The organism is Sphingomonas sp. jy18 (assembly GCF_056931895.1).
The window spans coordinates 337639-392926 of sequence record NZ_JBXPBT010000003.1 but is presented as its reverse complement, the minus strand read 5'-3'; the positions used below and the strand labels follow the sequence as shown (position 1 = coordinate 392926).

Here is a 55288-nt window from a genome sequence, read left to right as displayed (position 1 = left end):
ACCGGATTGCCGGGCAGGCCAAGCGCAACGAGGCCTTCCCTGTGCGCCACGATCAGCGGCTTTCCGGGCTTCATCGCGACACGGCGCAAGGCGATGGTCCACCCCGCCGCTTCGAGCGCCGGGCGGACGAGGTCATGATCGCCGACCGACGCGCCTCCGCTCAGCAGCAGCAGCGCCGGGTCGCGGTGCGTGGCAGCGAAATCGTCGATAAGCGCGGTGATGGCGGTGAGCGCATCGGGCGCGATGCCCCGGTCGTTCACCGATGCTGCCCATGGCGCGACGAGGGCGGCCAGCATCGCGCCGTTGGCCGACGGCAGGCCGGTCTCGCCGGACCCGGGCAGAACCAGTTCGCTGCCGGTGGCGACGATGGTGACCGCGGGGCGGCGGTGGCAGGGGAGGGTGGCGTGATCGGCACTCGCGGCAAGAGCGATGAGGCCGGGGGTGACGGCCGCGCCCGGTGCCGCAAGCGGTGCGCCTTCGGCAAAGTCGCTGCCCCGACGGCGGATCCAGCGGCCGGGGGCGGGGTGGTCGGTTGCGGTCAGCACCGTTCCGTCGACCTTGGCGTCCTCCTGGATCAGGATGCGGTCTGCGCCGGCCGGAAGGGGCGCGCCGGTGAAGATACGCGCCGCCTCTCCGGCGGACAGGGTGCCGGGGGCGCGGCTCTCGGCAGGGATGGCGCTGACGATCTGCCACGGTCCATCGCCAGCGCCGAGGGCATAGCCATCCATCGCACTGAGGTCCGCCCACGGCTGGGTGCGGCGCGCGACGAGCGGGGCGGCGAGCCAGCCATGGGCCTCGTGCAGCGGCAGTTCGACGCGCGGTCCGGGGTGCGCGAGGGCGAGGACCGCGGCCTGGGCGTCCTCCAGGCTGATCAGTCCGCGCGCCATGGGCCGGACTTGCCGCCTTCCTTCGCAACCAGACGCACCTGACCTATGCACGCCGCCTTGTCGATCGCCTTGGTCATGTCATAGATTGTCAGCAAGGCCACGGAAACCGCTGTCATTGCTTCCATTTCTACCCCGGTCTGTGCCGACGTGACGGTTTCCGCGACCGCTTCGATGCTCTTGTCGCCGATGGTGAAATCGACGCGGGCGGAGGCCAGTGGCAGCGGGTGGCAGAGCGGGATGAGATCGGCGGTGCGCTTGGCGGCCATGATCCCCGCCAGCCGTGCGGTCGCCAGCACATCGCCCTTGGGCCCGGAGCCGTCCCGCACCGCGGCGATGGCGGCCGGGGAGAGCAGGATATGCCCGGCGGCGACCGCGCGGCGCGCCGTCACCGGCTTGGCCGAGACATCGACCATCCGCGCCGCGCCCTCGGCATCGATGTGGGTGAGGCCGCTCATGCCGCGAGCAGCGTCCGGGTTGCGGCCTCGACATCGGCATGGCGCATCAGATGCTCGCCGACGAGAAACGCGTGGATGCCGCTGCCGCGCAGCCGCGCGATATCCGCCGGCCCGGCGATGCCGCTTTCGCTGACCAGCAACGTGCCGGGCTGCACCAGCGGCGCGAGCCGTTCGCTGACGCCAAGATCGGTGACGAAGCGCTTGAGATCGCGGTTGTTGATGCCGATCAGCCGGCTGGAAAGCTGCGCCAGCGCGCGGGCCAACTCGGCCTCGTCATGCACTTCGACCAGCACATCCATGCCGAGCGCCAGCGCCTCTGCCTCGATGGCGCGCATCTGCGTGTCGTCCAGCGCTGCGACGATGATCAGGATCGCATCGGCGCCGAGACCGCGGGCTTCGCGCACCTGCCACGGATCGACCATGAAATCCTTGCGCAGCACCGGCAGCGTGCAGGCCGCGCGCGCCGCGACCAGATAGGCGTCATCGCCCTGAAAATAGGGGCCATCGGTCAGCACCGACAGGCAGGCCGCGCCACCGGCAGCATAGGCGCGGGCATGGGCCGGCGGATCGAAATCCGGGCGGATCAAACCCTTGGACGGGCTCGCCTTCTTGACCTCGGCGATCAGTGCCGCCTCTCCGGCAGCGATGCGCGTCGCCAACGCGGCCCGGAACCCGCGCGGCGCACTCGCCGTGGCGATGCGGCGCTCGATCTCGGCATCGCTGACCAGCGCCTTGCGGCGGGCGACCTCGGCAGCGGTGGTGGCGCAGATTTCGGCAAGCTTGTCGGACATGCAGCGCGCGGTAGCGGATTTGGCGCGTCAGGCGAAGGGGGCAATTCGCAGCCTTGCCGGGTGCCCCCGCCAAGGGCCTTGCCGTCGCCGCCCGGCGGGATATGCTGCGCCCAAAAGGCGGGAAGGAGACAGGCCATGGCGACGGTGGTGGAGCAGCGTCTGCACGTGCGGGCGATGAGTCCGGCGATCGGTGCAGAGATCAGCGGTGTCGATTTGCGCGAGGAACAGGATGAGGCGAGCATCGCCGCGATCCGGGCGGCGCTGAACCAGTATAAGGTGATCTTCTTTCGCGACCAGCATATCACCCCGGCGCAGCACATCGCCTTCGCGCGGCGGTTCGGCGAACTGGAAATCCACCCCGCCACCCCGGCGGACCAGCCCGACCCCGAGATACTGCGCATCGAACACGGCCCCAACTCGCGCGGGGTTGAAAATAACTGGCATTCGGACGTGACCTGGCGCGACCGTCCCTCGCTGGGATCGATCCTGCGCGCGGTCGAGGTGCCTCAGACCGGCGGCGACACGCTGTTTGCCAGCATGGAAGCGGCCTATGAGGCGCTGTCTCCGGCGATGCAGGACTGGGTTTGCACCCTGACCGCGGTGCATGACATCGCCCGCGTCTTTGCCAAGCGGCTGGGCAAGTCGACTGAGGAACTGCACGCCAAATATCCGCCGATGGAGCATCCGGTGGTGCGCACCCACCCCGAGACCGGGCGGCGCGCGCTCTACGTCAACACCGGTTTCGTCACCCACATCAAGGGATTGTCGGCGAAGGAGAGCGACTGGCTGCTCGAGCATCTCTACAGCTTTGCCCGCATTCCCGAATTCCAGTGCCGCTTCCGCTGGGAAGCCGGCAGCATCGCCTTCTGGGACAATCGCTCCTCGCAACATTATGCCGCGTCGGACTATTTCCCGGCGGTGCGGATCATGGAGCGGGTGACGATCGCGGGGGACAGGCCGTTTTTCGATCCGGCGCGATAGGTTGGGGGTGGTCGGGCCGGAATAGGGCCATGGCCCTGAATCCGGCGAAGGGCGTCTTGTGGAGCGGACAGCCGCCGTCTGCTGGATTACCGTAATTGCATCCCGTCGCCCCGTGCTCGACACGGGGCAAGGCTTTCTCTGGCTCCGTGGTCAAGGAAGCCAAGCCCCGCATCAAGTGCGGGGCGACGGTGGTTGTGATGGGGGTTTCAGTTGCGGGGGGCTGGGGCGCGGCCAAGGACCGCGCCTGCCGCCCCTGGATTCCCGCTTTCGCGGGAATGACATGTGGGTGGATGGATCGGGTGGCGTCGGACACCGGACTGCGATGAGATTGCGTCGATCCGCATGCCTGCGCTTGTCGGAGCCGACGGTGTTGCGAGGCGTCGACGGCGCTTGTCGGCGAAGCGTGCTTCGACAAGCTCGGCACTACGGTTCCAAAAAGCAGGACAGGCGCTCGGTCGGCACTGCGGCTCGAACTACTGTACCACCTAAGCCGTAGACTCATAAACGCGCAGCCACAGTCGCATTGAAGCGAGTTGGACCATAGCGAGGAAGTTCTCGGCAAGCTTGTCTTAGTGGGTGGCAACCCGGCGGAAGTGCTTGAGCTTGGCGAAGAAGCGCTCGATCAGGTTACGCTCGCGGTAGAGCCAAGTGCTGAAGTACGGTTTTGCCCGGCGGTTGGCCTTGGGCGGGATATTCGCGAACGCCCCCTTCTCGCGCAGAGATGTCCGTATGCGATCAGCATCGTATGCTTTATCCGCGAGCACGATTGTTCCGGCACCAACATGGGCAAGCAGATCGTCGGCAGCTTGGCCGTCATGGCTTTGTCCTGCATTCAGGCTCAGTCGGATCGGGAGGCCTTGCCCGTCGACGACCGCGTGGATTTTGGTCGTGAGCCCGCCTCGGGAGCGACCGAGACAATGATCTCGATCCCCCTTTTTGCCGTCGCGGCCTGTTTGTGGGCGCGAACGGAAGTGCTGTCGATTATCTGGATGTCGCCACAATGCGCGGCGCTGATGGCGTCCATCATCCGATCCCAGACCACGGCCTTTCGCCATCGCACGAAGCGATTGTAGCAGGTGGTGCGCGGGCCAGAGCGTTCGGGCAAGTCTCGCCACGGCGCACCGGATCGCAACACCCAGAAGATGCCGTTCAGCACACGCCGATCATCGGCGCGGGCACGCCTCGGGGTTTGTTGGGCAGCAGCGGTTTGATAACGCGCCACTCGAAGTCGGTCAGATCATATCGGCTCATGCCGATGCTGAATCAGAGTTCGGGGCAATATGAAAGCTACCTTTCGGCTGCCGCCCATTGCGGACATTGGCAGCAGTGTTAGGTTCATCGGATGGCACGTTGGGTTGAAGGCATAGTTTCCGTTCTGCGATGCGAGGCCGAGGCGCATTTGACGCCTCACTTCACGTTTAGCGGGGACACCGATATGGCCACGATCGGGCTTGCGTCGCTGTCGAGTGCGATTTCCGACGAGATCGTTATCGCCGAGTTGAGACCCAACGAACTCAACGATGCGTCAGGTGAGATTTTCCAATCCCGGATCAATCAGCTACTTCGCAGAGATGACCTGAGGCTCTTGAGGCTGCGACGGATAGAACCTGCCGCTGGCGCCGCCGGTACATCATTTCGAGATTTTCAGAAGGCCTATGCGCCAGCACGCTTGGTGTTTTTCTGCCCATTGTGTGACAGTGAGGCCGTCGCGATCCGCACTGAAACTCCAGCCGACTACACCCTACGCGGCGGAACGCTGACGCTGATGACTGGCCTTGAGGTTCGAGCCTGAACCGGCAAACGGCGGCAAACCAACGAAATCCCGGTTATCCCGTTTATGGGTTGACGACCTAGAATGCGATCCAGCAGTCGAGGAGGGCCTTGGCGAGGCCCTTGTCGAGGGCTTCGGCGGCTTCCTCTGCGCCCTCGGCGAGCGTTGCTGCTTCGCCCGCGACGATCAGCGCGGCGGCGGCGTTGAACAGCACCGCGTCGCGGTAGGGGCCGGGTTCGCCCATCAGCAGTGCGCGCAGTGCGGCGGCATTGTCGGCTGCCTCTCCGCCGCGGATGGCGTCGACCGGGTGGCTGGGCAGGCCGGCGTCGGCGGCGGTCCAGCGGGCGAGCTGGTAACCGCAGGCGTTGACCGTGGCGACCTCGTTGCCGCCCGCGAGGCTGAGCTCGTCGAGTCCCTCGTCGCCCGAGACGATCAGGCTGTGCTCGGTGCCGAGCTGGCCGAGCGCGTCGGCATAGATGGGGACATAGGCGGGGCGGGCGATGCCGATCAGCTGGCGGGTGACGCCAGCCGGATTGGCGAGCGGGCCCATCAGGTTGAAGATGGTGCGGCGGCCGAGCGCACGGCGGATGGGGGCGATGCGGCCCATCGCCGGATGGTGGTTTTGCGCGAACAGGAAGCAGATGCCAAGATCGGCGAGGGTCGCCTCGGCTGTTTCGGCGGCGCGATCGAGATTAAGGCCGAGTGCCTCCAGCGTATCGGCCGCACCGGCCTTGGACGAGGCGGCGCGGTTGCCATGCTTGGCGACCGGCACACCGCAGGCCGCGACGACCAGCGCGACCGCGGTCGAGACGTTGAGGGTGTGGTGCCCGTCGCCGCCGGTGCCGCAGACGTCGATGGCGTTGGCCGGCGCTGCGACCGGGATCAGCCGCGCGCGCATCGCCCGCGCTGCCGCGGCGATCTCGGTGGCGGTTTCGCCGCGATCCGAAAGGGCGACCAGAAAGTCGGCAATGGCCCGATCGCTGACCGTGCCGTCGAGGATCGCCGCGAAGGCAGTGGCGGCTTCTGCACTGGAGAGCGGTTGGGCTGGATCGGGGAGTGTTGTCATCTAGCGGGGCTTATCTTTCCTACGTCGCTCGGCGTTGACCCGTGGGCACTCACAGCCTGTCGCAACATCGATAGCGGCCCCGGGTCAAGCCCGGGGCGACGATATATGCGCGCTCACTCGACCCAGTCGAGGCCCATGTCGCGATAGACGCTGCGGTCTTCGTCCCAATCGGGCTTGACCTTGACGTGCAGGAACAGGTGGCATTTGCGCCCGAGTTGCAGCGCGATTTCCTCGCGTGCGGCGCTGCCCAGCTTGCGGATCATCGCGCCGCCCTCGCCGAGCACGATGGCCTTTTGCGTGTCGCGGGCGACGAGTATCTGCTGGTGGATTTCGACCGAGCCGTCCTTGCGGCTGCTGAATTTCTCGGTCTCGACCGTGCTGGCATAGGGCAGTTCGGCGTGGAGGTTGCGGTAGATCTGCTCGCGCGTGATTTCGGCGGCGAGGATGCGTTCGCTGGCGTCGCTGACCTCGTCTTCGGGGAAATGCCAGTCGCCGGTCGGCAGCATGGCGGCGAGCCGGGCCTTGATTTCGGGCACGCCATCGCCGGTGGTCGCGCTGATGAAGTGGATTTCGGTGAAGGGGGCACGCTCGCGCAGCATCGTCGCCAGCGTCAGCAACGGTTCCTTGGCGACCAGATCGACCTTGTTGATGGCGAGGACCAGCGGCTCACTGCGCTCCCTGAGCGCGGCGAGGATCGCTTCCAGCCTGGCATCGATGCCCTTCTTCGCGTCCATCGTCAGCAGGATGGCGTCGGCGCCCTCGGCCCCGCTCCACGCGGCGGCGACCATCGCCCGGTCGAGGCGGCGGGCGGGGGTGAAGATGCCGGGCGTGTCGATCAGCACGATCTGCGCCTCGCCATCGATGGCGATGCCCATCAGCCGGGTGCGCGTGGTCTGCGCCTTGGCGCTGGTGATCGCCACCTTTTGCCCGACAAGGGCATTGACCAGCGTCGACTTGCCGGCGTTGGGCGCGCCGACGACGGCGATGAAACCGCAGCGGCGGGTCATGGATTTTTCTCCAGTTGGGCGATGAGCGCGGCAGCGGCGGCGCGCTCCGCTTCCTGCTTGTTGCTGCCGGTGCCGGTTGCCTCCCCCAACGCATGGATGGCGACGGCGACGGTGAAGCGCGGGGCATGATCGGGGCCGTCGCGGCTGACGATGCGGTAATCGGGCGCGCGGCGGCGGTGCGCAGCGGCCCATTCCATCAGCGCTGCCTTGGGGTGCTTGGGCGCATCGCGGACCGAATCGATCCGCTCCCCCCATGCGGCGAGAACGAAGCGGCGCGCGGCATCCAGCCCGCCATCGAGGAACAGCGCGCCGATCAGCGCCTCGGTGACGTCGCCGAGGATATTGTCGCTGTCTCGCCCGCCATCGTCGCGGGCCTGCTTGCCAAGGCGGATCAGCGGGGCGAGGCCGAGCTGGCGGGCGACATCGGCGCAGGCCTCACGCGTGACGAGGCCGTTGAGGCGGGCGGAGAGCTGGCCTTCGCTCTCACGCGGGAAGCGGTGGTAGAGCTCGGCCGCGACGATCAGGCCGAGCACGCGGTCGCCGAGAAATTCGAGGCGCTGATAATCCTTTGCGCCGCCCTTGCCCTTCGGGCCGCCGTGGCTGCCGTGGGTGAGCGCTTCGAGGAACAGCGCCTCGTCCTGCGGGCGGTGGCCGGTGATCGCGGCGAGGGTGGCAAGATCGCTCAAAAGCCTTCCCCGATGCGGCTGCCGCGGGTGGCGGTGAACCAGCTGACGGGATTATACCAGCTGGCGCTGCCGTCGGTCGAGAAGATGGTGACCAGCGCTTCACCGACCAGCAGCTCCTGCGGCACGATGCCGACGCCCATGCCGGCGCGGGGATCGAAGCGGCTGTCGAGGCTGCGGTCGCGATTGTCGCCCATCACGAACATCTGGCCCGGCCCGACTTCGTAGACGCCGGTGAAGTCCTTTTCCGACAGCTCGGTGTCGAGCACGCTGTAGCTGCGTCCGCCGGGCAGCGTTTCCACATAGCGCGGGTAGCGGCAATAGCGGCGGCCGCCGAGGATGCGCTGGAAGGCGATGTCGCCGCAGGGGTGGCTCAGCCACGCTTCCGAGGCGGCGACCATGTTGTCGGTGACCGGCAGCAGCAGATCGGCGATGCGGCGGCGCGGCAGATCGCGCCCGTTGAGGCGCACGATGCCGTCGATGACCTGGATGCGGTCCCCCGGCAGGCCGATGACGCGCTTGATATAGTCGACGCGGTCGACCGGATGCTTGAAGACGACGACATCGCCACGCTCGGGCTGGCGCGGCAGGATGCGGCCGGGGATCAGCGGCCAGCTGAACGGCAGGCTGTGCCGGCTCCAGCCGTAGGCGGCCTTGTTGACGATCAGATAATCGCCGATCAGCAGCCGCGGCTGCATCGATTCCGACGGGATGTTGAAGCTCGAGATCAGGAAACTGCGGATGATCAGCACCGCGAGCGCGAATTTGAGCAGGAATTTGCCGAAGTCGATCAGCTCGCGCTGGACGTCGATGGGGGTTTCGTCCCCGGCCGGTGCAGGGATCGGCGCGACGGCATCGGCAGACAGCGGGGGCGTTTCTGACATTGGCCGCGCTTTGCGACGTGTGCGCGCCATGGTCAAGTTTTGCGCTTTACGCGTCCGGCAGCTTGGCGGGGGCAGGCGGGGTGGCTAGGGGCGGGGGCGTACCATTTTTCCCTGTGGAAGTTGCACCATGCCATCGACCGACGCCGCCTGGACCGCCATCGAGGAACTGCGCCCCGCCGTTCCGATCCGCGAGCTGATCGAGAGCCAGGGCACGGCGCGGATCGAGCGGCTGGTGCGCCGGGTTGCGGGCATCCGCTTCGACTGGACCAAGACCCATCTCGACGACCGGCTGCTGGGCGCCTTTGCGGCGCTGGCCGAGGCGGCGGGGCTGGACGAGGCGCGGCGCGCCCTGTTCGCGGGTGAGCCGGTCAACGTCACCGAGGGCCGCGCCGCCGAGCACAGCGCCGAGCGGGGCGAGGGCGATGCGGAGAGCGTCGCGCTGTCGCACGCGCTGCACCTGCGCATGCGCGGGCTGGTCGATGCCATCGATGCCGGCATTTTCGGGCCGATCCAGCATATCGTCCACATCGGCATCGGCGGATCGGCGCTGGGGCCGGACCTGCTGGTCGATGCGCTGGGGCGCGAGTCCGGGCGCTACGATGTCGCCATCGTTTCCAATGTCGACGGTGCGGCGCTGGCCGAGGCGCTGGAGGGGTTCGATCCGGCGGCGACGCTGATTGCGGTCGCGTCCAAGACCTTCACCACCACCGAGACGCTGCTCAACGCGCGTTCGGCCATCGAATGGCTGGCCGAAGGCGGCGTGGCGGACCCGCTGGCGCAGGTCATCGCGCTGACCGCGATGCCGGACCGGGCCATCGAGTGGGGCGTCGACGAAACCCGGGTGCTGCCGTTCAAGGAAAGCGTCGGCGGGCGTTATTCGCTGTGGTCGTCGATCGGCTTTCCCGCAGCGCAGGCGCTGGGCTGGGAGGCGTTCGAGGCGCTGCTCGACGGGGCGGCGGAAATGGACCGGCATTTCCGCGATACGCCGTGGCAGGAGAATGTCGCGGTGCTCGCGGCCTTCGCCGACCTCACATATTCGCAGTTGATGGGGTGCCAGACGCGCGCGCTGTTCGCCTATGACGAGCGGCTGCGGCTGCTGCCGAGCTATCTGCAGCAACTGGAAATGGAATCGAACGGCAAGCGGGTGACGCGCGACGGCGTGCCGCTGAGCCGCCCGTCGGCGCCGATCACCTGGGGCGGGGTCGGCACCGATGCGCAGCATGCGGTGTTCCAGCTGCTCCACCAGGGCACGCATCTGGTGCCGGTCGAATTCGTCGCCGCGATCGAGCCCGGCCATGATTTCGACCCCGAGCATCATGCCGTGCTGCTGGGCAATTGCATCGCGCAGGGCGCGGCGCTGATGGCCGGGCGCCACAATGCCGCCGATCCGGCGCGCGATTATCCCGGCGACCGGCCATCGACCACGCTGCTGCTCGACCGGGTCGACCCGCGCAGCCTTGGCGCGCTGATCGCCTTCTATGAGCATCGCACCTTTGCCAATGCGGTGCTGCTGGGAATCAATCCGTTCGACCAGTTCGGGGTGGAACTGGGCAAGGAAATGGCCAAGGCTATCGATGGCGAGGGCGATGCCCGTTTCGATCTGGCAACCCAGGCCTTGCTCGATGCCGCCTTCGGTGCGGCGGATGCGGCTGAATTGTAACGCGGCGGCCTCGCGTCACGAATGCAGCAGGCCCGATGCGCAGGCGCGTATCGGACTTGGTTGGAGGGACCAGTTGATATGACCCATGATTATGACCTGTTCGTCATCGGCGCAGGCTCCGGCGGCGTGCGCGCGGCGCGGATCGCGGCGGGCTATGGCGCGCGGGTGGCGGTTGCCGAGGAGCATCGCGTCGGTGGCACCTGCGTGATCCGTGGCTGCGTGCCCAAGAAGCTGCTGGTCTATGGATCGCATTTTGCCGAGGATCTGAAGGACGCGCAGAAGTTCGGCTGGACGGTCGGCGAAACCAGCTTCGACTGGGTGACGCTGCGCGACAGCGTGCTGGGCGAGGTGACCCGGCTCGAAGGCATTTACGGCGAGACGCTGGCCAACCACAAGGTCGAGGTGATCAAGCAGCGCGCGGCGCTGGTGGGGCCGCACGAGATCGCGCTGGCCGACGGCAGCCGCGTCACCGCCGGGCATATCCTGATCGCGACCGGCGGCTGGCCGGTGCGCCCCGAGTTTCCCGGCGCCGAACATGGCATCACCTCCAACGAGGTCTTCCACCTCGACGCGCTGCCGCGCCGCGTACTGATCGCCGGCGGCGGCTATATCGCCAATGAATTTGCCGGTATCTTCAACGAGTTCGGATCGGAAGTGACGCTGGTCAACCGCGGCGACACCATCCTGCGCGGCTATGACGAGCAGATCCGCGACCGGCTGCTGCAGATTTCGATGACCAAGGGCATCCAGTTCCGCTTCAACACCAAGTTCGAGCGGATCGAGAAGCAGGAGGATGGCAGCCTGCTGGTCAAGCTGAGCGGCAGCGATGCTTTCGAGGTCGACGTGGTGATGTTCGCCACCGGCCGCGCCCCGCGCAGCGCCGACCTGGGGCTGGAGGCGCTCGGTGTCGAACTGGCGGACAATGGCGCGATCAAGGTCAACGACTATTCGCAGACCAGCGTCGAGCATATCTATGCTGTCGGCGATGTCACCGACCGGGTGCAACTGACCCCGGTGGCGATCCGTGAAGGCCATGCCTTTGCCGACACCGTGTTCGGCGGCAAGCCGACGGTGGTCGACCATAGCTGCATCCCCACCGCCGTCTTCTCCAACCCGCCGCTGGCCGGCGTCGGCATGACCGAATCGCAGGCGCGCAACCGGCTGGGCACGGTGCGCACCTACACCTCCGATTTCCGGCCGATGCGCAACGTGCTGGCGGGGCGCAACGAGCGGGCGCTGTACAAGATGATCGTCGACGACGCGACCGGCCGGGTTGTCGGCCTGCACATGATCGGCCCCGATTCGGGCGAGATCATGCAGGTGGCAGCGATTGCGGTGAAAGCCGGTCTGACCAAGGCCCAGTTCGACGAAACCGTGGCGCTGCACCCGACCATGGCCGAGGAGCTGGTGCTGCTGAAATAGGGCGGCCGGCAGGCTTTGCGGGGCGCTGATACCGTGGGCCCGCTTCCGTAGCCCTGAGCCTGTCGAAGGGCGCCTCGCAATACGCAGAACCGCCCTTCGACAGGCTCAGGGCTACGGTCCATGCTCAAGGATCGCGCGCACCGCCCTGGATCGGTTGGCATGCGGCCGCCTTCGGCAGTGCTGCGCTTGCAAGGACAAAAATAGATTGCGTTTTGAAACTTAATTGCTAGTGTCTCCGTAACGACAATTGTTACGGGGAGCGCGCAGCATGGCAGGGAAGGTTCTGGTCACCGGCGGGTCGGGTTACATCGCCGGATTCATCATCCGTCAGCTTATCGAAGAAGGATGGGAGGTCAATACCACCATCCGCAACCTGAAGCGCGAGGCCGAGGTGCGGGGCTGGCTGCAGGTCGACAACAGCCGGCTGCATTTCTTTGCCGCAGACCTTGAGAATGACGCGGGCTGGGCCGAGGCGGTGGCCGGGTGCAGCCATGTCGCACACGTCGCCTCGCCGCTGCCGTCGGCGGCACCCAAGAGCGACGACGAATTGATCGTGCCGGCCCGCGAGGGCGCGCTGCGCGCGCTGCGCTTTGCCCGCGATGCCGGCGTGCAGCGCGTGGTGATGACCTCCTCGGTCGCGGCGATATCCTATGGTCATCCCGGCCAGACGCGCTTCACCGAGGCCGACTGGACCAATGTCGACAGCCCGCAATCCTACGCCTACGTCAAATCCAAGACCATCGCCGAGCGCGCCGCGCGCGACTGGATGGCGGCCGAAGGCGGCGCGATGGAATATTGCACCGTCAACCCGTCGCTGGTGCTGGGGCCGCTGTTCACCGCCGATTTCTCGACCTCATTGGAAGCGATCAAGAAGATCCTCGAAGGATCGATGCCGGGCATCCCGCCGATGGGCTTTGGCCTTGTCGATGTGCGCGATGTCGCCGACATGCATGTGCGGCTGCTGACCGAGCCGGGCATGAACGGCGAGCGCTTCATCGCCTCCGGACCGTTCATCTGGATGGAAGAGATCGGCCGCATCCTGCGCGAACGGCTGGGCGATGACGCGCGCAAGGTGCCGACCCGCAAGCTGCCGGCCTGGCTGGTGCGCATCGTCGCCAATTTCGATCCGGTGCTGAAGCAGGTGAAGGGCGAGATCGGCAACGTCCGCGAAAATGACGCTAGCCATGCCAAGGCCGTGCTCGGCTGGGAAACGCGCCCCGCCGCCGACAGCATCGTCGATTGCGCACGCGACCTGTTGCGGTTGGGCGTGGTCAAGGTGTGAGGGTGGCGGCCGGCCAAGCCGCTTTCCTGACATTTTCCGTTGCTGCGTCATTGCGAGCGCAGCGAAGCAATCCAGTGCGGTGTAGCGACGCACTGGATTGCTTCGCTGCGCTCGCAATGACGGGCAATGGAATAGTTTGTTGCTGACGCGCTCTATCGTTCGCCCAGCCGCGACATCAGTTCGACGAAATTGCAGGGGGTGTGGCGGCTGTCGAGCTGGAAGCGCAGGATCTCGTCCCAGCCGTCCTTCACCGCGCCGGTCGAGCCGGGCAGGGCGAAGATATAGGTGTTGTGGCTGACCACCGCGCAGGCGCGCGACTGGATGGTCGAGGTGCCGATCTTGGCGTAGCTGATCCAGCGGAACAGCTCGCCGAAGCCCGGGATGTCCTTGCCGTCGAGCCGGTGCAGCGCTTCGGGGGTGACATCGCGTCCGGTGACGCCGGTGCCGCCGGTGGTGATCACCGCGTCGACATCCTCTCGCAGCGCCCAACTGTGCAGGCGGCTGACGATTTCCTCGACGCTGTCACGGCAGATCGCGCGGTCGGCGAGGATATGGCCATCGCCGGTCAGCCGCTCGACGAGCGTGTCGCCCGAGCGGTCGTCGGCAGGCCCGCGCGTGTCGGACACGGTCAGCACCGCGATGCGGACGGGGGTGAAGGGGCGGCTTTCGTCGATCGGCATCCGCCCGGCTCCGTCAGCGCCGGGCCGCGAAGACGGGGCTGCTCAGCGACGCGACCTGCGCGGCCTGCGGTGCCGCCGGTACGCGCGGCCAGCGGCCCTGCGCGAGCTCGCGGCGGCTGTCACCGGCGACGCCCATCTCATTCTCGTAGATCCACAGGTTGCGCAGCACGGTGCCGACATAGGCCCGGGTTTCCCAATAGGGGATCGATTCGATCCACAGCAGCGGATCGCCGCCGTCCTGGATCTCGACATTCCAGCGTTCGACCGGGGTGGGGCCGGCGTTGTAGGCGGCGATCACCTTGGGCAGCGCGCCGCCGGTGGCCGTGCTGTCGCGCAGATGCTCGATATAGGCCTGGCCAAGCTCGAGGTTGGTGGCGGGATCGGTCAAGCGGTTGCCCATCGCGCCCAGCCCCATCATGCGGGCGGTGCCCGGCATCAGTTGCATCAGGCCGATGGCACCGGCCGGGCTGACCACATTCTGGCGGAACTGCGATTCCTGCAGGGTATGGGCATAGACCAGCGCCGGGCTGATCCGCCAGCCACCGGCGGGCATCCAGCGCGGCGCAGGGAAGCGCGCGGGCGCATCCGGGCGCGCACCCCGCGGGGCGTTGTGGGCGAGGAACAACTGGGTCTCGGGCAGGCCGAGCGAACCCGCAAGCATCGCCAGCGCGGCATGATCGCTGGCCGGACCGATCCGCGCCTGATGCCGCAGCGCTTCGCCGGCGAGATCGAGATTGCCGATGGCGGCAAGCTCTATGGCGGCGCGGACATTGGCGTTGCGGGTCAGGCGGCGCTCCTCGGCCTCGCGATTGTCGGCGCGGCGCTGGGTGCGGATGCCGAGTGCTTCGGCGGCGAGCAGACCGTAGAAAGTCTCGTCGAGCGCGGCGGCGCGGCGCAGGGCGGGGGCGGCTTCATGCGCCTCTCCGCAGCGGGTGGCGGCGCGCGCGTACCAGAAATGGCCCGAGGCCTCGATCTCCGGCTCGGTGGCGCGGCCGGCGACGTTGCGGAAGGCGGCCATCGCGGCCCGGCAGTCATTGTCGCGCCAGGCGGCGAGCCCGGCAGCCCAATCGGCGTGCGCCACCCAGTCGCCGCTGCCTTGCTGGGCGAGCGCGGCGACGCGGCGGGCGTTGGGCACGTCATTTTCGATGTAGTAGGACCAGGCGACGCGCTGGCGCCATTCGGTCAGCGCCTCGGGCGAGAGATTGGTCTCGACGCCGGTCAGGATCGCTTCGGCCCCGGCAGGATCGTCGGCACGGATCCGTTCCTGGATGCTGGTGCGGATCAGCCCGGCGGCAGGATCGCTGACGGCACGCGGGTTGCCGCGGCGGGGCGAGCTGCCGGCCCAGGCGAGGCGCTGCGCTGCGGGCAGTTGCGGCAGGCTGGTGACGCCGCGGCGCTGGGCAAGGCGGGCGAGCTGTTCGGCCTGCGGCAGGGTCGGCGCTTCATTGATCAGCGCGAGCAATTGCGGGCCGGTGACGGTGGGGCTGCCGGCCGCGACATAGAGTTCGGCGCGCGCGAAGGCGGCGAGCTCACGGTCCGGCATTGCGTCGATCGCGGCACTGGCGGCGTCCCAGCGGCCGGCGGCGATCAGGGCCATGGCTGAAGCGAAATTGGGCGCGCTGGCGGCGGCGGCCGGCAACTCTGCCGTGCTGCGTTCTGCGGTGGCGCTGTAGGACGGGGTCTGCTGCGCCGTCGCCTGCTGGGCCGACAGGGCGGTTCCGGCCAACAGCACTGCAGGGATCAGTCTCGTCAGGATCGTCACGGGCGCAGGCTTTCCCTGATATGTTTCAATGTTTCCCATGCCGGTCGCTTGAGCAGCGGACGCTCCAGCAGCAAGCGCGGATGGTGGATCGCGAAGGCTGCCGAGGTGACGCCATTATGGTTAAGATCCTGTTTATCGGGCGTCGCCGGAATCGCACTTTGTGCGACGAGCTGTGCGCTTTGCTGGCCGAGCAGAAGCAACGCGCGCGGCGCAGCCAGCGCGACATGGTGGCGGGCGAGCGCGGAAAGGCGCGGAGCGGCAGCGCCATCGATTCGCCCGCCGACGGGGCGGGTGAGGGCGACGCTGCCGATCCGGCACTGCGCGCGGCCGAGCCCGATCGCGGCGAGCATCGCGTCGACGAGCTGGCCCTGCTTGCCCGAGAAGAGCTGGCCCGCCTCGATATCGGCAGGCTCCGGCACGTCGGCGAGCAGCATCAGCGGGGCGGCAGCCGGGCCGGCAGGCAGGATGCGGCGTGCCGACCAGTCGGCGCCGGGCAGGTCCGCCGCGTTGGCCAGCCATGCGTCGAAGGCAGCAAGATCCGCCGGCAGCGGGGTTTCCGCCGAATGCGGGGCAACCGGCGCCGCCACGCTGCGTTGGATGGCGACGGTGGCCAGCGGCATGCCGCGCTCGACCGGCGGCGCGAGCCACGCGCACGGCGCATCGTCCACCGCGTCAGCCAGGCCGGCGGCCGACCACCAGTCGAGATAGGAAGTGATGGCCTGTGCGCCCGCCGCAATCATGGGCAGGATGCAAACAGCCGGTTGACGGATACGTCAATTGGCGGGCATCGCCTTTTCCGACCAGATGAGGCAGTGTCGCGCCGACAGGAAGGTGCGCCGAGCAGCAAAGAGGACCCCGCGATGAGCGAACGTGAATCCATGCCCTATGACGTCGTGATCGTCGGCGCCGGCCCTGCCGGGCTGGCTGCGGCGATCCGGCTGAAACAGCGCGCGACGGAAGCGGGCAAGGAGATTTCGGTCTGCGTGCTCGAAAAAGGGTCCGAAGTGGGGGCGCACATCCTCTCCGGCGCGGTGATCGACCCCAAGGCGATCGACGAGCTGCTGCCCGAATGGCGTACCATGGGCTGCCCGCTCGCCGAAACACCGGTGACCGACAACCAGCACTGGTTCCTGACGCGCGGCGGCAAGTTCGATGTGCCGCATCTGCTGACGCCGCCGTTCCTCAACAACAAGGGCACCTATACCTGCAGCCTCGGCAGCCTGTGCCGCTGGCTGGCGGAACAGGCCGAAGGCATGGGGGTCGAGATTTTCCCCGGCTTTGCCGCCGCGGAAATCCTGTTCGACGAGAAGGGCGCGGTGAAGGGCGTCGCCACCGGCGATCTCGGCATCCTGCGCGATGGCTCGCACGGGCCGGACTATCAGCCGGGGCTGGAACTGCACGCGCGCTACACGCTGTTTGCCGAAGGCGCCCGCGGCCACCTGACCAAGCTGCTCAAGCCGCAATTTGCGCTCGACGCGGACTGCGAGCCCCAGGTTTATGGCATCGGTATCAAGGAATTGTGGGACATTCCTGCGGAGCAGCATCACCAGGGGCGGGTGATCCACACACAAGGCTGGCCGATCGAGGACGAGGATGGCTTCGGCGGTGGCTTCCTCTATCATCAGGCCAATGGCCAGGTCGCGCTCGGCTTCGTCACCTGGCTCGGATACTCCAACCCGCATCTCTCGCCGTTCCAGGAATTCCAGCGCTGGAAGACCCACCCGGCGATCGCCCCCATCCTCGCCGGCGGCAAGCGCGTGTCCTACGGCGCGCGGGCGATCTGCGACGGCGGCTGGCAATCGGTGCCCAAGCTGGTCTTCCCGGGCGGCGCGCTGATCGGCTGCGCGGCCGGTTTCCTCAACGTGCCGCGCATCAAGGGCAGCCATACCGCGATGAAGAGCGGGATGATGGCCGCCGACGCCGCGGCCGACGCGGTGTTCGCGGACCGCGCGCAGGATGAGCTGACCGCCTATCCGCAAGCCTATGAGGCGAGCTGGGTGTACAAGGAATTGCGCATGGTCCGCAATTTCGAGCCGATCATCGCCAAGTTCGGCGGCCTCATCGGCACGCTGATCTGCGGCATCATGCTGTGGATGGAATATCTCGGCCTGCGCTGGCCGTTCACGCTGGGCCACAAGCCCGACGCGCAGAAACTGTACCGTGCCGATGTCGCCCGCAAGATCGTCTACCCCAAGCCCGACGGCGTGCTGAGCTTCGACCGATTGTCCTCGGTGTTCCTGTCCAACACCAATCATGAGGAGGACCAGCCGGTCCACCTGCAGGTCAAGGACCCCGAGCTGCAACTGACCAGCGAGCTGGGCGAGTTCGGCGGGCCGTCGCAGCTTTATTGCCCGGCGGGGGTCTATGAATGGGTCGGCGAGGAAAGCGGCGCGCCGAAATATGTGATCAACGCGCAGAATTGCGTGCACTGCAAGACCTGCGACATCAAGGACCCCAACCAGAACATCAACTGGGTCGCCCCGCAGGGTGGCGGCGGGCCGAACTATCCGAACATGTAGGCCCTCCCCCAGCGGGGGAGTGGGACCAGCGAAGCTGGCGGAGGGGCAGGCGGTTGTTCGCTGACGTCACAATATGGTGTGACTGCCCCTCCACCATCCTGCGGATGGTCCCCCTCCCCGTGCCGGGGAGGACCTTTGGAGCCGACCTTGCCCCTTATCGAAACCTCGTGCACCAAGACGAGCCTCGCGCTTTTCGCAGTCGCCATGCTTGGCGGCTGCTCGCAGAAGGCGGCATCCTTGGCGATCACTTCCGACGATCAAGCCTGCATGCGGACGATGGCAGTGCTTGCCGCCAATGGGACATATCAGCCGGAACGAATGGCCGGTTGCGAGGGCGGGAAAGCCGATGAAAGCTCCCGATTTTACGTCCTGCGCGTCAATGGGTTTTGCCGGGATCCGCAAGGCTGCGGGAGTGTGCTGATGGGTTGGTACGCCGTCGATTCCTCTACCGGCGCCGTGTACGAATGGGACGTCACCGAACGGAAGCCCGTCCAACGGATCGACCGGAAACAGTGATGCGCGAAACCGCCTATGCCAAGATCAACCTCGCGCTCCACGTCCGGCAGCGGCGGGCGGATGGTTATCATGTGCTGGAGACGCTGTTCGCCTTTGTCGATGACGGGGACCGGCTGACCGTCGAGCTATCCGACGCCGATCGTCTGACCATCGACGGCGATTTTGCGGAGGGTCTTTCGGCCGGCCCCGACAATCTGGTGCTGCGCGCTGTGGCGCTGGCGCGCGAGGTTGGCGCGCCTGTTCCCCCGCTTGCCATTGCGCTCGAGAAGAATTTGCCAGTGGCGGCGGGACTGGGTGGCGGGTCGGCGGATGCCGGCGCGATCCTGCGCCTCATCCATCGGGAATGGCCGGGCGCGGTGACGATCGATGCACTGACGGCGGCATCGGCCGCGCTGGGCGCCGACGTGCCCGCCTGCGTGGTCAGCCAGACGATGCTCGGCACCGGGGTCGGCGACATTCTCCAGCCGTTACCCGACAGCGATGTCGCCGGGATGCCGGTGTTGCTGGTCAATCCGGATGTGCCGCTGCCGACCGGGCCGGTGTTCAAGGGCTGGGACGGCGTCGATCGCGGGGCCCTGGAGCCGGGCAGCGTGCTGGCGCAGACGCGCGCCGGGCGCAACGACCTGCAACCACCCGCCATCGCGCTATGCCCGGACATCGACGAAGTGCTGACCACGCTGCGTGCGCAGTTGCCGCTTGTCGCGCGCATGTCCGGCTCCGGTGCGACCTGCTTCGCGCTCTTTTCCAGCGATGCGGCGATGGAGGCGGCCGCCGACCGCATCTGGAACGATCAGCCCGACTGGTGGCTGATGGCGGGGCACATCCGGTGAGCGAGGCGTGGCGGCAGATCGGATCCCCGCGCGCAGGCGGCGTGCTGCTGATCGGCGATCATGCCTCCAACCATGTGCCCGACGATATCGATCTGGGCATCGATCCGGCACTGCTCGCCGAGCACATCGCCTGGGACATCGGTGTCGCCGCGGTGGCGGAACGGCTGGTGGATGCCGGCGCCGTCGATGCAGCGATCCTCGGCGGCGTCTCGCGGCTGGTGGTCGACTGCAACCGCGACGAGCATGCGCCCGGGCTGATCCCGATCGCCAGCGACGGCCATGCCATCCCCGGCAATGCACTGGATCATGCCGGGCACCGCGCCCGGCTCGAGCGTTTCTATTTCCCCTATCATGCGCATCTCTCCGCGACGCTGGCGATGGCACGCCCGGCGATGATCCTGTCGCTGCACAGCTTCACGCCGACGCTTCTCAGCCAGCCCGAACCGCGCCCTTGGCAGATCGGCATCCTCTACAATGAGGACGACCGGCTGGCGCGCATCGCCATCCCTGCCTTTGCCGCGCGCGGGCTGATCGTGGGGGATCAACTGCCCTATTCGGGCAAGCTGCTCAATCACACGATGAATATGCATGCGGAAGCCAATGCCATCCCCTATCTGGGCATCGAGATGCGACAGGATGAGGTCGGCGATGCTGCCGGGCAGGCGGCGATGGCGGCGCATGTCGCAGCCGTGCTCGATGCCTGCCGGGGCTGGCTGGCGCAAGAGGGGCGTCAGTAGCATGGAGCACCGGGGGGCGATGATACGGATTGCGATCGGGATCGGCGGGCTGGCCGTGCTGCTGACGGGGTGCAATCGCGAGCCGGACAATGCCGTGATCGCGGCCGTCGAGGCGAAGCAGCTGACCGATGCCGCCGAAGCCGGCCGGGTGCCGTGCGCGCTGGCGGGTGAGGCGGAATTCCGGCTCAACTGCACGATGGAACGCATCGCCGGTGGCGATGGCGAGACGCTGGTGCTGGGGCGCGCCGACGCCGGATATCGCCGCTTCCGCATCGTCAGCGACGGGCGCGGGGTGGTCGCCGCCGACGGTGCCGAGCCGGCGCGTGTCTCGATCGTTGCCGAAGGCGTGATCGAGGTGGCCGTAGGAAACGACCGCTATCGCCTGCCCGCTGCGATGCGCAATTGAGCGGCTTTGCGCCGGCCGACTTTCATTTAATGGGTCCTGACCCTAGGAGCCGGCGATGACCAGCGGATGGCCGATTTTGACAGCGCAAGCGATGCGTGACGCCGAGCAGGCGGCGGCAGAGAGCGGTACAGCCTTGGCAACACTGATGCAGCGCGCCGGTGAAGCGCTGGGGCGGCTGGCGCTGCGCATCGGTGGCGGGCGGGCGGTGCATGTGCTGGCCGGGCCAGGCAATAATGGCGGGGATGGCTATGTCGCGGCACGCTGGCTGCAGGCGCAGGGCGTGCCGGTCAGCCTGACCGCTCTGGCCGCGCCTGCGACCGCGCTGTGCAGAGACGCTGCGGCGCAGTGGCACGGACCGACCCATGCCGTCGATGCACCAGCCACCGGCGCTGCGGTGCTGATCGACTGCCTGTTCGGCACCGGGCTCAACCGGCCGCTGCCGCAAGCCGTCGTCGATCTGCTCGGCCGCCATGCGGCATCGGCCGGGCGGATCATTGCGGCCGATCTGCCCAGCGGGGTCGATGCCGACAGCGGCGCCCGGCTGGGCTGCCCGGTTGGAGCGCACGTGACGCTGGCGTTCGGCGCGCTCAAGCCTGCGCACCGGCTGCTGCCGGCGGCGGGCTTGTGCGGAGAAGTGCTGCTCACCGACATCGGCATCGCTGCAGACGGCCCGGTGCGGATGGCGGCGATGCCGCCGCTCGCCATGCCCGCCGCCGACAGCCACAAATACAGCCGCGGTCTGGTCGCGGTCGTTGCCGGGGCGATGGGCGGCGCGGCCGAGTTGGCGGCGCGCGCGGCGCAGCGCAGCGGCGCCGGTTACGTCCGGCTGATCGGATCGGCGCTGCCGCCATCGCCGCCCTTTGCCCTGGTGCGGGAAGGGTGGCGCGATGGCGCCGCGCTCGCCGACCGGCGCATCGGCGCGCTGGTGATCGGCTGCGGGCTGGGGCGCGACGAGAAAGCGCAAGCGCGGCTCGACGCGGCGCTGGCGAGCGGCCTGCCGCTGGTGATCGACGCCGACGCGCTGGCGCTGCTGGGCGATTCGCGGCTGACGGTGCCTGCCATCCTGACCCCGCATGGCGGCGAGTTCGCCCGGCTGGGCGGCGAACCCAAGGGCAGCAAGATCGAAGCGACGCTGGCGTTGGCCGAGCGGCTTGGCGCGGTGGTGATCCACAAGGGTGCGGATACGGTGATCGCCGCGCCCGATGGCCGGGCTGCGCTGCCGCCGCCGGGCCCGGTCTGGCTGGCGAGCGCCGGCACCGGCGATGTGCTGGCGGGCATCTGCGGCGCGATGCTGGCGCGCGGCCTGGCGCCGTTCGAGGCGGCCGAGGCCGCGGTTCTGCTGCACAATCGCAGCGCGGCGCGGGCAGGGCCCGGCTTGATCGCCGACGATCTGGTTCAAGAAAGCATCTGGCCATGACCGAGACTGCCAACAGCATCGTCCGTATCGCCGCACGCGGTGACGGGGTGACCCGCGACGGGCGGCATGCGGCCTTCGCCGCGCCCGGAGACCGGCTGCGCGAGGATGGCAGCATCGAGCCCGGCCCGCATCACCAGACGCCGCCATGCCGCCATTTTCCGCGCTGCGGCGGCTGCCAGTTGCAGCATGTCGACGATGCCGCCTATCTCGCCTACCTCACCTCGCGCGTGGCTGGCGCGCTGGCCGGGCAGGGATTGCCGCTGCCCGATATCCGCGTGCCGCACCTGTCCCCGCCGCGCACCCGGCGCCGCGCGCTGCTGAAGGCGCAATCGCTGGGCCGCGACGTGCGGCTGGGCTTCAACGAAGGCGGCACGCACAAGCTGATCGATCTGAGGCAATGCGAGGTGCTGGCGCCCGAGCTGTTCGCGCTGGTGGCCCCGCTGCGCAAGCTGCTGTCGGTGCTGATGCCGCGGCGCGGCTCTGCCAGCGTGCAGCTCACCCTGTGTGACCAGGGGGTCGATGTGCTGCTGGGCGGCGTGCAGGCGGAGGGGCTGGAGGCGCACGATGCGCTGCTCGATTTCACCGCCGCGCACGACATCGCCCGGCTCGCCATCGACAGCGGGGACGGGCCGGAGGATCGCTGGGCGCCCGATCCCGCCACCATCACCCTGTCTGGCACGCCGGTGGGCCTGCCGCACGCAGCCTTTCTGCAGGCGACACGCGATGGCGAGGCGGCGCTGGTCGCGGCGGTGCGCGAAGCGGTGGGAAGCACCGCGCCGGTGGTGGACCTGTTTTCCGGGCTGGGCACCTTCTCGCTGGCGCTGGCGGGCAGCGAGCCGCTGCTCGCGGTCGAGGCGGCGCGTTCTGCGGTGATGGCGCAGCAGATTGCCGCCAACCGCCACCATCGCGCGGTCAAGGTCGAGCACCGCGACCTGTACCGCCGCCCCCTGACCGCCAAGGAACTGTCGGCGTTCGGCGCAGTGGTGCTCGACCCGCCGCGCGCCGGCGCGGAGGAACAGGCGCGCGAACTCGCGGCGTCTGCGGTGCCGGTGATCGCCTATGTCAGCTGCAATCCGGCCAGCTTCGCGCGCGATTGTGCGATCCTGGCGGGCGGGGGCTTCGGCATCGACTGGGTTCAGCCGGTCGGCCAGTTCCGCTGGTCGACGCACATGGAACTGGCTGCGCGGCTGGTGCGGGCGTAGCGGTGCCACCTTTGCCCTATATTCGTCATTGCGAGCGCAGCGAAGCAATCCAGGGCGATTGGCGCCGACTCTGGATTGCTTCGCTGCGCTCGCAATGACGAGGAGGTCGAGAAGGTCGGGAAGTTAGCGGCCTTACCGCGTCACCACCCCGTCCTTGGGCCGCCGGTCCACGCTCAGTTCGAACACGTCGGGCCGCGCATAATGGCCGTCGGTGTCGAGCGCGGCGAGGGCGGTGTCGCGCAGCGCGGTGTCGCAATCGGCGAGGATCAAGTCGCCCTGCGCGCCCGCCTCAGCCAATACGCTCGTATCGGGCGCAATGATCATGCTGCCGCCGAACTGCAACTGGCCGTCGGGCATCGCCGAGAACAGCTCATGCGCAGCCCCGTCCCCGCCGACCGCGGCGAGGCCGTCGAACAGGTCCGACTGGTGCATCACCGTGCCTGCGGCGAGCACGAAGCAGCGCCCTTCGAAGGCATAGTGGCGAGAGGCAATGGCGTAGGTTTCGCGCACCGTCGGCCAGGCGGCGATGTGGAACACCTCTCCTGCATGATGCATCACCGCGCGCGCCAGCGGCATCCAATGCTCCCAGCAGATCAGGCTGCCGACCGCGCCGAACGGCGCCTGGTGCACGTCCAGCGTCGATCCATCGCCGCGTCCCCAGATCAGCCGTTCGCCATGCGTGGGCACCAGTTTCAGATGATGCAGCGGCGCCGCGCCGGGGCGCAGCAGCAATTGATCGTTGTAGAGGCTGGCGCGCTTGCGGAAATGCGCGCCGATCGAGACGATGACACCCAGCCTGTCGACCGCCTGCTGCAGAGGGCCGAGGCGCGGGTCATTGTCGACCAGCGCCTGTCTGAGCAGGATGGCGTGCAGTGCCTTGGTGCCGGGATGGTCCCACAGCGCCGCGCCGGGCGCCTCGTCGAGCCAGATCGGATAGCCACCAAGGAAGGTTTCCCCGAAGGCGATGAGCCGGGCGTCCTGCGCCGCTGCCTTTTCGACATGATCGATTGCCGCGGCGATGCCACTGTCGATCGACAGGGGCACCGCGGCCGCCTGGACGATGGCGGTGCGAACGATGCTCATCGGCGGCTCAATGCGCCCACAGCGCCAGCGAGGCGTGCAGGACGAGCGCGATCAGCGCCAGCGACGAGAGGGCGAACAGGCCGAAGCGGATCATCACCTTGTTGACCGTCGACTGCCAGATCGAATGCACGATGCGGATGCCGACATACACCCAGGCGATGGTCGCGTTGAGATTATCGCCTTGGCCGATCATCGCCAGCACGATGCAGATGGCATAAAACACCGTCGGTGCTTCGTGCAGATGATTGTAATTATGGGCTTTCCACTGGACCGATGGCGGCAGCAGTCCTTCGAGCTTGGCGCCTGTCCAGCCCACGTCGGCATCGGGCGTGTCGGGCTTGGGCAGGGCGTTGATCGCCGGGATGCGGGTTGCGTACATCCAAATCCACATCACCATCGTCCATGCGGCGAGCGCGACGACGGGGCCGAGAATGGCGGGAATGCTGTCATGAGTCATGGATCTGGCCTCCTCAGCCGAGCGTCAGGACAACCGCCATCACCGCGAGCGCGACGAGGCAGAAGGTCGAGGTGATGAACAGGGTAAAGCGCACCGGGATGGTGTTGACCAGCGCCTGCCACAGGCTGTGGACAATGCGCAGCACGGCATAGGTCCAGGCAAGGCCGACGGTCACCGGCGTGACCCCGCCGCCGACCGCGAGGATCAGCACCACCGCATAGAAGATCGTCGGCTGTTCGAGCAGGTGGGTATAGTTGTGCGATGCCCAGCGCGCGCGGTCCGGCAGCATGGGGTCGATATCCTGACCGCGCCCGCCCGGCGCGGTCTTGCCGAGATCGACACCCACCGACTTGAACGAGCTGAGCCTGGCATAGGCCAGCCAGCCGACCATGATGGTGGTCCACAGCACCAGCACGGCGGCAGGTGCCAATATGGCGTTGGTTTCCATGTAAGCCTCCCCGAAGGCAGCCGCGTTGAGCGGTCTGCGGTGCGGGGAGGCTAGAGGGCTGGTTGCGAAACGCAACCGGCGATTGCTTAGAACAGCTTCGTGACGTTGGAAGCGCGCCGCTCCGGCGCGACTTCGCCGGTGTAGAGGCTTTCCATCGGCTCATCGATCACGCGCACCACGGTTTCAGCACCGAACCCGTTGAACTTGGTGCGCATCGCGCAGCCATAGGCGCCGAGCATGCCGATCTCGATATAATCGCCCGCGTCGATATCGTCGGGCAGCAGGAACGGACCTGTCATATGGTCGAGATCGTCGCAGGTCGGGCCGTAGAAGCTGAACGCGGTCATCCCGGCCTTGCTCGCCTCGCCACGCAGCAGCGTGACCGGGAAGCGCCAGCCGACATGCGCCGCATCGAACAGCGCACCATAGGCGCCATCGTTGATGTACAGCTCGTCGCCGCGGCGCTTTTCGACGCGCACGATCAGCGAGCTATACTCGGCCGACAAGGCCCGACCCGGCTCGCACCACAGTTCCGACGAATAGCTGACCGGCAGGCTTTCGAAGCCGCGGTGGATGACGTCGAAATAGGCGCCGAGCGGGGGCGGCTCCATGCCGGGATACCAGCTGGGGAACCCGCCGCCGACATCGACGATGTCGACCGTCACGGACGCCTCGACGATCGCAGCGCGCACACGCTCGAGCGCGACCGCATAGGCGTGCGGGCTCATCGCCTGGCTGCCGACGTGGAAGCAGATCCCCAGCGCGTCCGACGCCTGGCGGGTCGCGACGAGCAGTTCCTTCATTTCCGAAGGATCGGCACCGAACTTGGCCGCCAGGCTGAGCTTGCTGTGATCCGACGATACGCGGATGCGCACCAGCAGGTTGAGGTCTTCCGCGCCTTCGGTGGCGCGCACGATCTTTTCCAGCTCGTCCATCGTGTCGAGCGAGAAGGTGCGCACGCCATGCTTCCAATAGGCTTCGGAAATCGCTTCCTCGGCCTTGACCGGATGCATGAAGCACAGGGTGGCTTCGGGCAAGGTGCGGGCAACCAGGCGCACCTCGGCAATCGAGGCGACGTCATAATGCGTCACACCCGAATCCCACAGGACGCGCAGCAGATCGGGCGACGGATTCGCCTTGACCGCGTAGAGCGTTTTACCCGGAAAATGGTCTGCGAAATAGCGGGCAGCCCGTCGTGCCGCGTGCGGACGCACGAGCGTGACAGGTTCCACCGGCTTGAGGTCGCGTACTAGACCCAGCGCGCTATGATGCTCGTGCAACTCAAGGGACCCCCAAAAACGGTTAGTGAGACAAAGGCTGCCTTGCGGTTATTGGAAGTCCCCCTGGGGCAGCGGGGGGCGATATATGGGGGGGTGCCCCCCCTGTAAAGTATGTTTCTGCAGCATTCTGTCTTTTTAGTGTAACAATCGGGCGTGACGATGCCTCCACGGTAGAGCGGGTTGCCGGTCGCCGCGGCCGATCCGCCGCACATCCGCCAGAGGAGCTGGTCATGGCCACCGCGTTCGACGTCAATCACAGCTTTTCAGAAGCCGAGCTCGACGAACTCAAGCCCTATGGCACCATCGAATCGCATGCGGCCGGGGACCTCCTGGTCCCCGAGGGGACAATCGGTGCCGACCTCATCGTCACCCTGTCCGGCCACACCGACATCCACATCGCCACCGAAGACGGCGAGCGGCGGGTGGGCTGGATGGAAGCGGGGCAGTTTGCCGGCGATCTTTCGGTGCTGACCGGCCAGACGCACATCTCGCGCGTAACCATGGGGGCGGATGGCGAGATATTGCGCATCTGCCATGCCGATTTTCAGCGACTGCTCGCCGCTAATTCCCATTTTTCGGACATTTTCGTGCGCACGCTGGCGGCGCGCCGCGAATTCAGCAGCGCGCGGGACTTCGCCGCGATCATCGTGATCGGCGCGGCGATGGACCGCAGCGTCTACGCCCTGCGGGACCTGCTCGCCAAGCACGGCCTGCCGCACCGCTGGTTCGACCCCGCCGACGGCAGCATCGCGGCGCGACTGCTGGCGCAGCATGCGCTTGGCGAAGACGATGTGCCGGCGGTGCTGCTGGGCGCGACGCAAACCCTGGTCAGGCCGTCGACGCAGGAGCTGGCCGCGGCACTGGGGCTGGACCTGCTGCCCGACGGCGCGACGGCCGATGTCATCGCCGTCGGCGCAGGGCCGGCGGGGCTGGCGGCGTCGGTCTATGCGGCATCGGAAGGCCTCAGCGTGCTGACGCTCGACGCGCTCGCCCCCGGCGGGCAGGCGGGCACATCGTCCAAGATCGAAAATTATCTCGGCTTTCCCACCGGCATTTCCGGGCGCGATCTGGCGCAGCGGGCGGCGGTGCAGGCGCAGAAGTTCGGTGCGCGGCTGGTCGCGCCCGTAAAGGCGAGCGGGATCGAGCGTGACGGCGAGGCCTATTGCCTGGCGCTGGAGGATGGGCGCCGGGTGCGCTCCCGCGCCGTCGTCATCGCCACCGGGGCGCAATATCAGCGCCTGCCGATCGACGACATCGAAGCCTATGAGGGCCGCGGCGTCTTTTACGGCGCAACGCCGATGGAAGCACAATTGTGTGCCGACGCCGAAGTCGCGGTGGTCGGTGCCGGCAACAGCGCCGGGCAGGGGGCCATGTACCTCGCCTCGATCGCCCGCCGCGTCCATGTCGTCTATCGCCGTCCGGACATTCGCGAGACGATGTCCGAATATCTGGTCAAGAGGCTGGAAGAGCACCCCAATGTCGTGCTGCACCCGTCCACCGATGTGGTGGCGTTGCACGGCGCGGGCAGCGGCGACGGACGGCTGCGGCAGGTGACCTTCCGGGACCGTGCGGCGGCCGAGGACCGCTTGTGCGACGTCGGCTTCCTGTTCCTGTTCATCGGTGCCGCGCCCTTCACGCGCTGGCTGCCGCGCGAGATGGTGTGCGACGATAAGGGGTTCGTCAAAACCGGCAGCGACATCACGCCGCTCGAGCTGGTCCGCGCCGGCTGGTCGATCGAGCGCATGCCGACCCGGTACGAAACCAGCTGGCCACGCATCTATGCGGTGGGCGACGCGCGGCTGGGATCGGTCAAACGCGTGGCATCGGGCGTCGGCGAAGGCTCGGTCGTGGTCAGCGACATCCACCGCGCGCTGGCGCACGATAAATAGCGATCAACGTCGCGCCTGTTCTGCCGTTTTGGCTGCTTCGATGGCCTGTTGGCGGGCGCCGAGGCTACTCATCACATCGGCGACCCGTATCAAACGGCTGCGATGTGCTTCCCAACGCGCAGGCAAGGCATTGCTGTCAACAAGCACGGCGAGCACCGCGCCCTCGTTACCGGCATCGACGGTACGTGGCCCCGAAAAAAAGTATCCGGAGGTGGTGACGTTGCGATCAAGCAGATGCCTGCCAACTATAAGAAAGCTGTCCAGCCCTTCCCGCTGCGCATAGGTTGCGGCAGCCAGAATCACCAGCTCGTCTGCCGTTGCACCCGAACCGGATCGCGTGCCGAACCGGATAGTGCGAACGTCGCCGTCCCGCAGCGGGGCTTGTGAATAGCCAAGCTCACGCCCGACCAGAACGCCATCCGCATGACCGAACCGGGGATAGGTTAGCAAGGACTCGGCCTCGGGCAGCAAGCGGATCGCATCCTCCATGTCCATGGTGGCGGTGTCACGTAGCGCCTTTTCTTGCTCGGAGCGCAGCAGGGCCATGATTTCGGCACGTTCGCCCAGATTTGCGTTTGCGACGGCGCGCAGAACGTCGAGTCCGGCTGGGAGGTTTATCACCTCACGAAACCGCGGCTGCTCGAAAATCTCGAGTCCTGCCCCATCCGCGGCCTCTGCACGCATATCGATCGCCGCCCGCCAGTTGGCGGCGGCCTGCCGCAACTGGTCGGCACGTCCTACCCGGGCTTGCCATGCCTGCAAATCTGCCGGTCGAACTCGGCGGCGCTGCGGTGTCGGTACGGGTTGTGGCCCGGCATAAGCCGTCAGTCTTTCTTCCACGCGATTGAACATCGCTGCCGATCCAGCAGCGTCGCCGAGTGCAGCTCGAATATAGGCGCGCAGATAAAGGAGTTCGATTTCGTCCGCCAAATTTTGCTCGACCGGATCCTTGCCTGCGATGACCCATCCGCCGATGAGGGCCGGCCTTCCGAAAAAGATTTGTTCGGCCGTGATTTCGGCAGCGGCTAGCTCGCCAGCGAAAAATTGTTGAAGGAACAGGTGACGTATTGCCATCGGATCGGTACTGAGGTGCCGTTCGGTCATCGGACGTAGCCGGTCGATGTCCCGCGTGATTGCCATTTCGTAGCGATCGATCGCAAGCAGGATGGACAGGCTGTACGGGCGCACGGTACGCGCCTGTTCAAGCAGCGAGAGCGCATCCGCCCGCCGGTTCTGACGATCCAGGAGAAGGGCACGCAGCATCATGTTGGCAATGCCGGTCGAGCCATCGAATACCAGCCTTGAATCCCTGGTCGATGCGGCGGCATCGTCAGACAGGTCGAGCGAGGCGAGCGCATCCCTGTCGAGACCGCTGGCAAATTGCCATACTGCCTTGTTGTGCAACAGCACCGCCTGACGATGCCAGACGTGCACATCGTCCGATGGATCGCGAAGGGCCCGATCGCACGCCGCAATGCGGTCTGCGTTCAGTCGGGTGATCGTTTGGGGTCTAGCAATGCAGCTATTGAAATCATCGCGCATGTCGCGCTGTCTGCGGGTGCCATCCGGCGATGTTTGCAGCGCCATCGAGGCATTGACGCTAGCGGTGGCGACCGGAGATTGTGCGCTTAAGGCGGACGGGAGCGCCAGTCCCGCGAAAACGAACGATATCAAGCGCTGCCGCATTATAGTCTCCCCCTGAAATCCTCGTAGCCGAAACGGCGGATTTCCGCCAATTCGTCGGTCTCGCTGTCCCACAGCCAGATGCCGGGCAGGGGGACGCCGTTGAAGGTGTTGGTCTTGACCATCGAATAATGCGCCTGGTCGAGGAAGGCGAAGCGCTGGCCCACCTGCGCGCCGCCTGGCAGGCGGTAATCGCCGATCACGTCGCCAGCGAGGCAGGAGGGGCCGCCGAGACGGACCGGTGCGCCCTCTGCCTCTTCGCCCAGCATCGCCGGGCGATAGGGCGCCTCGATGACGTCGGGCATGTGGCAGGTGGCGCTGATGTCGGTGATGCCGATGGCCATGCCGTTGTCGAACAGGTCGAGGATTTCGCCGACGAGGATGCCGGCATCGAGCGCGACCGCCTCGCCGGGCTCGATCATTACCTTGCAGCCGGTTTCGGCGCGTACGTCGGCGAGGAAGGCGACCAGATCGTCGATCTGGTAGTCGGCGCGGGTGACATGGTGGCCGCCGCCGAAGTTGATCCACTTGAGCTGGCCGAACCACGGTGCCAGCGTCGGCTTTACCGCCGCCCAAGTGCGCGCGAGCGGCGGGAAATCCTGCTCGCACAGCGTGTGCATGTGGATGCCGTCGATGCCGGCCATGTCCTCAGGCGTGAGCTGGTCGACGGGATAGCCCAGCCGGCTACAGGGTGCGGCCGGATCATATTTCGCCACTTCGCCCTCGCTGTGCAGAGGGTTGATGCGCAGGCCGACGTCGAATGTCTCGCCGGCTGCCCGCGCTGCATCGAGCAGCGGCGCGAAGCGGCGATGCTGGCCGGGTGAGTTGAAGATGATATGGTCGGACAACCGCAGGATCTCGGGCAGGTCCTCGGCCTTGTAGGCGGCGCAATAGGTGGCGACCTCGCCGCCATATTCCTCCCGGCCGAGACGGGCTTCGTAGAGGCCGGAGGCGCAGACGCCATCGAGTTGCCCGGCGACCGTCCGGCTGAGCGACCACATGGAGAAGGCCTTGAGCGCTGCCAGCACCTTCGCCCCCGAACGGTCACCGATGTCGCGCAGTACCGCCAGATTGGCACGCACCTTGGCCGCATCGACGACAAAGGCGGGCGAGGGCACGCGCGTCAGATCGAAGCGGGCGAATGCTCCGGGGTCGCCGGCTTTAGTTTCCATGGTTCTACCTAATCCACTATCTTCATCTGCACCGCACTTCCGTCCGGCAGGTCATGCAACTGGCGAAGGATATGCGCCAATCCAACCAGAACTTCGCGGGCAGGGACCGGATTCAGATTGTCCGCTTCGAACCGGCATTGTTTGAAAATCGGCAGGATCACGAAGGCGTAGCATTGGTCTGGTGCCGCCCTCTTGCCTGCAGCATGCAGCCGCTCGACAAGACCCGGCGCGAACCAGATGTCGATATCCGGTGCACCTTCGCTACAAAGCCGGTCGAACTCCTGCCGACTGCTCGCCGCCACAGAGATGCTGCCATCGGAACAACTCAGCCGCTCGATCGCGCCCCCGTCGGCCTCGTAAAAGACGTCACCCAGTCTTGAGCACAAGAACGGTGCAAATGGGCGACCGCCCAAAAGCCATGCCCACGCCTGCTGTATCTCGAGCGCCAGATTTGGGCCGGGTTGAAACGCTATGTCTGCCCAGCCGACTGGCACCTCAAAACTCCACCGGTCCATCCAGCGTCTTCACCTGCCACGGCAGGCCGTGCTTGTTCAGCATGTCCATGAACGGATCGGGGTCCATCTGTTCCATGTTGAACACGCCTTCGCCGGCCCAGATGCCCTGCACCATCAGTGCGGCGCCGATCATCGCCGGCACGCCCGTGGTGTAGCTGACCGCCTGGTTGCCGGTCTCGGCATAGGCATCCTCATGGTCGCATATGTTGTTGATGTACATCGTCAGCGGCTGGCCGTCCTTGTCTATGCCGGTGGCGATGCAGCCGATGTTGGTCTTGCCCTTGGTCGTCGGGCCCAGCGACGCAGGCTCGGGCAGCACGGCTTTCAGGAATTGCAACGGCACGATTTCTACGCCCTGATAGATCACCGGGTCGATCCGCGTCATGCCGACATTCTGCAGCACGGTCAGATGCTTGATATATTCGTCGCCGAAGGTCATCCAGAAGCGCGCGCGCTTCAATTCGGGCAGGTGGGTGGCGAGGCTTTCCAGCTCCTCATGATACATGAGGTACATGTTCTTGGGGCCGACGCCTTCGAAGTCGAAAGCGACCTTGGTCGACATGGCGGGGGTTTCGACCCACGCGCCATCCTCCCAATGCCGCGCCGGCGCGGTCACTTCGCGGATGTTGATTTCCGGGTTGAAGTTGGTGGCAAAGGCCTGGCCATGGTCGCCGCCGTTGCAATCGAGAATGTCGAGGGTGTCGATGCGGGCGAAGTGATGCTTCTTGAGCCACATGGTGAAGACGCTGGTCACCCCGGGATCGAAGCCCGAGCCGAGCAGCGCCATCCGCTTGGCAGCGACGAAGCGGTCCTGATAGGCCCACTGCCATTTATATTCGAACTTGGCCTCGTCGATCGGCTCGTAATTGGCGGTGTCGAGATAGTCCGCGCCGGCTGCGAGGCAGGCGTCCATGATGTGCAGGTCCTGATAGGGCAAAGCGAGATTGACGACGAGCTTCGGCTGAACCTCACGGATCAGCGCGGTGGTGGCGGCGACATCGTCGGCATCGATCTGGGCGGTGGCGATGGTGACGCCGGTCCGCGCCTTCACCGATTCGGCGATCGCATCGCATTTGGCCTTGGTGCGGCTGGCCAGCGTGATATGGCTGAAGATGTCTGCATTCATCGCCATCTTGTGCACCGCGACCGAACCGACGCCGCCCGCGCCAATCACCAATACCTTGCTCACCGGGAAATCTCCTGAAGGATGCGCCTTTGCGCGCTCATGGCGGCGGCATATAGGGGCAGACTATGACCGATCAAAGCCTTCTCGATCCGCTGCGCGCTCCCACCCGTGACGGCGTGCTGCGCGCCGCTGCCAAGATCGCGGAAATCCTGCCGCCGACGCCGTTGCTGCCGCTCGACGTCGACGGCCGGACCATCTGGTGCAAGGCCGAATGCCTGCAGCCCATCGGCGCCTTCAAGATTCGCGGCGGCTGGCACCGCCTCTCCGATCTCGACGCCGATGGCCGCGCGCGCGGCGTGGTCGGCCTGTCGAGCGGCAACCATGCGCAAGGCGTGGCGTGGGCGGCACAGCGCCTCGGCATCCCCGCCATCATCGTCATGCCCAATGATGCACCGCAGGCGAAACTCGATGCGACCCGCGCGCTCGGTGCCGAGGTGGTGCTTTATGACCGGCCGGGCGGGGTCGATCGCGATGCGGTGGCGCGGCAACTGGTCGAGGAGACCGGACGCACGCTGGTGCATGCCTTCGGCGATCCCTGGGTGATCGAGGGGCAGGGCAGCCTTGCCATCGAAGCCGCAGAACAGCTCGAGGCGGCGACCGGTGCCAGCTTCGATTCCGTCGTCGCCTGTTGCGGGGGCGGCGGCCTCACCGCCGGTATCGCGCTGGCGCTGCCCGATGCGCGGATCTTTGCCGTCGAGCCCGAAGGTTGGGACGATGTCGGCCGCAGCCTTGAAGCCGGCAGCATCCAGCGCGTCGCCAATCCACCGCCGACCGCGTGCGATGCGTTGCAGACGCCCGCTACCTATCCGATCAATTTTGCCGTGATGCAGGCGCGCGGTGTCACCGCCGTTTCGGTCAGCGAGGCTGAGGTGCGCAGCGCGCAGCGTCTGGCGTTTGCGCGGCTGCATGTCGTGCTTGAGCCAGGCGGCGCGGTTGCGCTCGCCGCCGTTCTCGCCGGCAAGGTGCCAGTTGGCCCCGCGACACTGGTCACGCTGTCGGGCGGCAATACCGATCCTGCCGCATTCGCGGCCGTGCTGACCGAAGCGGCTTGAGCGAGGCGCGGGCCCGGCTGGCGGCGCTGCTCGGGCAGGTCGGCGCCGGGCGCAGCGACGCGCTGAAGTCGGTCTATGGGCTGACCTCGGCCAAGCTGTTCGGTATCTGCCTGCGCGTCACCGGCGACCGGGCGGGGGCAGAGGAGGCGCTGCAGGACGCGTTCGTCAAAATCTGGCGCAAGGCCGCGGTGTTCGATGCGGAGCGGGCCAGCCCGATCACCTGGATGGCGACCATCGCCCGCAACTCGGCCATCGACTGGAAGCGCGCGCACGGCATCGTGCTGGCGCAGGATGAGGGCGATGGTGCATCCGATGCGGCGGATGCCAGCGTAGATATGCTCGACGTCATGGAAGCCCGCTCGACCCGCCATCATATTCTCGACTGCATCGGCCGACTGGAGCCGCAGCAGGCACGTGCGGTGCGCACCGCATTCTACGATGGCCTGTCGCATTCGGAGCTGGCGACGCACATGGATGTACCTCTGGGCACGTTGAAAAGCTGGATCAGGCGCGCAATGGTGGCGCTCAAGGACTGTATCGATGACGCACGCTGAACCTCTCTCCCCGCAAGATCGCGACGCCATGGCCGGCGAACTGGCACTCGGCGTGCTTGAGGGTGAGGAACGGGCGCAGGCGCTGCGGCTGATGCTCTCCGACCGCGATTTTGCAGCGCGGGTCGAACAGTGGCGTGCGCACCAGTCGGGGCTGTTCGATGCCATCGAAGACGTCGATCCGCCCGCGACGGCATGGGACGGCATCGCCGCGCGGATCGGTGCGCCCTCCGCACCCGCTGCTGTCCCGGCATCACTGCGCTGGTGGCGGACGGGGGCGATCGGTTCGGGCGCAATCGCGGCGGCGCTGGCGCTGTTCATCGCCATCCCGCGCGGCGAGCCGCTTCCGGCCGCGTCGCAAAGCTATGCCGTGGCGCAGCTCACCGGCCCCATTGAGGGCCTGCGCATTGCCACCCGCTACGATCCCGCCACCGCGACGCTGCGTGTGCGCGCTACTGGCATGCCCGCCACGCCCACCGAGCCGGAATTATGGGTCGTGCCTGCCGGCGGCGGCGCCCCCGTCTCGCTCGGCCAGATCATGCGCGACGGCGAGACGGTGATCATGGTGGCGCAAGGGCACCGAAGCCTGATCAACGACCGCGCGCATTTCTCGCTGTCGATGGAGCCACGCTCGGCCACGCCGAGCGCGCGGCCATCCGCGGATTTTGTCGCGGACGGGGCGATCGATCTGATTTGACATACACCGCCCGTTTTTAACGTCATTGCGAGCGCAGCGAAGCAATCCGGAGCGGCGCTGCTCTGCCCTGGATTGCTTCGCTGCGCTCGCCATGACGAATTTTTCTCTACCCCCCGCATCCGATCGTCCAGCCCGACCCGTATCTCCGCCCGCATCCCCCGAGCGATGCAGTTCAACTTCGGAGATACGCCATGACCACCCCCCGTTTCATCGCCGCAGCCGTCGCCGCTTTGCTGCTCGCCGCCCCCGCCGTCGCGCACCAGCACAACGGCCATGCCCGCCCCGCCGCGGCGACGCAGGCGACCGGAGAGACCATTGTCGCCAAGGCGGCGAGCCTGCCCGATTTCTCGACGCTGGTAACCGCCGTACAGGCCGCAGGGCTGGCCGACACGCTGAACGGTGCCGGTCCGTTCACCGTGTTCGCGCCGACCAACGCCGCGTTCGACCGTCTGCCCGCTGGCACCGTCGGGACGCTGGTCCGCCCGGAAAACCGTGCGACGCTGACCCGCATCCTCACCTATCATGTCGTCCCCGGCCGGATCATGGCCAGCGATGTCGTCAATGCGGTGCGCGCCGGCGGTGGCCGTGCCACCTTCACCACCGTCGCCGGGGTGCAGCTGACCGCGCGCTATGACAGCCACAACCGCCTCGTCCTCGAAGACGCGACCGGCGGCACATCGCGCATCACCGCGACCGACGTCACCCAGTCGAACGGCGTCATCCATGTCATCGACCGGGTCGTGATGCCGGGTTGATCGACCGGCGGTGCCCGGCTGCGTGCTCTTTTCCCCCCGGGGCCGCAGCCGGGTGCCGTCTTGTTACGCTATTGTCATCGCGCCGTAGCGTCACTGCCATCAAACCGACCTAGGGGCGTCGCAACCGCGATGCATATGCTTCGCAACAGGTCGGAGACAGATCCATGGCAGGCGCACACAAGGCCGTCGACGGCAAGGTTATCGACCGCGCGGTCATCCAGAACAAGGCGGTCAGCAAGGCGGGGCTGCTCGAACGCGGCTTCGCCTTTGCCTTCAAGGGCCTCGTTTATGCGCAGATCTGGGAAGACCCGGTGGTCGATCTGGAAGCGCTGGCGATTACGCCCGACTGCCATGTCGTCACCATTGCCTCGGGCGGCTGCAACGTCCTCTCCTATCTGACCGCCGATCCCGCCGCGATCACCGCGGTCGACCTCAACACCGCGCATGTCGCGCTCGGCAAGCTCAAGGTCGCCGCCGCGCGGCATCTGCCCGATCATGCGCATTTCCACCGCTTTTTTGCCGAAGCCGACAGCAAGGCCAATATTGCCGCCTACAAGGCGTACATCCGCCCGCACCTCGACGAGACCACGCGTCGCTATTGGGAGGGGCGCGACATCGTCGGGCGCAAGCGTATCGGCGGCTTTGCCAAGGGCATCTACAAGCGCGGCCTGCTCGGCAATTTCATCGGCGCGGCGCATCTGGTCGCGAAGCTCTATCGTGTCGATCTCAAGGCGATGCTTGGCGCGCAAAGTCTCGACGAGCAGCGCGCCATCTTCGAGGAAAAGCTCGCGCCCGTCTTCGACCGCAAGTTCGTGCGCTGGCTGTGCGATCAGCCCGCCACCCTGTTCGGTCTCGGCATTCCGCCCGCGCAATATGAGGCGCTGGCCGGCGACGAGCAGATGTCGCGGGTGCTGCGCCGCCGCCTCGAAAAGCTGGCCTGCGATTTCGAGCTGGCCGACAATTATTTCGCCTGGCAGGCATTCGGGCGCGGCTATGCCCGCTTCGGTGACGCGCCTCTGCCGCCCTATCTGATGCGCGGCCATTATGCGGATGTGGTCGGGCGGGTCGACCGGGTCGAGTTCCTCCACGCCAATTTCACCGAGCATCTGGCGACGCTGCCCGACGCCTCGCGTGACCGCTACATCCTGCTCGATGCGCAGGACTGGATGACCGACGTGCAACTGACCGATCTGTGGCGCGAGATCACGCGCACCGCCAAGCCAGGGGCGCGCGTGCTCTTCCGCACCGCCGCCGAGCCGACTTTGCTGCCCGGCCGCGTACCCGATACGATTCTCGACCGCTGGGACTATCGCGCCGAGGAATCGCTCGGCTTCACCGCGCGCGACCGCTCGTCGATCTACGGCGGGGTGCATCTGTATGTGCTGAAGGGCTGAGCATGCTCGATGCCAGCCATGCCGGCCGCATGGACGCGATCTACCGCAGCCAGCGCCATATCTATGATCTGACCCGCAAATATTATCTGCTCGGGCGGGACAGGCTGATCGACCGGCTGGCGGTGCCCGATGGCGGCACGGTGCTGGAGGTGGGCTGCGGCACCGGGCGCAACCTGATCCTCGCGGCGCGGCGCTGGCCGCAGGCGCGATTGTTCGGGCTCGATATCTCCGAAGCGATGCTGGAGACGGCGCGCACCAATGCCGCCAAGGCCGGGCTGGCGCACCGCATCCGCTTTGCCGCGGCCGATGCCGCCTGCTTCGATCCTGCGGCGCTGTTCGACGAACCGGCTTTCGACCGCATCTTCCAGAGCTATACGCTGTCGATGATCCCCGACTGGCAGGGCGCGATTGCCGAGGCGGCGCGGCATCTGGAAGCGGACGGCGCGTTGCACATCGTCGATTTCGGCCAGCAGGAAGGCTTGCCGCGTGCCTTTCGCGCGGCGCTGCTGGCGTGGCTCGCCCGTTTTCATGTCACGTCGCGCGCCGGATTGCGGCAGGCGCTCGAGCGTGCGGCGGGCGACCGGACGGTCGACTTCACGCCGCTCTATCGCGGATACGCCTGGGCGGCGGTGCTGCGCTGAGCCTCAGCCCTGCTGCATGCTGGCGTGGTGGCGGATCACCTCGTCGATGATGAAGCGCAGGAATTTCTCGGTGAAATCGGGGTCGAGCTGGGCGTCGGCGGCGAGCCGGCGCAGACGGGCGATCTGCGCGGTCTCCCGCCCCGGATCGGCGGGGGGCAGCTTCAGTTCGGCCTTGAGCTGGCCGACCGCCTGGGTGACCTTGAATCGCTCGGCCAGCATCGCGACGAGCGCGGCATCGATATTGTCGATGCTCTGGCGATAGCGTGTCAGCCGTTCGTCCATTTCTGCGACCCCGCTTGCAGATTGCTGTGTGTTGCGGCCAGATTGCCTGCTTTGCCGGGCAGGGCAAGCAGGAAAACCATTGCCACAACGTGACGGCGCGGGCAGAGCGTGCGCCATGAGCGCCACGATTGTTCCCTTGAAGTCGTCTCGTCCCCCCTCGCTCGACCCGATCATTGCGCTGGTCGCGCCGGACATGCGCGCGGTCAACAGCGTCATCCTCGACCGGATGCAATCGGACATTCCGCTGATCCCCGAGCTCGCCGGCCACCTCATCGCTGGCGGCGGCAAGCGCATGCGGCCGATGCTGACGCTCGCCAGTGCGCGGCTGCTCGATTATGGCGGCACCCGCCACCATCTGCTCGCCGCTGCGGTCGAATTCATCCACACCGCCACCTTGCTGCACGATGATGTCGTCGACGGCTCCGACCTGCGCCGTGGCCGCCGCACCGCCAACATCATCTGGGGCAATCCGGCGAGCGTGCTCGTCGGCGATTTCCTGTTCAGCCGCTCGTTCGAACTGATGGTCGAGGACGGCAGCCTCAAGGTGCTGCGCATCCTCTCGCACGCCAGCGCGGTCATTGCCGAGGGCGAGGTCAGCCAGTTGACCGCACAGAGGCAGGTAACGACCAGCGAGGACGTGTATCTCGACATCATCGGCGCGAAGACGGCGGCGCTGTTCGCCGCCGCCTGCCGTATCGCTGCCGTGGTCGCCGAGCGCGACGAGGCTGTCGAACTCGCGCTCGATGCCTATGGCCGTAACCTCGGCATCGCCTTCCAGCTGGTCGACGACGCGATCGACTATGTCTCGGACGCCGAGGCAATGGGCAAGGAAGTGGGCGACGATTTCCGCGACGGCAAGGTGACCTTGCCGGTGATCCTTGCCTATGCGCGCGGCGATGCTGCCGAGCGCGCCTTCTGGGAGGCGGCGATGCTCGGCCATCGCACCAGCGATGCCGATCTCGCCGAGGCCAAGCTGCTGCTCGACCGGCACGGCGCCATCGCCGACACGCTGGAGCGCGCGCGCCACTATGCGCGCCGGGCTATCGATGCGCTGGCCATCTTCCCGGCGAGCCAGGCGCGCGCCGCGCTGGCGGAAGCCGCCGAGTTCGCGGTCGCGCGCGGCTATTGAGCCGCCAGGGGCCGGCCGGACTCAGTCGTCCTTGTCGGCGTCGTCATCCTCGTCGTCGACGTCCAGAGCATCGTCTTCATCGCTGTTGAGCTGCTCGTCGAGTGCCTCGACCATCAGGTCGAGCTGGTCGTAGCTGGCTTCGAACTCCAGCGTCTCGCCATCGTCGGTATCGATGCTGAGCAGATAGTCGCCGCCGCTGGCGCGGGTGATGGTGAACTGGGACAAAAGCTTGGCCATGGGATGTCTCCTGAAGTTGGGCGGTTTCGGCCATCGGTAACGCGCGCCTGTGACGGGAGTGCCATGGCGGCTGCACCAGCCGCGAATTTTTTTGGCCGGCCCTTCGCATAGGGGGAATGAGCGCCTAATCGCGGGCGATGACTGCGCGCACCGCCAATCGTGAGGAACTCGCTGCCACTGCCCGGCTGGCGTGGCCTTTGGTGCTGGGCGGGATCGCGCAGATGGCGATCCACACCACCGATGTGGTGGTGCTTGGCCGCTATTCGGTCGATGCGCTGGCGGCGTCAGCGCTGGGGCTCAACCTGATGTGGGCCTTTGCCATTTTCGGCATCGGCGTGATGACCGCAGTCGCGCCGCTGGTTTCCGCCGAGCGGGGCAGGGCGCGGCACAGCGTCCGCGAGGTGCGGCGCACCGTCCGGCAGGGGCTGTGGGCAGCGGTGCTGGTCACCCTGCCGATGTGGCTCGCACTGTGGAACGCCGACCTTCTGTTCCGCCTGCTCGGTCAGGATCCGGAGCTGGCGCGCGCCGCCACCGGCTTCGTGCGCATCGCCATGTGGGGTATCCTGCCCTTCCTGATGTTCATCGTGCTGCGCTGTTTTGTCACAGCGCTCGAACGCCCGCTCGCCGCGCTGATGGTGACGGGTGCAGCGGTGCTGCTCAATCTGGTCACCTGCGTGCCGCTGGTATTCGGGCTGGGCGACTGGCCTGGGCTGGGGCTCGAAGGCGCGGCGATTGCCAATGCAGTGGCCAACAGCCTGCTGTTCGTCGGGCTGGCAGGGTATATCCTGATTGACCGGCGTTTCCGCCGTTTCCGCCTGTTCGGCCGATTCTGGCGCGCGGACCCGGTGCGGCTGGGCCAGCTCCTGCGGCTCGGCCTCCCCATCGGCGTCACGCTGGCGATGGAGGTGACCGTGTTCAATGCGGCGGTGTTCCTGATGGGCATTCTCGGCAAATCGCCGCTGGCAGCGCATGCGGTGGCGATCCAGATCGCCAGCCTCGCCTTCCAGTTGCCGTTCGGCGTCGCGCAGGCGGCGACGGTGCGGGTCGGGCTGGCGCATGGGGCCGGGGACCGGGCCGGGGTGGCGCGCGCCGGGCGCACCGCCATCCTGCTCGGCCTCGCCATCGCCACTTTGCTGTCGCTGTTCATCGCGCTCGCCGCGCGCCCCCTGGTCGGGCTGTTCATCGATGCGCGCGATCCGGCCGCCGCCGCGACCTTTGTGCTCGCGGTGCATTTCACGCTGGTCGCGGCGCTGTTCCAGCTGGTCGACACCACCCAGGCGATCGGCGCGGCGATATTGCGCGGCATCCAGGACACGCGCTGGCCGATGCTGTTCGCGGCCTTCGGCTATTGGGCGGTCGGTTTCGTGGTCGCCTGGTCGCTCGCCTTCCACACCCCGCTCGCCGGGGTCGGCGTGTGGCTGGGCCTCGCCGCCGGGCTGGCGGTGGTATCGGTGCTGATGCTCGCCCGCTGGTTCATGAGGGAGAGGCTGCGGCTGCTCGCCTATCCGGCCGCATGAGCGCGCTGCCGATCCACGCCGTGCTGCCGCACTTGCTCGACGTGCTGGCGCAGCGCGCCAGCGCGGTGCTGATCGCGCCGCCGGGGGCGGGCAAGACCACGGCAGTGGCCCCGGCGCTGCTCGATCAGCCTTGGTGCAGCGGCCAGATCCTGCTGCTCTCCCCCCGCCGCCTCGCCGCACGCGCGGCGGCCGAGCGGATGGCCGACTTGCTGGGCGAGCCGGTCGGTCGTACCATCGGCTACGCCACCCGCCTCGACAGCAATCAGTCGGCCGCGACGCGCCTGCTGGTGCTGACCGAGGGCATTTTCCGCAACCGCATCATCGCCGATCCCGAGCTTGCCGGCGTCTCGGCAGTGCTGTTCGACGAGGTGCATGAGCGCAATCTCGACAGCGATTTCGGCCTCGCGCTTGCCATCGAATCGCAGGGCGCGCTGCGGCCCGATCTGAGGATACTCGCCATGTCGGCGACGCTCGATGGCGAGCGGTTTGCGGCGCTGCTGGCGGGTGCGCCGGTCATCGCCAGCGAAGGGCGCAGCCACCCGCTGACACTGCATCACATCGGCCGCAACGCTGCGCGCAGCGTGGAGGAGGATATGGCCGCAGCGATCCGCCGGGCCTTGGCCGAGCAGGCGCAGGGCGACATCCTCGCCTTCCTGCCCGGCGTGCGCGAGATCGAGCGGACCGCCGAGCGGCTGGCCGGCCTGCCGCACGCGCTCCACCCGCTGCACGGCCAGATCGAACCGGCGGACCAGCGCGCCGCGCTGCGCCCCGATCCGCAAGGCCGCCGCAAGATCATCCTGGCCACCAGCATTGCCGAGACCAGCCTGACCATCGACGGGGTGCGCATCGTCGTCGATTCGGGGCTGGCCCGCCGCGCCCGCTTCGACATCGCCGCCGCGACCGCGCGGCTGGTGACCGAGCGCGCCAGCCAGGCGTCAGCCACGCAGCGCGCCGGGCGCGCGGCGCGGCAGGGGCCGGGGGTCGCCTATCGCCTGTGGGAGGAAGCCGCGACCGGCGGGATGCCGCACTTCGACCCGCCCGAGATTCTCGAGGCCGATCTGGCGCCGCTCTGCCTCGACTGCGCGGCGTGGGGGGAGCATGATCCGGCGCGCCTGCCGTGGCTCGATCCGCCGCCGGCCCCGGCGCTGGCCGAGGCGCGGGCGCGGCTGGTCCGGCTCGGCGCGCTGACGGCAGAGGGCAGCATCACCGAGCATGGCCGCGCCATCGCCGCGCTGCCGCTGCCGCCGCCGCTTGCGCACATGCTGCTGGAAGGCGCGGCGATGGGGTCTGGCATGCTCGCCGCCGAACTCGCCATGCTGCTCTCTGAGCGCGGACTGGGCGGCCGCGATGCCGATATCGCCCGCCGCCATGGCCGCTGGCGACACGAGCGCGGGGGCAGGGCGGAGGCAGCGCGGCAGACCGCGCGGCGCTGGGCCGCGTCCCTGCCTGCTGCGCCGCCTGACCAGAGCGAGCCGCTCGACCGGCGCATCGCCCGGCTGATCGCGACCGCCTATCCCGATCGCGTGGCACGCCGCCGCAATGCCGCGGGAGAGGATTGGGCCAGCGTCGGCGGGCGCGGCTACCGGCTCGATGGTGCCTCGCCGCTTGCCGCTGGCGAATGGCTGGCGGTTGCCGATGTGCAGGGCGCCGCTGCCGGCGCGCGCATCCTGTCTGCCGCGCCGATGGATGCGGCGCTGGTCGAAGACTGGATCGCGCTCCACGGCGAGACCCGCCGCACCGCCCGCTACGATACGGCGGCCGACCGGGTCGAGGCGCTGCGCGAACGCCGGTTGGGGGCGATCACGCTGGCCCGGGCGCCCGATCCGCAGGGCGGCGACCCGGCGCAATTGCTGCTGGCGGCGGTGCGCGATGGCGGCATCGCGCTGCTCGGCTGGGGCGACCGGGCGCTGGCGCTGAAGGCGCGCTCCGCCTTTGCCGGGCTGGATGCGCTGAGCGACATGCAGCTTGCCGCCACGCTCGATACCTGGCTGGCGCCGCTGCTCGCCGGCAAGCGGCGGCTCGGCGATATCGGCGATGGTGCGCTGCATGATGTGCTGCTTGGCCTGCTTTCGTGGGACCAGCGCCAGACGCTCGACCGGCTCGCGCCCGCCGATTTCCGCACCCCAGCGGGGTCGACCCATGCCATCGATTATGCCGCCGAGGCGGGCCCCACCGTCACCGCGCGCGTGCAGGCCTTCTTCGGGCTGGAAAGCCATCCGGCGATCGGCCAGCCGCCGGTGCCGCTGGTGCTCAGCCTGACGTCGCCGGCGGGTCGCCCGATCCAGACGACACGCGATCTGCCGGGCTTCTGGCGTGGCAGCTGGGCCGATGTCGCGCGCGAGATGCGCGGCCGCTACCCGCGCCATCCCTGGCCGGAGAGGCCGTGGGAAGCAGCGGCCATGCTGCGCACCAAGGCGGCCGATGCGCGGCGGTCTGCCGGTTGAAGCGGGCTGGAACCTTCGCTAAGCAAAGCCGGAATAAACACCCGTAGCCCTGAGCCTGGCGAAGGGCGCTTCGCAGTACCGAGGAGCGCCCTTCGCCAGGCTCAGGGCTACGGCTTTGAAATGGAACAGCCATGCAGGCCCGCATCTTTCAGGAACCCAAGAATGCCATGCAATCGGGCCGCGCCCGCTCGCGCCGCTGGGTGCTGGAATTCGCGCCGGCCGAGGCGCGGCGCGCCGATCCGCTGATGGGCTGGGCCGGCAGCGGCGATACGCAGCGGCAGGTGCGGCTGACCTTCGACAGCATCGATGCGGCGCGTGCCTATGCCGACAAGCAGGGCATCGACGCGCATGTCGTGCCGACTCCGTCGCGCACGCTCAAGCTGCAGGCCTACGCCGACAATTTCCGCTGACAGGTGAGGGCGGCCTGTGCCGCCTGACATCGCGTTGGGGAGAAAATGGTGGGCGTGGCAAGGATTGAACTTGCGACCCCTGCGATGTCAACACAGTGCTCTACCACTGAGCTACACGCCCACTCGGGAGAGGCGCCTCTAGAGCGCCCGGCCGCGCTTGGCAAGACGCCAGGCGGCGAAATTTTGACTCATCCGGCGTCGATGCCGCGCACGCCCGCGAACAGGCTGTCGACCTGCCCCACCAGATCCTTGAGGTGAAAGGGCTTGGACAGCAACCGCGCTTCCGGCACCGCATCATTGGCGTGCAGCGCGACCGCGGCAAAGCCGGTGATGAACATGATCTTTGGCGCAGGGTCGAGCTTCTGTGCCATCTGCGCCAGTTCGATGCCGTCCATCTCGGGCATCACGATGTCGGTCAGCAACAGGTCGAACGTGCCGGATTCGACCAGCGCCAGCGCCTCCTGCCCGGTCGCGGCGGTCGAGACATGATAGCCGCTGCGCTCCAGCGCCCGGGCCAGATAGGTCCGCATGGCGTCATCGTCTTCGGCCAGCAAAATGCGAATCATGGTCCCGAGAGTCTCCATCGGCCGCCGGTGCAGCGGCAATCATCCCCGGGGCGGGTGATAGCGCGTGTGGCTTAACAGATTCTACCCCCCTGGCGCTTTGTCAGGCGCCGCCGCTGGCAATCGTCCCCGATTGCTGCTTTCGTGCGGGGATGAGCGATACCCCCTATGCGCTGCACGGCCCGCAGCCCTCACCGCGTGCGGTCCTGCTGTCCGTGCCGCACGCCGGGCGGCTCTATCCGCCCGAGATCGTGCGTCGTGCCCGCGCGCCGCTCGCCGTGCTGCGGACATTGGAGGACCGCCACGCCGACGCGCTCGCTCTGCCGCTGGCAGCGCAGGGCTTTGCGGTGCTGGTGGCGCATGTCGCGCGCGCGGTCATCGATCTCAACCGCGACGAGGACGAGTGGGACTCGCAACTGGTCCATGATGCGCTGCCGACCACGCCGCCGAGCAGCCGCGTCCGTGCCGGGCTGGGGCTGGTACCGGTCAGGCTGCACCGCTTCGGCGCGCTGTGGCATGAGCGGATCGGCGTGGACGAGGTCGAGGCACGGCTGGCGGCCGTGCACCGGCCGTGGCACCGCCAGCTCGGCACGATGCTGGAGGCAACGCGCAATGCCCATGGCGCGGCGCTGCTGGTCGATCTGCACAGCATGCCGCAGCAGCCGGACGCGGGGCCGCAACTGGTTATCGGCGATCGCTATGGCCAGACGGCCTCGCCCGAGCTGGTCGAGCTGCTGCTCGGCATCGCCGAGGGCAGCGGGCTGCGCGTGGCCCGCAATGCACCCTATGCCGGAGCGCATGGCATCGCCCGTCACGGTCGGCGCGGGTCGGGCGTGGAGGCGCTGCAGATCGAAATCGACCGCAGCCTCTATCTCGATGCCGGGCAGGAGCCGCTGCCGTCTGCTGTCGCGGCGCTCTCCGCGCTGCTATCGACCATGGCGCTTGCCGCCGACGGGTGGATACGGCGCGATTCGGGATTGGCCGTCGCCGCCGAATGATGCGGGTGCACGCAGCGCCCCCTGATGGCAGGAACAGCCATCAACCCATTAAAAAACCGCCCTGCGATTGCTCGCAGGGCGGCCAGGGTCCAGGGAGGAGACACCCCGAGGGGCATCTGTCACCAAGCCGGAAAGGGGGGGATCCGGCGGGGAGGTGACTTTTGGAAGATAGGACGATGACAGGCGGGTTGCAAGGCCCGCCCGCCATCCTCGATCGATCGGACTCAGTTGACCGGCTGCAGCAGATCCGGAACGGGCATCTTGCCGGCTGCCATCTGCATGCCGAAGATGTCGCGCATCAGCTGCAGCGAGAACAGGTGGGCATAGAGCAGCGGCAGCATGCCGCTCTGGCTGATCTTGCGCAGCGTGTCGCCGCGCAGTTCCTTCAGCTTCTCTTCGTCGACCATGCGGAAGCCGCGATAGACGAACGGCTTTTCCTGGCCGTCGGCCTGGATGGCGACCTCTCCGTCCATCAGGATGTCGAGCTTGTTCAGCTCGTCCATGAAGGCGGCGGTGCGCAGGCCGGCTTCTTCGAACTGCTGGCAGAAATTGAGGATGTCCCTGGTCGCCTGCGAGGGCTGGTCGCCGTCGAACAGCGGCTGGCCGTCGACATCCGGGCCGATGCCGGGCGCCGACGGATCGAAGCACAGCGACAGCTCATCGGTTTCCGGGCGCAGCTTGGCGAGCAGGAACGGATAGCGGCGCACATAGGCGGGGATGTAGACCGGCTTGGTGACCGAGCCGTCGTCCTCGACGAACATGTTGACGCCTTCGTTGAGGCCCATCAGCGCCAGCGGAACCGACTGGTTGCCCGACGAGAAGACGATCGGGAAATGGCGGGCGACCGAGACGAATTCGTCGACCGTCACCGGCAGGGCATGCTGGCCGACCAGGAACGGCGCCTTCGACTGGGTCTGGATTTTCCAGCCCTGGTGCTGGCTGGTCGACAGCGGCACCAGGTCTTTGAAGAACAACGGCAAATTGGGCACGGTGGCCATGCGGGGTCACTCCATCACGAATCTGTTGTCAGCCGGGAAGGGCAGACACCGCCCCCGAACGAAGCGCCGCCTTTATTGCGCACGGCGCGCATGTGCAAGGCGGGGCGGGAATCGCGCGCACGTTGACCTTGGCGGTGATGCTATTCCCTGATCCCCCATCCCGCTTGAGCTAGGGGCCGGGGGAGGGCGCAGCCCACCCCCCAGGCCATCACTCCGGCACGAGCACGCCCGGGTTGAGCATTCCCGCCGGGTCCATCGCTGCCTTGAGCGCGCGCAGCACCGCCATCCGCGCGGGATCGCCGATCTCGCCGAGCAGGTCGCGCTTGACGCGGCCGATGCCATGTTCGGCGCTGATCGAGCCGCCCCGGGCCAGTGCCTCGTCATAGACCAGCCGGCTGGCGGCAGGGCCATGCGCCGCAATCCACGCTTCCGCATTGCCACTCGCAGGCGGGCGGACGTTCCCATCTGCGTCCACACCCGCAGGCGGGCGGACGTTTCCTTCTGCGTCCACACCCGCAGGCGGGCAGACGTTTCCTTCTCCGTCCACACCCGCAGGCGGGCGGACGTGATAATGCACATTGCCGTCGCCAAGATGGCCGAAGGCGAGGCTGGTGGCGCCGGGGAAGGCGGCGGCGATCTTGCCGGGCACGGTTTCGATATAGTCGGGCATCGCCGCCACAGGCACGCTGATGTCATGCTGGATGGCGGGGCCGATGGCGCGCTCTGCCTCGGAAATTGCGTCCCGCAGCTTCCAGAAGGCTTCGGCCTGCGCCTCGGATGCGGCGATGGTCGCATCGTCGATGAGATCCGCCTCGAGCAACGCTTCCAGCGCCTCGGCCAGCCGGGCGGCCGGGTCGATGCCCGGCGCGTCGGCGACCAGCTCGACCAGCACATGCCAGGGCGAAGGCGCGGCAAGCGGCGCGCGGGTGCCCGGCACATGCATCACCACGTGATTGAGCGCCTGTTGCGGAATCAGTTCGAACCCTTCCAGCGCGGCGCCGACCCGCGCTTCGAGCGCGCGCAGCACCGCCAGCGCCTGGCTGGGCGAATCGACCGCCAGCCAGCCGACCGCGCGTGCCGCCACCCCCGGCACCAGCCGCAGCGCGACACCGGTGACGATGCCCAGCGTGCCTTCCGCGCCGATGAAGATCTGCTTGGGGTCCGGCCCCTGATTGTCCTTGGCGAGCGGGGTCATCAGATCGAGCAGGCTGCCGTCGGCGAGCACCACTTCCAGCCCCGCGGTCAGTGCGCGCATGGTGCCGTGGCGCAGCACCTGCGTGCCGCCTGCGTTCGTGGAGACGAGCCCGCCCAGCGTCGCCGATCCCTTGCCGCCCAGTGTCAGCGGAAAACGCAAGCCGGCGGCCTGCGCCGCCTCATGCGCGTGGACCAGGATCACCCCGGCATCGCCCTTGAGCAGCATGGCATCGGCATCAAGGCTGCGGATGCGGTTCATCCGCCTGAGCGACAGCAGCAGCGCCTCGCCACCCGTATCGGGCGTCGCGCCCGCGCATTGGCCGCTGTTGCCGCCCTGCAACGTCAGCCTCGCGCCCGCCGCCGCGCACAACCGCACCACCGCCTGCACCTCCGCAGTAGAGGCAGGGGACAGCATCGCCGCGGCCCGCCCATGCACTCGCCTGCGCCAGTCGCTGAGCCACGGCGCCATGTCCGCCTGATCCGCCGTATAGCCCTTGGGGCCGAGCAGGGCGGCGAGATCGTCGAGCAGGCGGGCGTCGGGCATGGCCCTGCTCTGCGGCAATCGCCGCGCCAAGTCAAAGCGCAGGCGGCCGCGCGCGAGGCCAAATCGCTTGACTTTTCGCCCGTTGCGCCTAGGCGCGCAGGGCAAGCGCAGCGTTACGCCGGACCTTCTCCGGACGTTGGATGACGCGCCCCGACTCTGCCTGAAAGCGCGACTGAATGAATTTTGCCGATCTCGGCCTTTCCGATGAATTGCTGCGCGCCGTAACCGAGGCGGGCTACAGCGAGCCGACGCCGATCCAGGCCGCCGCCATCCCGCAGGTGCAGATGATGCGCGATCTGATCGCCATCGCCCAGACCGGCACCGGCAAGACGGCCAGCTTCGTGCTGCCGATGATCGACATTCTCGCCGAAGGGCGCGCCCGCGCCCGCATGCCGCGCAGCCTCATCCTCGAACCGACCCGCGAGCTTGCCGCGCAGGTCGCCGAGAATTTCGAGAAATACGGCAAGTATCACAAGCTCAGCATGGCGCTGCTGATCGGCGGCGTGCAGATGGGAGATCAGGTCAAGACGCTCGAAAAGGGCGTCGACGTGCTGATCGCCACGCCCGGGCGGCTGATGGACCTGTTCCAGCGCGGCAAGATCATGCTCAACGACTGCAAGCTGCTGGTGATCGACGAAGCCGACCGCATGCTCGACATGGGTTTCATCCCCGACATCGAGGAAATCTGCACCAAGCTGCCCAAGGACCGGCAGACCCTGCTGTTCTCGGCCACCATGCCGCCGCCGATCAAGAAGCTGGCGGACAAGTTCCTCAGCAACCCGCGCTCGGTGGAAGTGGCGCGCCCGGCCAGCACCAACCTCAACATCACCCAGGCGCTGGTAAAGGTCAGCGAGCGCGACAAGGGCAAGGCGGTCCGCCGCCTGCTCGGCGACGATGCCGACAAATCGGTAATCATCTTCTGCAACCGCAAGACGATGGTGCGCGATCTCGCCAAGAGCCTGAAGCAGGACGGCTATCGCGCCGGCGAAATCCATGGCGACATGGACCAGTCGAGCCGCATCGCCGAGCTCGACCGGTTCAAGGCGGGGACGATCAACATCCTCGTCGCCTCGGACGTCGCCGCGCGCGGGCTCGACGTCAAGGGCGTCAGCCACGTCATCAATTACGATACGCCATGGCATCCGGACGATTATGTCCACCGCATCGGCCGAACAGGGCGCGCCGGGGCCAAGGGGCACAGCTTCACACTGGTCACCGACCGCGACGCCGAGGCCATCGACAATGTCCAGAAGCTGATCGGCGTCAAAATCCCGTGGGATGAGAGCGTCGGCAGCAAGGCACCGGCGGCGGAGGAGGGCGACGCCAAGCCCAAGGCAAAGGCTGCGCCCGCCAAGGGCGACAAGCGCCGCAAGGCGAAGGACACGCCGGCCGCGCCGGTCGACGACCAGCCCGCACCGGAAAAGACCGCGGCTGCAGACAAGCCCAAGGCCAAGCCAAAGTCCAAGGCGAAGCCCGTACGTGGGGGCGACGCGCCGCGCGAAGACCGGTCCGGCCGTCCGCCGCGCTATCAGCAGCAGGATGCCGAAGAAGACGGCGCCTGGAACGGCCCGGTTCCCGATTTCCTCGCCTTCGGTTTCGGCGGGCAGGGCTGAAGCCCCCGCGCTCAGTCGAGCCCGTCGGCGAACAGCTTGGCTTCCTCGCGGCGGCGGCGCTGCAGCCCTGCCACTGTCGGCCAGATCCGCTGCATGGCCCTGATTTCTGCCGGAATCGCCGCGAAGTCGCGTGCCGTCATGTGCATCTTGATCGCACGCATCTCGCGATACCGGTCGGTGGGGTCGTTGGCGGAGCGTGCCCGCCCATAGCTCGGCCCGCGATTGAAGGTCAGCGAGACCAGCGCGCCGAAACTGTCGGGGGACAGACGGTCGGTGTTGGGCAGGGCGGAGATCGTCGCGGCCTCGAATTTCGGCAGTGTCTTGTCCCGGAACACGGCATAGGCGGCCTCCCACGGCACATCGACCTGCGGTTTCAGCCCCGAGAGCAGCGCCTTGGCATCGGCGCCCTTCTTGCCGACGGCTGACTTCAGCGCCTCGATCATCGTCGGGGCAAGGTGCGGCCCCCAAGTCGCGACCATCTCGGCGCGGGTCACATAGCCCAGATCGTAGCCGACGCCGATGGTGATGCCCGATTGCCCCTCGGGCCAGATGACGCTGCAATAGCGACGCTCATAGACCGCGCGGCTGGTCACCTCGAACGAAATGATGAACTCGATCGCACGCTTTGATGGTCTGGGCATGCTCCGTTCCCCACTGATGGCATTGAACGGCAGGCTAGGTCGTAAACTCATAAAGTGCGCGTTCGAGGTTCGAGGCCATTTTGTTCAGGACTAGGAGGCAAGCGGCAGGAATATGTCCATATTTCAACGCTTGCCGACGCAGCTCTGGACAAAATGGGTCGAACCCCTTCGGGGCGGTGAAATGGCTTCGATCTCGGGTCCACGCGGCCTTGCAGGTGGAACCACCACCCGCGGCGGCCGCATGAACCCGATATGTTCAGCTACGCTGGCCTTCGGCTCCGCCATTTCACCGCCTCGAACGCGCATTTTATGAGTTTACGACCTAGCGCTTCTGCCGCCGTCACGCGGTGAGGATGGTCACATCGCCGTCAGCTGGTGGCGCCGAGCGCCGCCACTATCTTCGACTCAAGCCACGCGCGCGCTTGCGCATCGGCAAAGCCGTGCGATGCGCTGTCGATCGTCTCGACGGCCGCCTTGCCGCGCACCGCCGCAAAAGCAGCCGACTCCCAGGCGGCGGCGAACGCCTGCGCCGTTCCGTCCCGGCTCGCGAGCAGCACGTTGACCGGGCAATCGGCGCGCTCCAACGCCGCTGCGAGGTGCGCCGCCAGACCGCTCGCAGCGGGTGTGGCGCTGGCGGAGCGCAGTCCGCGCGCCAGCTTGCCGAGGTCGACCCCGCCGCGCAGCAACCGCAGCCATTCGCGCGGATCCTTGAGCTTGGCGGCATAGCGTGCGCGGATCGCGGCGGGTGGGGGCAGGCCGTCTGCGCCGCCGGCACCCTCGTCAGCGTTGCCCGGCTGGTCGATGGTCCAGGGATTGGCGAGCAACAATGCGTCCGCGCCACCGGCCCGGCGGTGCAGCAGCAGGGCGGCCGCCGCGTCGCAGTTGCCAAAGGCGGTGATGCGGGTGAGCTGTGGGCATGTGGCGCGGAACAGCGCCAGAGCCCCGGCAATATCCTCTCCCGACTGTTCGAAACCCCGGTTCTCGCCCTCGCTGTCCCCGACACCGCGCCGGTCGAAGCGCAGCACCGGATGGCCTGCCGCGGCGACTGCTGCCGCCAGCCGCGCCATGCCGCGATGCGCGCCGCTGCGCACTTCATTGCCGCCGGAAACGATCAGCAGGCCATGCGTGCCCGCCGCCTCGTCCAGCGTCGCCGCGCAGGTCGCGCCTTCGACCGTGAAGCTCAGCCAGCGGCGCATGTCATCGCCCAGTTGTGGAGGTCCGCTGCCATCGCTGTGGCCATCGCCGCATCCTCTCCCGGCTCGGCGCGCAGCCACAGCGCGCTGCCGGGCAGCTTGCCCTCGCCGGAGCCGACCGTCACGCTGCGCAGTGGCGTCACTTCAGCCGGCGTGGCAGCATCGAGTTGCATCAGCATGGCAGCGTTGAGAAAATTGCCGGCCAGTTCGACAGGTCCGTCGGTAGCGCTGGCGCGCAGATCCTCGGCGGAGACGGTGCGGCCTGCCTCCTTTTCGCCGGCGATGCGCGTGCGGATCATGGTCTTGACCAGGCTCGCGCCCGCCACCGGCGCCATCCGCCACCAGCCGATAGCCCCGCTTGCTGCATCGTCGATCAACGCCCCACCGCGCCAGCTCGCGACCAGTAGCGGCCCCGGCTCGGCGGCAGCCACAGCGGCCAGCGCGGTCCGCCAGTCGGCCAGCGTCACCGCCTCGGTCGGCACCAGGCTGTCATTCTGTCCCGGCAGATCGGGCAGCAGGCTTGCCACCCCGCGCGCGCTCAGGGCGCGCATGGTCAGCACCAGCGTGCGGCGCAGGCGGTTGGCTTCATCGAACAGCGGCGGAAGGATGAGGATGGTCGGCGCGCCGGGCGTGCCGGGGAAGCGCAGGCAGTGTTCGGGGCTCACCGCCTCGAAACTCTAACGCTCGTCATTCCTGCGCAGGCGCGAATCCATCCGATGTCCGCGCCAAGCGCGCCGTCCGGTGATGGCTTCCCGCCTGCGCAGGAGTGACGAAGGAAAATGATCAATCACCCCAGCGCCTTGCTCTCGGCAAAGCGAACCAGCGCGCCGAAGGTCTCGAACATCTCCACATCGACGTCATCGTCATCGATGGTGATGCCGAGGCGATCCTCCAGCTCGGTGAGCAGCGTCGCGACCGCCATCGAATCGAGTTCGGGCAGCGCGCCGAACAGCGCGGTGGTCTCGTCGAACGTGGCAACGCGCGCTTCGTCGAGGCCGAGGATATCGACCAGGGTCGCGCGCACCGTTTCCTCAACCACACCGCTATCGTCAGTCATAACGTCCCCGGACCCTCGCGCTTTTGCCGTATCGGAGCGCCGCGCTAGCGCGGGCGCACCCGCGCCGCAACCCGTTTGGCCAGATGCTTGGCCAGCGATGGCCAGGCCGCCGGTGCCGCCGGATTCCACGCCCGCACCGTCATCAATGGCGCGCTCGCTTCCATCCAGTCGCGTTTGTAGCCATCGTCGCCGGTGCCGAAATCGATCCGCGTCACCCGGTCGACGTCGAAGGCGTGGCGGAACAGCGCGTGGGTCAGCAGCGTGCCGGGCGACAGCGCATCATGGCCGGCGACGTGCGCCAGCTTGTTGATATAGGCGATGCCGTCATCGACCATCCAGAATTGCGCTGCCACCGCCGTGCCGTCGATACGGGCGATGCCCAGACGCAGCGTGCCTTGCGCCGCTTCCCGCTTGGCCCAGGCGCGGATGAAATCTGGGTGGCTCTCCGGCGGCTTCCAGCTTGCGCGGTACACTGCCTCATAATCGTCCCATAGCGCGTCGCTGACATCATGATGGATTTCGAGCGCGACGAGGCCCTTCTTGCCTTTGCGCTGTACGGTCGAGCGCAGCGCGCCCGGACGGGCCGCCCACCAAGCGTCGAAACTGCGCCCTTGCGTGTCCAGCCAGTGGTTGGCGCCGGTCGCGGCGACATCGACCACCCAGCCGGCGCGCTTCAGCGCCCCTGCCACCAGCGCCGCGCTGCCATCCTCCTGCGGAAGCGGGCCGAGGTCGAGCATCTCGCCATGGGCTTTCAGCCCCCGCGCCAGCGCATCGAGCGCCGCCGTGCGCACTGGCCCCTGCCACACCGGCCGCCAGGCAAAGCTGTAATAGTTGGACAGCGCCGCAACCCGTGCCCCCCGTCGCACCAGAAACAGCCAGACCGCGCTATCGCCGTGGCGGGCGTGCGCGATCAGCGGTTCGGCATCGGCCAGGCAGCCGCCGTGCAGCGCCTCGAACCAGGCGATACGATCGAAGGCATGATGCTGGCCTGCGGCTCCGGCGATAGCTGAGTCGTTCGGCAGGCCCAGCGCCTCCGCCCCCTGCGCCCTCGCCGCGGCAAAGTTAGAATGATATTCACCCTCTGCCGTCATGCTAAACGCCTATGACCTTTCCGTTCGATCCGCGAGTCCTGCCCGCTTCTATGGCCGATGATTTAACCAAGCGTGATGATCTGTGGGGGGATGTGCGCCCGATCGATCATCTGGCGCTGACGGGCGCGCGCGATACGCCCGCGCTGCTGCTCAAGGACGCGCCGGTCAGCCATGCAGAGCTCGATCGCCGGGTCGGCCGGCTCGCCGCGCTGCTTGCCGCGCAGGGCTTTGCTTCCGGAGACCGTGTGGCGACATGGCTGGGCAAGACCATGCTGGCCTGCCTGATGCCGCTGGCGGCGGTCCGCGCCGGCCTCGTGCATGTGCCGGTCAACCCGCTGCTCAAGCGTGCACAGGTCGCGCATATCCTCGCCGACAGTGGCGCCCGGCTGCTGATTTCCAATCCCGCCCGCGCCGGTTCGCTGGTGGAGGGCGATGTACCGGCCGGCTGCACGGTGCTCGACGATGCCGCGCTGGTCGCCGATGTTCTGTCACAGGGTGCGGCACTGCCCGCCTCCAGCCATGATCCGCGCGCGCTCGCCGCCATCCTCTACACCTCGGGCTCGACCGGTCGCCCCAAGGGGGTGATGCTGACCAGCGCCAACATGTGGCTGGGCGCCCAGAGCGTCGCCACCTATTTGAGGCTCAGCCCTGCCGACCGCCTGCTCGGCGTCCTGCCGCTCAGCTTCGACTATGGCCAGAACCAGCTGCTGTCGGCCTGGTATGCGGGCGCCAGCGTTGCGCCCTTCGACTACCTGACCGCCCGCGAAGTGGTCCGCGCGGTCGACCGCTTCGATGCGACGACGCTCGCTGGCGTGCCCCCCCTGTGGGTGCAACTGGTCGAGATCGACTGGCCGCCTGAGGTCGCCGCCAAGCTCAGGCGGCTGACCAACAGCGGCGGCGCGCTGACCCGCAGCCTCGTCGGCAAGCTGCGCACGACCTTCGGCAGCGCCGACATCTACCCGATGTACGGCCTGACCGAAGCCTTCCGCTCGACCTTTCTCGACCCCGCGCTGGTCGACAGCCGCCCCGAATCGATCGGTAAGGCCATTCCGCACGCCGAAATCCTGATCGTCCACCCCGATGGCAGCCCGACCGCGCCCGATGAGCCCGGCGAGCTGGTACATTGCGGCCCGCTGGTCGCGCAGGGCTATTGGCAGGACCCGGACCGCACCGCGATCCGCTTCAAGCCCGCCCCGCCGCATTCGCGCTACGGCGGCACCGCGGTCTGGTCGGGAGACAAGGCCAAGGTCGATGCCGAAGGCTTCATCACCTTCGTCGGCCGCGATGACGAGATGATCAAGTCGAGCGGCAACCGCATCAGCCCGACCGAGCTCGAGGAAGCGGTGGTCGCCACCGGCCTCGTCGCGGAAGCGGTCGCGCTCGGCGTGCCCGATGCCGATCTCGGCCATGCTATCGCCATCGTCGTCCGCCCCGCGGCCAGCGCGGATGCCGCCACGATCGAAGCCGATCTGCGGGCCCGCCTGCGCGTCGATCTGCCCAATTTCATGCAGCCGCGCCACCTGCTGGTCCGCGCTGACCTGCCGCGCAATCCCAATGGCAAGCTCGACCGGGTGACCATCTCCGCCGAAGCTCTGCAAGAGATCGCCAATGGCTGA

General features: G+C 67.5%; 55 protein-coding genes, 1 tRNA gene and 1 pseudogene (2 of these 57 running past the window's edge). 27 read left to right on the top strand and 30 right to left on the bottom strand.

All coding sequences use genetic code 11. The annotated features are described in order from the left end of the window. The 3 genes in view from AC0QC4_RS10370 to trpC are tightly spaced (each overlapping or abutting the next) and all read right to left on the bottom strand, a layout consistent with a single transcriptional unit that may run on beyond the window. On the bottom strand, positions 1-887 hold the 5' portion of the coding sequence (locus AC0QC4_RS10370) for a molybdopterin molybdotransferase MoeA (protein WP_483659819.1). The gene continues 298 nt to the left of window position 1, outside the view; only the first 887 of its 1185 coding nucleotides appear in the window; it begins with the start codon at positions 885-887; its stop codon lies off the left edge, out of view. Continuing rightward, positions 872-1342 carry a cyclic pyranopterin monophosphate synthase MoaC gene (gene moaC / locus AC0QC4_RS10365; protein WP_483659818.1) on the bottom strand — a complete coding sequence of 157 codons (471 nt, stop codon included), beginning with the start codon at positions 1340-1342 and terminating at the stop codon, positions 872-874. Before moaC ends, AC0QC4_RS10370 begins: the two co-directional genes overlap by 16 nt. After that, positions 1339-2133, bottom strand: a complete 795-nt coding sequence (gene trpC, locus AC0QC4_RS10360; protein ID WP_483659817.1) for an indole-3-glycerol phosphate synthase TrpC — start codon at positions 2131-2133, stop codon at positions 1339-1341. The genes moaC and trpC overlap by 4 nt, the downstream gene beginning before the upstream one ends. A gap of 135 nt (positions 2134-2268) precedes the next feature. On the opposite strand from trpC, the gene AC0QC4_RS10355 reads away from it, so the two are divergent. Beyond that, complete coding sequence (locus tag AC0QC4_RS10355; RefSeq protein ID WP_483659816.1) at positions 2269-3114, top strand: TauD/TfdA dioxygenase family protein; 846 nt, start codon at positions 2269-2271, stop codon at positions 3112-3114. 485 nt (positions 3115-3599) lie between these two features. Here the strand turns inward: AC0QC4_RS10355 and AC0QC4_RS10350 are convergent. Further along, positions 3600-4365, bottom strand: a pseudogene (locus tag AC0QC4_RS10350) (IS5 family transposase). A 184-nt stretch (positions 4366-4549) separates the two neighbouring features. Between AC0QC4_RS10350 and AC0QC4_RS10345 the strand changes: the two are divergent. Further along, complete coding sequence (locus AC0QC4_RS10345) at positions 4550-4906, top strand: hypothetical protein (protein ID WP_483659815.1); 357 nt, start codon at positions 4550-4552, stop codon at positions 4904-4906. A 58-nt stretch (positions 4907-4964) separates the two neighbouring features. Here the strand turns inward: AC0QC4_RS10345 and trpD are convergent, their stop codons facing one another. The 4 genes from trpD to lepB all read right to left on the bottom strand — a co-directional run bounded on the left by trpD (position 4965) and on the right by lepB (position 8453). After that, positions 4965-5951 carry an anthranilate phosphoribosyltransferase gene (gene trpD / locus AC0QC4_RS10340; protein ID WP_483659814.1) on the bottom strand — a complete coding sequence of 329 codons (987 nt, stop codon included), beginning with the start codon at positions 5949-5951 and terminating at the stop codon, positions 4965-4967. Positions 5952-6064: 113 nt separating this feature from the next. After that, the gene (gene era, locus AC0QC4_RS10335) at positions 6065-6958 is read right to left on the bottom strand and encodes a GTPase Era (RefSeq protein ID WP_483659813.1); all 894 of its coding nucleotides are present in this window, start codon (positions 6956-6958) and stop codon (positions 6065-6067) included. Further along, on the bottom strand, positions 6955-7644 hold the full coding sequence (gene rnc / locus AC0QC4_RS10330; RefSeq protein ID WP_483659812.1) for a ribonuclease III: 690 nt from the start codon (positions 7642-7644) through the stop codon (positions 6955-6957). Before rnc ends, era begins: the two co-directional genes overlap by 4 nt. Next, entirely contained in the window at positions 7641-8453 is an 813-nt protein-coding gene (gene lepB / locus AC0QC4_RS10325; RefSeq protein ID WP_483659900.1) for a signal peptidase I, read from the bottom strand. The genes rnc and lepB overlap by 4 nt, the downstream gene beginning before the upstream one ends. Positions 8454-8652: 199 nt before the next feature. Between lepB and pgi the strand changes: the two genes are divergently transcribed. The 3 genes from pgi (at position 8653) to AC0QC4_RS10310 (ending at position 12889) form a co-directional block, all read left to right on the top strand. Next, positions 8653-10185: a glucose-6-phosphate isomerase gene (gene pgi / locus AC0QC4_RS10320; protein WP_483659811.1), complete on the top strand. Its 1533-nt coding sequence runs from the start codon at positions 8653-8655 to the stop codon at positions 10183-10185. A 78-nt stretch (positions 10186-10263) separates the two neighbouring features. Then, on the top strand, positions 10264-11607 hold the full coding sequence (gene gor / locus AC0QC4_RS10315) for a glutathione-disulfide reductase (RefSeq protein WP_483659810.1): 1344 nt from the start codon (positions 10264-10266) through the stop codon (positions 11605-11607). A gap of 268 nt (positions 11608-11875) precedes the next feature. Next, positions 11876-12889 carry an SDR family oxidoreductase gene (locus AC0QC4_RS10310; protein ID WP_483659809.1) on the top strand — a complete coding sequence of 338 codons (1014 nt, stop codon included), beginning with the start codon at positions 11876-11878 and terminating at the stop codon, positions 12887-12889. 152 nt (positions 12890-13041) lie between these two features. Here AC0QC4_RS10310 and moaB read toward each other — a convergent pair whose 3' ends face one another. From moaB to AC0QC4_RS10295, 3 genes are read right to left on the bottom strand one after another with little or no spacing between them, the layout of a single operon-like run. Beyond that, on the bottom strand, positions 13042-13569 hold the full coding sequence (gene moaB, locus AC0QC4_RS10305; RefSeq protein WP_483659808.1) for a molybdenum cofactor biosynthesis protein B: 528 nt from the start codon (positions 13567-13569) through the stop codon (positions 13042-13044). Between the two features lie 13 nt (positions 13570-13582). After that, positions 13583-15331, bottom strand: a complete 1749-nt coding sequence (locus AC0QC4_RS10300; RefSeq protein WP_483659807.1) for a lytic transglycosylase domain-containing protein — start codon at positions 15329-15331, stop codon at positions 13583-13585. After that, positions 15328-16071: a uracil-DNA glycosylase family protein gene (locus AC0QC4_RS10295; protein ID WP_483659806.1), complete on the bottom strand. Its 744-nt coding sequence runs from the start codon at positions 16069-16071 to the stop codon at positions 15328-15330. Before AC0QC4_RS10295 ends, AC0QC4_RS10300 begins: the two co-directional genes overlap by 4 nt. Before the next feature lie 120 nt (positions 16072-16191). Between AC0QC4_RS10295 and AC0QC4_RS10290 the strand changes: the two genes are divergently transcribed. The 7 genes from AC0QC4_RS10290 (at position 16192) to AC0QC4_RS10260 (ending at position 22958) form a co-directional block, all read left to right on the top strand. Continuing rightward, positions 16192-17850: an electron transfer flavoprotein-ubiquinone oxidoreductase gene (locus tag AC0QC4_RS10290; RefSeq protein WP_483659805.1), complete on the top strand. Its 1659-nt coding sequence runs from the start codon at positions 16192-16194 to the stop codon at positions 17848-17850. Positions 17851-17997: 147 nt separating this feature from the next. Then, positions 17998-18366, top strand: a complete 369-nt coding sequence (locus tag AC0QC4_RS10285; RefSeq protein ID WP_483659804.1) for a hypothetical protein — start codon at positions 17998-18000, stop codon at positions 18364-18366. Next, positions 18366-19196: a 4-(cytidine 5'-diphospho)-2-C-methyl-D-erythritol kinase gene (locus AC0QC4_RS10280; RefSeq protein ID WP_483659803.1), complete on the top strand. Its 831-nt coding sequence runs from the start codon at positions 18366-18368 to the stop codon at positions 19194-19196. The genes AC0QC4_RS10285 and AC0QC4_RS10280 overlap by 1 nt, the downstream gene beginning before the upstream one ends. Then, positions 19193-19933 carry an N-formylglutamate amidohydrolase gene (locus tag AC0QC4_RS10275; RefSeq protein WP_483659802.1) on the top strand — a complete coding sequence of 247 codons (741 nt, stop codon included), beginning with the start codon at positions 19193-19195 and terminating at the stop codon, positions 19931-19933. Before AC0QC4_RS10280 ends, AC0QC4_RS10275 begins: the two co-directional genes overlap by 4 nt. Before the next feature lie 19 nt (positions 19934-19952). After that, positions 19953-20339 (top strand): hypothetical protein, encoded by a 387-nt coding sequence (locus AC0QC4_RS10270; RefSeq protein ID WP_483659801.1) that lies wholly within the window; start codon positions 19953-19955, stop codon positions 20337-20339. Between the two features lie 55 nt (positions 20340-20394). Further along, positions 20395-21756, top strand: coding sequence for an NAD(P)H-hydrate dehydratase (locus tag AC0QC4_RS10265; RefSeq protein ID WP_483659800.1), 1362 nt, complete (start codon positions 20395-20397; stop codon positions 21754-21756). After that, positions 21753-22958 (top strand): class I SAM-dependent RNA methyltransferase, encoded by a 1206-nt coding sequence (locus AC0QC4_RS10260; RefSeq protein ID WP_483659799.1) that lies wholly within the window; start codon positions 21753-21755, stop codon positions 22956-22958. The genes AC0QC4_RS10265 and AC0QC4_RS10260 overlap by 4 nt, the downstream gene beginning before the upstream one ends. A 132-nt stretch (positions 22959-23090) precedes the next feature. On the opposite strand, the gene AC0QC4_RS10255 is transcribed toward AC0QC4_RS10260, so the two are convergent. From AC0QC4_RS10255 to AC0QC4_RS10240, 4 genes are all read right to left on the bottom strand, one after another. After that, on the bottom strand, positions 23091-24041 hold the full coding sequence (locus AC0QC4_RS10255) for a carbon-nitrogen hydrolase family protein (protein WP_483659798.1): 951 nt from the start codon (positions 24039-24041) through the stop codon (positions 23091-23093). Between the two features lie 7 nt (positions 24042-24048). Then, a complete protein-coding gene (locus tag AC0QC4_RS10250; RefSeq protein ID WP_483659797.1) occupies positions 24049-24498 on the bottom strand; it encodes an MAPEG family protein in 450 nt (149 codons plus the stop codon). 13 nt (positions 24499-24511) lie between these two features. Beyond that, entirely contained in the window at positions 24512-24946 is a 435-nt protein-coding gene (locus AC0QC4_RS10245; RefSeq protein WP_483659796.1) for an MAPEG family protein, read from the bottom strand. An 86-nt stretch (positions 24947-25032) separates the two neighbouring features. Next, positions 25033-26226, bottom strand: a complete 1194-nt coding sequence (locus AC0QC4_RS10240) for a type III PLP-dependent enzyme (protein WP_483659795.1) — start codon at positions 26224-26226, stop codon at positions 25033-25035. A 230-nt stretch (positions 26227-26456) separates the two neighbouring features. On the opposite strand from AC0QC4_RS10240, the gene AC0QC4_RS10235 reads away from it, so the two are divergent. Then, complete coding sequence (locus tag AC0QC4_RS10235; RefSeq protein WP_483659794.1) at positions 26457-28115, top strand: FAD-dependent oxidoreductase; 1659 nt, start codon at positions 26457-26459, stop codon at positions 28113-28115. Positions 28116-28118: 3 nt separating this feature from the next. On the opposite strand, the gene AC0QC4_RS10230 is transcribed toward AC0QC4_RS10235, so the two are convergent. From AC0QC4_RS10230 to AC0QC4_RS10215, 4 genes are read right to left on the bottom strand one after another with little or no spacing between them, the layout of a single operon-like run. After that, positions 28119-29801, bottom strand: a complete 1683-nt coding sequence (locus AC0QC4_RS10230; protein WP_483659793.1) for a hypothetical protein — start codon at positions 29799-29801, stop codon at positions 28119-28121. Next, complete coding sequence (locus AC0QC4_RS10225) at positions 29801-30970, bottom strand: carboxynorspermidine decarboxylase (protein WP_483659792.1); 1170 nt, start codon at positions 30968-30970, stop codon at positions 29801-29803. The genes AC0QC4_RS10230 and AC0QC4_RS10225 overlap by 1 nt, the downstream gene beginning before the upstream one ends. 8 nt (positions 30971-30978) lie before the next feature. Beyond that, positions 30979-31485: a hypothetical protein gene (locus AC0QC4_RS10220; protein ID WP_483659791.1), complete on the bottom strand. Its 507-nt coding sequence runs from the start codon at positions 31483-31485 to the stop codon at positions 30979-30981. Then, entirely contained in the window at positions 31466-32674 is a 1209-nt protein-coding gene (locus AC0QC4_RS10215) for a saccharopine dehydrogenase family protein (RefSeq protein WP_483659790.1), read from the bottom strand. The genes AC0QC4_RS10220 and AC0QC4_RS10215 overlap by 20 nt, the downstream gene beginning before the upstream one ends. 62 nt (positions 32675-32736) lie before the next feature. Between AC0QC4_RS10215 and AC0QC4_RS10210 the strand changes: the two genes are divergently transcribed. The 6 genes from AC0QC4_RS10210 (at position 32737) to AC0QC4_RS10185 (ending at position 37761) form a co-directional block, all read left to right on the top strand. After that, entirely contained in the window at positions 32737-33723 is a 987-nt protein-coding gene (locus AC0QC4_RS10210) for a threonine ammonia-lyase (protein WP_483659789.1), read from the top strand. Next, entirely contained in the window at positions 33720-34277 is a 558-nt protein-coding gene (locus tag AC0QC4_RS10205) for a sigma-70 family RNA polymerase sigma factor (protein WP_483659788.1), read from the top strand. Before AC0QC4_RS10210 ends, AC0QC4_RS10205 begins: the two co-directional genes overlap by 4 nt. Further along, entirely contained in the window at positions 34264-34971 is a 708-nt protein-coding gene (locus AC0QC4_RS10200; protein WP_483659787.1) for an anti-sigma factor, read from the top strand. Before AC0QC4_RS10205 ends, AC0QC4_RS10200 begins: the two co-directional genes overlap by 14 nt. 191 nt (positions 34972-35162) lie before the next feature. Then, positions 35163-35726 carry a fasciclin domain-containing protein gene (locus AC0QC4_RS10195; protein ID WP_483659786.1) on the top strand — a complete coding sequence of 188 codons (564 nt, stop codon included), beginning with the start codon at positions 35163-35165 and terminating at the stop codon, positions 35724-35726. A 164-nt stretch (positions 35727-35890) separates the two neighbouring features. Continuing rightward, positions 35891-37120 carry a BtaA family protein gene (locus tag AC0QC4_RS10190; RefSeq protein ID WP_483659785.1) on the top strand — a complete coding sequence of 410 codons (1230 nt, stop codon included), beginning with the start codon at positions 35891-35893 and terminating at the stop codon, positions 37118-37120. A gap of 2 nt (positions 37121-37122) precedes the next feature. Next, a complete protein-coding gene (locus tag AC0QC4_RS10185; protein ID WP_483659784.1) occupies positions 37123-37761 on the top strand; it encodes a class I SAM-dependent methyltransferase in 639 nt (212 codons plus the stop codon). Positions 37762-37764: 3 nt separating this feature from the next. Here AC0QC4_RS10185 and AC0QC4_RS10180 read toward each other — a convergent pair whose 3' ends face one another. Further along, positions 37765-38043 carry a chorismate mutase gene (locus AC0QC4_RS10180; protein WP_483659783.1) on the bottom strand — a complete coding sequence of 93 codons (279 nt, stop codon included), beginning with the start codon at positions 38041-38043 and terminating at the stop codon, positions 37765-37767. Positions 38044-38158: 115 nt separating this feature from the next. Here AC0QC4_RS10180 and AC0QC4_RS10175 point away from each other — a divergent pair, with 115 nt between their 5' ends. Continuing rightward, a complete protein-coding gene (locus AC0QC4_RS10175; protein WP_483659782.1) occupies positions 38159-39172 on the top strand; it encodes a polyprenyl synthetase family protein in 1014 nt (337 codons plus the stop codon). A 21-nt stretch (positions 39173-39193) separates the two neighbouring features. Here AC0QC4_RS10175 and AC0QC4_RS10170 read toward each other — a convergent pair whose 3' ends face one another. Further along, a complete protein-coding gene (locus AC0QC4_RS10170) occupies positions 39194-39409 on the bottom strand; it encodes a hypothetical protein (protein ID WP_483659781.1) in 216 nt (71 codons plus the stop codon). Positions 39410-39546: 137 nt separating this feature from the next. On the opposite strand from AC0QC4_RS10170, the gene AC0QC4_RS10165 reads away from it, so the two are divergent. The 3 genes from AC0QC4_RS10165 to AC0QC4_RS10155 all read left to right on the top strand — a co-directional run bounded on the left by AC0QC4_RS10165 (position 39547) and on the right by AC0QC4_RS10155 (position 43780). Then, on the top strand, positions 39547-40926 hold the full coding sequence (locus tag AC0QC4_RS10165) for an MATE family efflux transporter (protein ID WP_483659780.1): 1380 nt from the start codon (positions 39547-39549) through the stop codon (positions 40924-40926). After that, entirely contained in the window at positions 40923-43370 is a 2448-nt protein-coding gene (gene hrpB / locus AC0QC4_RS10160; protein ID WP_483659779.1) for an ATP-dependent helicase HrpB, read from the top strand. The genes AC0QC4_RS10165 and hrpB overlap by 4 nt, the downstream gene beginning before the upstream one ends. A 131-nt stretch (positions 43371-43501) precedes the next feature. Beyond that, on the top strand, positions 43502-43780 hold the full coding sequence (locus AC0QC4_RS10155) for an ETC complex I subunit (protein ID WP_483659778.1): 279 nt from the start codon (positions 43502-43504) through the stop codon (positions 43778-43780). A gap of 46 nt (positions 43781-43826) precedes the next feature. On the opposite strand, the gene AC0QC4_RS10150 is transcribed toward AC0QC4_RS10155, so the two are convergent. Together AC0QC4_RS10150 and cpdR are read right to left on the bottom strand one after the other, a co-directional pair. Next, a tRNA-Val gene (locus AC0QC4_RS10150) sits at positions 43827-43901 on the bottom strand. A gap of 67 nt (positions 43902-43968) precedes the next feature. Further along, positions 43969-44346, bottom strand: a complete 378-nt coding sequence (gene cpdR / locus AC0QC4_RS10145) for a cell cycle two-component system response regulator CpdR (RefSeq protein ID WP_483659777.1) — start codon at positions 44344-44346, stop codon at positions 43969-43971. A gap of 149 nt (positions 44347-44495) precedes the next feature. Between cpdR and AC0QC4_RS10140 the strand changes: the two genes are divergently transcribed. Then, entirely contained in the window at positions 44496-45341 is an 846-nt protein-coding gene (locus tag AC0QC4_RS10140; RefSeq protein ID WP_483659776.1) for an N-formylglutamate amidohydrolase, read from the top strand. Positions 45342-45565: 224 nt separating this feature from the next. On the opposite strand, the gene AC0QC4_RS10135 is transcribed toward AC0QC4_RS10140, so the two are convergent. Further along, positions 45566-46339: a SapC family protein gene (locus AC0QC4_RS10135; RefSeq protein WP_483659775.1), complete on the bottom strand. Its 774-nt coding sequence runs from the start codon at positions 46337-46339 to the stop codon at positions 45566-45568. A 208-nt stretch (positions 46340-46547) separates the two neighbouring features. Beyond that, entirely contained in the window at positions 46548-48077 is a 1530-nt protein-coding gene (locus AC0QC4_RS10130) for an FAD-binding oxidoreductase (RefSeq protein WP_483659774.1), read from the bottom strand. Positions 48078-48253: 176 nt separating this feature from the next. Here AC0QC4_RS10130 and AC0QC4_RS10125 point away from each other — a divergent pair, with 176 nt between their 5' ends. Next, a complete protein-coding gene (locus AC0QC4_RS10125) occupies positions 48254-49690 on the top strand; it encodes a DEAD/DEAH box helicase (RefSeq protein WP_483659773.1) in 1437 nt (478 codons plus the stop codon). 11 nt (positions 49691-49701) lie between these two features. Here the strand turns inward: AC0QC4_RS10125 and AC0QC4_RS10120 are convergent, their stop codons facing one another. The 5 genes from AC0QC4_RS10120 to AC0QC4_RS10100 all read right to left on the bottom strand — a co-directional run bounded on the left by AC0QC4_RS10120 (position 49702) and on the right by AC0QC4_RS10100 (position 53672). Continuing rightward, complete coding sequence (locus tag AC0QC4_RS10120; protein WP_483659772.1) at positions 49702-50331, bottom strand: hypothetical protein; 630 nt, start codon at positions 50329-50331, stop codon at positions 49702-49704. A 368-nt stretch (positions 50332-50699) separates the two neighbouring features. Continuing rightward, complete coding sequence (locus AC0QC4_RS10115) at positions 50700-51527, bottom strand: hydrolase 1, exosortase A system-associated (RefSeq protein ID WP_483659771.1); 828 nt, start codon at positions 51525-51527, stop codon at positions 50700-50702. Beyond that, the gene (locus AC0QC4_RS10110; protein ID WP_483659770.1) at positions 51512-52189 is read right to left on the bottom strand and encodes a hypothetical protein; all 678 of its coding nucleotides are present in this window, start codon (positions 52187-52189) and stop codon (positions 51512-51514) included. The genes AC0QC4_RS10115 and AC0QC4_RS10110 overlap by 16 nt, the downstream gene beginning before the upstream one ends. A gap of 122 nt (positions 52190-52311) precedes the next feature. Continuing rightward, complete coding sequence (locus AC0QC4_RS10105; protein ID WP_483659769.1) at positions 52312-52581, bottom strand: acyl carrier protein; 270 nt, start codon at positions 52579-52581, stop codon at positions 52312-52314. Positions 52582-52625: 44 nt separating this feature from the next. Next, positions 52626-53672 (bottom strand): GNAT family N-acetyltransferase, encoded by a 1047-nt coding sequence (locus AC0QC4_RS10100; protein ID WP_483659768.1) that lies wholly within the window; start codon positions 53670-53672, stop codon positions 52626-52628. Between the two features lie 50 nt (positions 53673-53722). On the opposite strand from AC0QC4_RS10100, the gene AC0QC4_RS10095 reads away from it, so the two are divergent. Beyond that, positions 53723-55288 carry an acyl-CoA ligase (AMP-forming), exosortase A system-associated gene (locus AC0QC4_RS10095; protein ID WP_483659767.1) on the top strand — a complete coding sequence of 522 codons (1566 nt, stop codon included), beginning with the start codon at positions 53723-53725 and terminating at the stop codon, positions 55286-55288. Then, positions 55281-55288: the beginning of a pyridoxal-dependent decarboxylase, exosortase A system-associated gene (locus tag AC0QC4_RS10090; protein WP_483659766.1), read on the top strand. Its footprint extends 1240 nt past the window's final position; 8 of the gene's 1248 nt are visible here — the first part of the coding sequence; it begins with the start codon at positions 55281-55283; its stop codon lies off the right edge, out of view. The genes AC0QC4_RS10095 and AC0QC4_RS10090 overlap by 8 nt, the downstream gene beginning before the upstream one ends.

Coding starts and splice junctions, on each gene's coding strand:
- moaC (WP_483659818.1), bottom strand. CDS start 1,342: ATGAGCGGCCTCACCCACATCGATGCCGAGGGCGCGGCGCGGATGGTC.
- trpC (WP_483659817.1), bottom strand. CDS start 2,133: ATGTCCGACAAGCTTGCCGAAATCTGCGCCACCACCGCTGCCGAGGTC.
- AC0QC4_RS10355 (WP_483659816.1), top strand. CDS start 2,269: ATGGCGACGGTGGTGGAGCAGCGTCTGCACGTGCGGGCGATGAGTCCG.
- AC0QC4_RS10345 (WP_483659815.1), top strand. CDS start 4,550: ATGGCCACGATCGGGCTTGCGTCGCTGTCGAGTGCGATTTCCGACGAG.
- trpD (WP_483659814.1), bottom strand. CDS start 5,951: ATGACAACACTCCCCGATCCAGCCCAACCGCTCTCCAGTGCAGAAGCC.
- era (WP_483659813.1), bottom strand. CDS start 6,958: ATGACCCGCCGCTGCGGTTTCATCGCCGTCGTCGGCGCGCCCAACGCC.
- pgi (WP_483659811.1), top strand. CDS start 8,653: ATGCCATCGACCGACGCCGCCTGGACCGCCATCGAGGAACTGCGCCCC.
- gor (WP_483659810.1), top strand. CDS start 10,264: ATGACCCATGATTATGACCTGTTCGTCATCGGCGCAGGCTCCGGCGGC.
- AC0QC4_RS10310 (WP_483659809.1), top strand. CDS start 11,876: ATGGCAGGGAAGGTTCTGGTCACCGGCGGGTCGGGTTACATCGCCGGA.
- moaB (WP_483659808.1), bottom strand. CDS start 13,569: ATGCCGATCGACGAAAGCCGCCCCTTCACCCCCGTCCGCATCGCGGTG.
- AC0QC4_RS10295 (WP_483659806.1), bottom strand. CDS start 16,071: ATGATTGCGGCGGGCGCACAGGCCATCACTTCCTATCTCGACTGGTGG.
- AC0QC4_RS10290 (WP_483659805.1), top strand. CDS start 16,192: ATGAGCGAACGTGAATCCATGCCCTATGACGTCGTGATCGTCGGCGCC.
- AC0QC4_RS10280 (WP_483659803.1), top strand. CDS start 18,366: ATGCGCGAAACCGCCTATGCCAAGATCAACCTCGCGCTCCACGTCCGG.
- AC0QC4_RS10270 (WP_483659801.1), top strand. CDS start 19,953: ATGATACGGATTGCGATCGGGATCGGCGGGCTGGCCGTGCTGCTGACG.
- AC0QC4_RS10265 (WP_483659800.1), top strand. CDS start 20,395: ATGACCAGCGGATGGCCGATTTTGACAGCGCAAGCGATGCGTGACGCC.
- AC0QC4_RS10260 (WP_483659799.1), top strand. CDS start 21,753: ATGACCGAGACTGCCAACAGCATCGTCCGTATCGCCGCACGCGGTGAC.
- AC0QC4_RS10255 (WP_483659798.1), bottom strand. CDS start 24,041: ATGAGCATCGTTCGCACCGCCATCGTCCAGGCGGCCGCGGTGCCCCTG.
- AC0QC4_RS10250 (WP_483659797.1), bottom strand. CDS start 24,498: ATGACTCATGACAGCATTCCCGCCATTCTCGGCCCCGTCGTCGCGCTC.
- AC0QC4_RS10245 (WP_483659796.1), bottom strand. CDS start 24,946: ATGGAAACCAACGCCATATTGGCACCTGCCGCCGTGCTGGTGCTGTGG.
- AC0QC4_RS10235 (WP_483659794.1), top strand. CDS start 26,457: ATGGCCACCGCGTTCGACGTCAATCACAGCTTTTCAGAAGCCGAGCTC.
- AC0QC4_RS10230 (WP_483659793.1), bottom strand. CDS start 29,801: ATGCGGCAGCGCTTGATATCGTTCGTTTTCGCGGGACTGGCGCTCCCG.
- AC0QC4_RS10225 (WP_483659792.1), bottom strand. CDS start 30,970: ATGGAAACTAAAGCCGGCGACCCCGGAGCATTCGCCCGCTTCGATCTG.
- AC0QC4_RS10220 (WP_483659791.1), bottom strand. CDS start 31,485: ATGGACCGGTGGAGTTTTGAGGTGCCAGTCGGCTGGGCAGACATAGCG.
- AC0QC4_RS10210 (WP_483659789.1), top strand. CDS start 32,737: ATGACCGATCAAAGCCTTCTCGATCCGCTGCGCGCTCCCACCCGTGAC.
- AC0QC4_RS10200 (WP_483659787.1), top strand. CDS start 34,264: ATGACGCACGCTGAACCTCTCTCCCCGCAAGATCGCGACGCCATGGCC.
- AC0QC4_RS10195 (WP_483659786.1), top strand. CDS start 35,163: ATGACCACCCCCCGTTTCATCGCCGCAGCCGTCGCCGCTTTGCTGCTC.
- AC0QC4_RS10190 (WP_483659785.1), top strand. CDS start 35,891: ATGGCAGGCGCACACAAGGCCGTCGACGGCAAGGTTATCGACCGCGCG.
- AC0QC4_RS10185 (WP_483659784.1), top strand. CDS start 37,123: ATGCTCGATGCCAGCCATGCCGGCCGCATGGACGCGATCTACCGCAGC.
- AC0QC4_RS10180 (WP_483659783.1), bottom strand. CDS start 38,043: ATGGACGAACGGCTGACACGCTATCGCCAGAGCATCGACAATATCGAT.
- AC0QC4_RS10175 (WP_483659782.1), top strand. CDS start 38,159: ATGAGCGCCACGATTGTTCCCTTGAAGTCGTCTCGTCCCCCCTCGCTC.
- AC0QC4_RS10170 (WP_483659781.1), bottom strand. CDS start 39,409: ATGGCCAAGCTTTTGTCCCAGTTCACCATCACCCGCGCCAGCGGCGGC.
- AC0QC4_RS10165 (WP_483659780.1), top strand. CDS start 39,547: ATGACTGCGCGCACCGCCAATCGTGAGGAACTCGCTGCCACTGCCCGG.
- hrpB (WP_483659779.1), top strand. CDS start 40,923: ATGAGCGCGCTGCCGATCCACGCCGTGCTGCCGCACTTGCTCGACGTG.
- AC0QC4_RS10155 (WP_483659778.1), top strand. CDS start 43,502: ATGCAGGCCCGCATCTTTCAGGAACCCAAGAATGCCATGCAATCGGGC.
- cpdR (WP_483659777.1), bottom strand. CDS start 44,346: ATGATTCGCATTTTGCTGGCCGAAGACGATGACGCCATGCGGACCTAT.
- AC0QC4_RS10140 (WP_483659776.1), top strand. CDS start 44,496: ATGAGCGATACCCCCTATGCGCTGCACGGCCCGCAGCCCTCACCGCGT.
- AC0QC4_RS10135 (WP_483659775.1), bottom strand. CDS start 46,339: ATGGCCACCGTGCCCAATTTGCCGTTGTTCTTCAAAGACCTGGTGCCG.
- AC0QC4_RS10130 (WP_483659774.1), bottom strand. CDS start 48,077: ATGCCCGACGCCCGCCTGCTCGACGATCTCGCCGCCCTGCTCGGCCCC.
- AC0QC4_RS10125 (WP_483659773.1), top strand. CDS start 48,254: ATGAATTTTGCCGATCTCGGCCTTTCCGATGAATTGCTGCGCGCCGTA.
- AC0QC4_RS10120 (WP_483659772.1), bottom strand. CDS start 50,331: ATGCCCAGACCATCAAAGCGTGCGATCGAGTTCATCATTTCGTTCGAG.
- AC0QC4_RS10115 (WP_483659771.1), bottom strand. CDS start 51,527: ATGCGCCGCTGGCTGAGCTTCACGGTCGAAGGCGCGACCTGCGCGGCG.
- AC0QC4_RS10105 (WP_483659769.1), bottom strand. CDS start 52,581: ATGACTGACGATAGCGGTGTGGTTGAGGAAACGGTGCGCGCGACCCTG.
- AC0QC4_RS10100 (WP_483659768.1), bottom strand. CDS start 53,672: ATGACGGCAGAGGGTGAATATCATTCTAACTTTGCCGCGGCGAGGGCG.
- AC0QC4_RS10095 (WP_483659767.1), top strand. CDS start 53,723: ATGGCCGATGATTTAACCAAGCGTGATGATCTGTGGGGGGATGTGCGC.